This window comes from Pseudomonas sp. YL2, assembly GCF_023063025.1.
GTDB classification, from domain to species: Bacteria; Pseudomonadota; Gammaproteobacteria; order Pseudomonadales; family Pseudomonadaceae; genus Aquipseudomonas; species Aquipseudomonas putida_A.
Map to the genome: position 1 here is coordinate 140,310 of NZ_JAJSLU010000008.1, position 56,600 is coordinate 196,909.

Consider the following 56,600-nt stretch of genomic DNA (forward strand, 5'->3'; position numbering starts at 1 on the left):
AGGTGCTGCGCCTGAGCCTCGGCCAGCGCCTGCGTCGTCTGGTGCTGCCGGGTGCGGCGCCGGGGATTTTCGCCGGGCTGCGCCTGAGTCTGATCTACGCCTGGCTCGGCACCATCGGCGCCGAATATTTCATGCCGTCCAACGGCGGCATCGGCAGCCAGATGATCGGCGCCCAACAACTGCTGCGCATGGACCTGATCATGGCCGGGATGCTGCTGGTCGGCCTCACCGGCGCCCTGCTCAACCTCATCGGCCAACGCCTGGAAATTCGCGCTACTCGCTGGAGACACGCATGAACGCACCGATTGTCAGCTTCACCCATGTAGGCAAATCCTTCGACGTTGACGGTTTCGAACTGGAGGCGATTCGCGAATTCAACCTCGACATCGCCGAGGGCGAATTTGTCGCCATCGTCGGGTCCAGCGGTTGCGGCAAATCCACCTTGCTGCGTTTGCTGGTGGGTCTGGATACGCAGTTTCGCGGGCAGATCAGCGTCGATGGCAAAGCCGTCAACGGCATCGGCGGCGAGCGCGGCATCGTGTTTCAGGAGCATCGGCTGTTCCCGTGGCTGACCGTGGCCGACAACATCGGTCTGGGCCTGGTCAACGAGCCGCTGAGCACCGCCGAAAAGCAGCAGCGCATCAACGATTTCATCGATCTGGTCGGCCTGCGCGATTTCACCCGCGCCTATCCGCACCAGCTCTCCGGCGGCATGGCCCAGCGCGTGGCGATTGCCCGTGGACTGGTCGCCAGCCCACGGATTCTGCTGCTCGACGAACCCTTCGGCGCACTCGATGCGCTGACCCGCCAGCAGATGCAGGACGAACTGCTGGCGATCCGCGACCGGGCGAAAATCACCACGATCCTCGTCACCCACGACGTCGAAGAAGCGATCTTTCTCGCCGATCGCGTGGTGGTGATGGAGCCGCGTCCGGGACGGATCAAGCAAGTGGTCGACATCGCCTTGCCGCACCCGCGTCAGCGCAGCAGTTTCGACTTCCATCAGCTGCGCGAAGAGCTGCTGCACGAACTGACCAGTGACGACCATTACCAACCGAGCCTGCCGGTCCAGATCCGCGATCTGCCGCTGTCGTTCATTGCCTGCTGAGAGGAGCTTTTCGATGCCGCAACGCCCCAACTTTCTGGTGATTCTGGCCGACGATCTCGGCTTCTCCGACATCGGCGCCTTCGGTGGCGAAATCGCCACGCCGAACCTCGATGCCCTGGCCAATAACGGCCTGCGCCTGACCGATTTCCACACCGCTCCGACCTGCTCGCCAACCCGCTCGATGCTGCTGACCGGCACCGACCACCACATCGCCGGCATCGGCACCATGGCCGAAGCGCTGACCCCGGAGCTGATCGGCAAACCGGGTTACGAAGGCTACCTCAACGACCGCGTTGTGGCCCTGCCCGAGCTGCTGCGCGAGGCCGGTTACCAGACGTTGATGAGCGGCAAATGGCACCTCGGCCTGACCGCTGAACTGGCGCCGCAGGCCCGCGGTTTCGAACGTTCGTTCTCGCTGCTGCCGGGTGCGGCCAACCACTATGGTTTCGAGCCGACCTACGATGAACACACCCCTGGCCTGCTGAAATCGACTCCGGCGCTGTACATCGAAGACGACACCTTTATCGATGAGCTGCCCAAGGATTTCTACTCGTCGGACGCCTTCGGCGACAAGCTGCTGCAGTACCTCAAGGAGCGCGATCAGAGCCGGCCGTTCTTCGCTTACCTGCCCTTCTCCGCACCGCACTGGCCGTTGCAGGCACCGGCCGAGGTGGTCGAAAAATACCGTGGCCGCTACGACGCCGGTCCCGAAGTCTTGCGTCTGGAGCGCCTGGAAAAACTCAAGGCGCTGGGCCTGATCGAGCCGGATGTCGAGCCGCATCCACTGATTCAACTGAATGCGCAATGGGCTGCGCTGAGCGCTGAGCAGCGACAGATTTCTGCGCGGGCCATGGAGGTCTACGCGGCCATGGTCGAGCGCATGGACTGGAACATCGGCCGGGTGGTCGATTACCTGCGCCAGCAGGGCCAACTCGATAACACCTTCATCCTGTTCATGTCCGATAACGGCGCCGAAGGCGCGCTGCTGGAAGCGTTCCCCAAGTTCGGCCCGGAACTGCTGACTTACCTCAATCAGCATTACGACAACAGCCTCGACAACATCGGCCGCGCCAATTCCTACGTCTGGTACGGGCCGAGCTGGGCGCAGGTGGCGACGGCGCCGTCACGGCTGTTCAAGGCGTTCACCACCGAAGGCGGGATTCGCGTACCGGCGCTGCTGCACTATCCGCAATTGCCAATCAAAGGGCAGATCAGCCACGGCTTCGGCACGGTGATGGACATCACCCCGACGATTCTCGATCTGGCCGGCGTGCGCCATCCGGGCAAGCAATGGCACGGCAAACCGGTGGCGCCGCTGCGCGGTAAATCGTGGCTGGGCTTTTTGTCTGGCGAGACGGCGCAGGTGCATGACGAGCACACCGTCACCGGTTGGGAATTGTTTGGCCGCCGGGCGATTCGCCAAGGGTCGTGGAAAGCCGTGTGGATCCCCGGGCCGGTGGGGCCGGCGACCTGGCAGCTTTATGACTTGAACAGCGATCCGGGGGAGATTCATGATCTGGCGTCGAGTCAGCCGGACAAGCTCAACAGCTTGATCGGGCATTGGCAGAAATATGTGGAGGAGACCGGGGTAATTTTGAGTGCTTCGCCGTTTCAGCCGGATTGAGGTTGCCTGATTCGGTGCCTTCGCGAGCAAGCCCGCTCCCACAGTTGAAATGCGTTCCCCTGTGGGAGCGGGCTTGCTCGCGAAGAGGCCCGCAAATTCACCATCAAGCCTGAGCCGTACGCGCCTCCTCCGCTACCACTTCATCCCGACGAACAAACCGGTTCGCCCGCCCAAACGTGCCGAAATCATTGAACCGCACGCCCATCTCGCGCATCACCTTGTGCGCCACCGGCACGGTCAGCTGCCGGATGTAAAACGGTTCCTTCACCACAAAATGGTGAATCCCGTGGCTGCTGCCGAAGTTGAAGCAGAATGCCTGCAACGGCCACAGCCACCATGGGTTCAACACCTGGCATTGCTGCAGCACGTTGCCCGCCTCGATGTCACCGTAGTAATGCATGTTCGAGCTGATGAAGTGCAGGCAAAAGGTGCGCAGCACGTTCGGGCCGATGATCACCACCGCCGCGATATCGATCACCTGCATCACCGACAGCGTGGTCGCCGACCATTCAATCGGCGAACCCATGAGGTAGGCAATGCCATTCGCCGCATGGAAGCCGAGAAACACATACCACGCGCCCCAATGCACCAGCGCCAGCGGCGCATAGACCTTTAGCGTGCGCTTGATGATGTTGATTTTGTGCGCCCAGGTCCTGGCCCGCAGCATGCGGATGAACGCCGACATCACGTTGTCGCCGACCATCAGCAACCGCGCAAGACCCCAAGGCTCGCCGTTGGTGATCGCGCGTTCTTCCATATCGGTTTCGGTGCCGGAGACCTTGTGGTGATTGAGGTGCAGATGGCGGCGGATCCACGGGTTGATCGTGCTCGGCCGCGCCAGCCACACCAGGCCCATCATCAGGTTGTGCGGCACGCGCTGCTTGCGGAAATACATGCTGTGGATCAGGTCGTGTTCCAGCTCATGGGTCAGGGACGCGAAAAACGCATTCAGCAGCAGGCACACCCACCACGCCATGTGGCCAGTGATGTACAGCGTCGCCGAACCGATCATCCCGGCCAGAGCAAAGGCCAGAATGCCCGCGCCGAGGGCGTCCTGGTGCTGCAAAATCGGGTAGCGCTGACGCAACTCGACGCCCTTGGCCAGCACCACTTCGCGAATATGCGCTGATCGCTGGGCAGCATTGTGTCGCTGGGGACTTGCAGAAGTACGGTCCATGCTTCCATCCTCTGGTTATTGATGTTCGCATCCTGCCTTGCGAAAGCTGTATTGATGGTAGCCGTGAACGCCAACCTGTTGACCGGAAGCGCCAATCAGCATGAAGGAACCGACCTCGCTCGCCAGCTGGACCCGTGCCTTGCGCAAGCAACTCGATGCGCTGGGGCTGGACAGTCTCGGCCTGTGCCAACAGGCCGGACTCGATCCGCAGTTGATGGACGACCCGAACGCGCGCTATCCGTTGTCCGGCACCACGCGCCTGTGGCAACTGGCAGTACAGTTCAGCGGCGATCCGGCGATCGGTCTGCGAGTGTCGCGCTTCGTCAGCCCGACCACGTTCCATGCGCTCGGTTACGCGCTGGTGGCCAGCGGCAGCCTGCGTGAGGTGTTCGAGCGTATCGTGCGTTATCACCCGGTGGTCAGCGATGCGCTGGAACTGGAGCTGAGCCGCAGCGATGATCGCTATCTGTTTCGCCTGAAAATTCCGTCAGGCAATCCGGCGCCGGCCTTCGAAGCCATCGACGCGTTTGCCGCGATCTACGTACGCACCTGCCGCAATCGCCTAGGTCGCGATTACGCGCCGCTGGCGGTGTACCTGCGCCGCCCGGAACCGTCCGATGCGCATCAGTGGCACAAGGTGTTCCGCGCCCCGGTGCATTTCTCCTGCGCCGAAGATCGCCTGGAATTCGCCCTCGCCGACTTCGACAGCCACCTCGACGACGCCAACCCGGAACTGGCCGAACACAACGAAACCGTGCTCAAGCGCACCCTGGCCCAGCTCCAACCGCTGACCTGGGAGCGCAAGGTGCGCGACGCCATCGAAGAGCAACTGCCCGAAGGCGAACCCAGCGCCGAACGCATCGCCCAGGCCTTGCACCTGAGCTTGCGCAGCCTGCAACGGCACTTGGCGGATGAGGGCTGTCGCTTCGACACGCTGCTCAACGAGAGCCGCGAAAACCTCGCGCTGCTGCACCTGCGCGATCCGCAGTGTTCGTTGAGTGAAGTCAGTTACCTGCTGGGGTTTGCCGACACCAGCAGCTTCAGCCGCGCGTTCAAGCGCTGGACGGGGATGACGCCGGGGCAGTTTCGCGATCAGTTGCGCTGAACATCAGCCCTTGATCAAGCTGCGTTGCAGGCCGGCAGTCCACTGTTCGATCATCGCCTCGCCTACTTCGGCAAAATCGGGGTACTTGCGGCTGTGTCTGGCCATTTCCTCAATCGCCATCTGCATGCCGTGAGCCACTTGTTGCAGTAATTCGTTGCAACGCGCCTCGGTCAGGTTGCATGCCGTACGACCGAACCGCACCAGCATCTTGTACTTGGGCCAGGCTTTTGAACCGCCCAGCAGCAGCGCCATGCTGTCGCTCTTGATATAAACCGACGTTGTAATGATGTCGTATGCCGGCGCGAGCCTGACGGATGACTGCTCTGCACAATCTTCGTAAAGCACGCCGAAATTCTTCAGATGCGCATCACCGTTTTTCAGCCCCGCAGACAACGCGACAATCTTGAAAAACGCTTCCAGGGCAGAGCCCAGCAACTGCGGCGAAACGAATGCCTTGATCTGCCGCGCGGCACCTTCATAGGAACCGTCGTATTTGGCTTTCGACGGCCACCCGTTCAGTACACAGAAGTCTTCGAAACCGAGGTACCCCGAATCGCTCCGGTCAAAACGCTCGACCACCAGAAATTTGCCGCGCTCGCTGAGCTCGAATGTTGGCACTTCGAGGCCGCAGTGCTGTGCCGCCCGCATACAGAAATATTCATTGGTTGCCAGCTGCGGATACTCTTCGGCGCGAAAGGCCTTGACCAGATGAGTCGCGCCCCGATGAGTCAGGCGATCAATCACGGCAGCGCTGTCACGCACCAGCACTTTGGGCTGCACGCCTGACACTCCGGAATACTGACCGTAGGTCTGTAACAGATCTTCGAACAGCCCCTGAGCACCATCGTGCACCAGCAGATCGCTGAGGGATGTTGCCGGAGGCTGATCAGTCGCCGGTGTGCTGGCAATTGCCAGACGGCCGAGCTGATGTGGGCCAACGATAGCCAATAAAGCAAAATCATCGAAGCCACGCACGGCTTTACTGAAGCGCCGCATCAACTCCTCACGCAGCGCGCCTTCGGGCAAGTTCATCTCGAAGACAGGGTGGATGCCATGTTCCCAGCCATAGCTGTCCAGGCGAGTGGGCATCGTCAGCGATACCGCATTGTCAGCGCTGGCGTCTTCGCGGTAACTGAACACGCTGTCGTCGCGAATCTGCCCGCGCCCCAGCGTCCCGACCACCTGCTCACCTACACGGATTTGCAACCTGTCCGGCGTTTCAGTCATGGAAATTCACTTTTTGCAGAGCGTCGAGGGTTGGGCGATTGGACTTGCGGGGAACGGCAACCAGCTCGTAACCGAAGCCATTGAGTATCGCCTCAACCTTGCGCAGGCCGATTTCGGAGACCGTGTTGTTTTCGATCCCCGAGATGGTGGTGCGGCTCATGCCGTATTGTTGAGCCAGTGCCTGCTGAGAGAGTTTGCGCGCCTTGCGCAAGCTTCTGATCACTTCGCCGATCTGTTCCATTGCGCAAGCCTGCACTGTTTACGATGCATTTATAGATAAATAAATGAAATGCATCACATGTGATGCACTAGTCACTAAACTCTAGCTGAGTTTCAGAATACTTGCACGGCGCATCATTGGCTCAGGACAAAACCCAACTCAAACACTGTGCCACTCGCATCACTGCTCACCCTGACCTGCCCGCCATGCAACAGCATGATTGACTGCACAATCGCCAGCCCCAGCCCACCGGAATCCCCAGGTTGCGCCCGTGAAGGGTCGACGCGATAGAAGCGGTCGAACACTTTGCCCAGATGTTCTGGCGCAATCGCCGGGCCGTGGTTGTGTACCTGCAACCAGCACACACCCGGCTCATCGCGGCGGCGCAGGCTGATCAGCGTGCCTTCATCGGCGTGACGCACCGCGTTGGCCAGCAGATTACCGAGGGCGCGTTGCAGCAGTTGCTGGTCGGCCAGCAGTTCGCCGTGCAGCCGGTTTTCCAGGCGCAACTGGCGATCATCGGCCAAGGCTTCGAAGTAATCGCACAGCTCGCTGCCGACGCTGTGCAGATCCAGGGTTTGCAAGTCGAGCGCGCGCTCCGCCTGTTCGGCGCGGGCAAGGAACATCAGGTTCTCGGCCATGCGTTTGAGGCGTTCGAACTCTTCCATGTTCGACGCCAGCAGCTCCTGATACTCCGCCGTGCTGCGCGGGTGATTCAGCGCCTGGCCGTTGCTGGCGAGCAAGGTGTGCAGCGGTGTGCGGATCTCGTGAGCCAGATCGGCAGAAAACTGCGACAGCCGCTGCACGCTGTCGTCCAGCCGCGCGAGCATGCCGTTGAGCGCCTGCACCGGTTCGAGCAGTTCGGCGGGGGTGCCACTGGCGGGCAGACGCTGGTCGAGGCTGCGCAGATCAATGCCGCGCACCGCCGCGCTTAACTGGCGCAACGGTTGCAGACCACGGCGCAGCAAAACCAGGCCCAGCGCGAACGCCAGCAACGCGCCAAGCCCGACGGCCAGGTACAGGCGCAAGCGATAACTGGCGAGCATCTGCTCACGCTCAGTGAGCACCTTGCCGGCGATCACCGTCAGCGGTTCGCCGTTCGGCCCTTGGGCGTCACCGGACAGCAGCGCCAGCTCGGCGCCGTCAGGCGCCTGCCAGGTCAGCACATCGCGACGCTGCGGCGTTTGCTCGCGTGCGATTGCGTTCAATGGCGGCAGCTCGCGCTGGCGCGGGTTGATCGCAATCACGTTCGAGCCATCGGCGCGCCGCACCAGCAGCAGGCTGTCGAGGTTACCGAGCATGTTCTGGTACAGCCGTGGCCGCGCCTGCAAGGCGCCGAGGCTGTCACTGTCGGCGAGCAAGGCGCGCACCTGCTCCAGACGACCGAGCAACGCCAAGTCATCCCGATAGGCGATCTCCGAGTCGAGCGAGCGGTAGAGAAACACACCGATCGCACTGAGCACCAACGCGCAAACCACGGCGAACGCCAGCGCCAGACGCCAGGCGATCGACCTAGACCGCATCGTCGGGCGCCTCCAACTGATAGCCGACCCCGCGCACGGTGTGGATCAGTTTCGGCATGTACGGGTCATCGACCTTGGCCCGCAGGCGGCGCACCGCGACTTCGACCATGTTGGTGTCGCTGTCGAAATTCAGGTTCCACACCTGCGAGGCGATCAGCGTGCGCGACAGCACTTCGCCCTGACGGCTGGCGAGCAATTGCAGCAAGGCAAATTCCTTGTTGGTCAGGGCAATGCGCTGGCCGCCGCGACTGACCCGACGCCGCAGCACGTCGATTTCCAGATCGGCGATGCTGTAGGACTCGGCCTCGCGCAGCGGCCCGCGGCGCAGCAGGGTGCGCACTCGCGCGAGCAATTCGGCGAAGGCGAAGGGTTTGAGCAGGTAATCATCGGCGCCCAGTTCGAGGCCGCGCACGCGGTCTTCGATGGCGTCCTTGGCGGTGAGGAACAGCACCGGCGTGGCGCCGCGCTGGCGGATCAGTTGCAGCAGCTGCCAGCCATTGAGGCCCGGCAGCATCACGTCGAGGATGATCAGGTCATATTCCTGCTGCTCGATGAAATAGCGCCCATCGAGACCATTGAGCGCCACGTCCACGGCAAAACCCGACTCGCCCAGGCCCTTGGCCAGGAAATTCGCGGTTTTGGCTTCATCTTCTACGACCAGCAAACGCATGGCACACCTCGATTGATCAGGCACACAGGCTAGGCGCCTTCGGCCCGATTGCCCATTACAAACTTGTAATCCGACTGACGGGGTTCTGACGAAGAGCGGCGGCTAAGGTGATGTCCTTCGCTTTCGGAGCCTGTTCATGACCGTCAAATACCTTGCAGCCAGCCTTGCCCTCGGCCTCAGCGCCAGCGCTTTCGCCAGCGCCGAGCTGCCACGCCACGCTGACCTCGATCTGAAAACCGCACGCCTGCTGGCCGACACCGCGTTGAGCAATTGCACCGCCACGGTATCGGTGCTCGACCGTGGCGGCAACTTGCTGGTAACCCTGCGCGGCGACGGCATCGGCCCGCACAACATCGCTGCCAGCCAGCGCAAAGCCTACACCGCGCTGTCGACGAAAACCCCGACCCGGCTGTTCGCCGAGCGCGCCCGCAGCAATCCGGAAACCGCCAACCTCAACACCCTCGATGAGCTGCTGTTGCTCGGCGGCGGGATCCCGTTATTCGCCGCTGATGAACTGGTCGGCGCCATGGGCGTGGCCGGTTCCGGCGGCGGCGAGCAGGACGAAAACTGTGCCATCAAGGCCGCCGAAAAGGCCGGCCTGACCATTACCCGTTCCCACTAAGGAGACTGACCATGACCACCCTGCGCATGACCTTCGCCGCACTCGGCCTGAGTGCCTTCTCCAGCCTGGCGCTGGCCGCCGGCAACCCGCTGAGCGTGCACGTGCTCAACCTGGAAAATGGCCTGCCCTCCCCGGGCGTCAACGTGACGCTGGAAAAACACGTCGGCCAGAACTGGCAGCCACTGGCCCAAGGCACCACCAACGAGCAGGGACGTATCGCGGAACTGTTCCCGGCCAAACAGCCTTTCGAGGCAGGCGAATACCGGGTGGTGTTCAAGACCGGCGAGTATTTCGAGAAGAACAAGCGCGAGACGTTTTTCCCGGAGATTCCGGTGATTTTCCAAGTGAAGCAGACTGACCAGCACTACCACATCCCGCTGCTGCTCAGCCCTTACGGTTTCTCGACCTATCGCGGCTCGTAAAAACAACAGCGATCATATGTGGGAGCGGGCTTGCTCGCGAAAGCGATGTGTCAGTGCATGATGTGCTGGCTGACACGACGCCTTCGCGAGCAAGCCCGCTCCCACAGGGATGGCAGTGTTCTTTAGAGTGTGGCCAGCGCGCGCAATCGCTCGGCATCGAGAATCTCGATCTCGCCATACCCCAACCCGATAATTCCCTGCCCCTGCAAATCCTTGAGGATCTGGTTAGTGGTCTGCCGTGACAGCGACAGCATCGACGCCAGCTGCTCCTGCGGCAGTTGCAGCACCCGGCGTGGCGCATCGATTTCACCGTAGCCCTCGGCGATCATCAGCAAGCGATGCGCCAGGCGTGCCGGGGCCGGCAGCAGGCTCAACTGTTCGAGATTGATAAAGGTCAGGCGCAGTTTGTGGCTCATCAGCAATGCCAGATGGCGCCAGTACACCGGCTGTTCGTCGAGGATTTTCAGCAGCGTGGCCTGCGGGATATTCAGCAGGCTGCACGGCCCGACCGCATACGCATCATGAGTGCGTGGCTGGCCGTCGAACAGGCAGATTTCGCCGAACCAGTGCGGCGCCTCCACCAGGCTCAGCAACGCCTCCTTGCCCTGCTCGCTCACCGCGCCGATTCGGATCGCGCCGTCGAGCACCGCGTACAGGCCGCAGGGCGGATCACCGCGCTGGAACAGGCGCTGCCCCGCCGTCAGCCGCCGCTCCCGGGCCGCCGCCAACAGACTATCCTGAAAGGATGCCGGCAGATGACTGAACCATTGCCCGGTCAGCAGCCGTGAACGCTTATCCATGATCACTCCCAATTGTCGCCTGCCTGACAGAGCGAACGCCGAACCCGAGGCATGCTGCACGCCCCCTACAGGAGGAACAACAATGAAAAGCCTCGTCGACCATCTCAGTCAATACGCCGCCTACCACCGCGACCCGCGCAACATCGCCAGCCACTTTATCGGCATTCCGCTGATCGTGGTGGCGGTGGCGGTGTTGCTGTCGCGACCAGAATGGTCACTGGGCGGCTTGTGGATCTCTCCGGCGGTGCTGCTAGCGCTGGCGTCGGCGTGGTTCTACCTGCGCCTGGAACTGAAGCTCGGCGTGCTGATGAGCCTGTTGATGGGCCTGTCGGTTTGGGCCGGGCATGCGCTGGCGCAGCAGAGCACCATGGTCTGGCTGAGCAGCGGGCTGGCGATGTTTGTGATTGGCTGGGTGATCCAGTTTGTCGGGCACCACTATGAGGGGCGCAAACCGGCGTTCGTCGATGACGTGAGCGGGCTGATTGTCGGGCCGCTGTTTGTCGTGGCCGAAGTGGCGTTCCTGCTCGGCATGCGGCATGAGTTGAAAGAGCAGATCGAGGCGCGGGTGGGGGCGGTGCGGGTCAATCCGAATCGCGCGGCTGTGTAGAGCGCTTTCGCGAGCAGGCTCGCTCCCACAATGGAATGTATTTCCCTGTGGGAGCGAGCCTGCTCGCGAAGCTTTTGATCTTAAAGACTGGCGACTTTCTGCCAGACCTTCGGCTTGAAGAACAGCGTTTCACCCTTGGCCAGTCCGATCAGGCTGTCGTGATCCTTCACCACTTCAGCCTCGATCAGATCGGTCTGCCCCTCCACCTTCAACGTCACCCGCGTGGTCGCGCCTAATGGGCGAATATCACGCACTTCAGCGGCGTGGTGATCTTCCAGTTCATGCTTGGACAACGACACTTCGTGCGGACGGAACAGCACATGGTTGTCGTCGCTGAGCAGCAAGCGGTTCGAGTCGCCGAGGAAGTGATAAACGAAATCGCTGGCCGGGTTTTCGTAGACGTCGCCCGGTGAGCCGATCTGCTCGATCACGCCTTTGTTCATCACCACGATGCGGTCGGCGACTTCCATCGCTTCTTCCTGGTCGTGGGTCACGAACACCGAGGTCAGGTTGATGTCTTCGTGCAGGCGTGCGAGCCAGCGGCGCAGTTCTTTACGCACCTTGGCGTCGAGAGCGCCGAACGGCTCGTCGAGCAGCAGCACTTTCGGTTCCACCGCCAAGGCACGGGCCAGGGCGATACGCTGACGCTGGCCGCCGGAGAGTTGCTCCGGGTAGCGATCCGACAGCCAGTCCAGCTGCACCATGTTCAGCAGTTCGTGGACCTTGGTCGCGATCTGGCTTTCGCTCGGGCGCTGGTTTTTCGGTTTCATGCGCAGGCCGAACGCGACGTTGTCGAATACCGTCATGTGCCGGAACAGCGCGTAGTGCTGGAACACGAAACCGACGTTGCGATCACGCACGTCGTGGCCGGAGACGTCTTCGCCGTGAAACACGATGTTGCCCCGATCCGGGGTTTCCAGGCCGGCGATGATCCGCAGCAGCGTTGTCTTGCCACAACCGGACGGGCCGAGCAGCGCCACCAGTTCACCGCTGTGGATGTCCAGGCTGATGTTGTCCAGCGCCTTGAACGCATTGAAATTCTTGCTGACGTTACGCACTTCGATCGACATGAATTATTCCTCCGCGGCGCTGGCGCGCAGGCGGTTGATACGGTTTTCGCTCCACTGCTTGAGCAGCAGGATGAAGAGCGCCAGGATCAGCAACAGGCTCGCCACAGCGAACGCGGCCACGTGGTTGTATTCGTTGTAGAGGATCTCGACGTGCAGCGGCAAGGTGTTGGTCACCCCGCGAATGTGCCCGGAGACCACCGACACCGCACCGAACTCACCCATGGCCCGCGCGGTACACAGCACCACGCCATAGATCAGGCCCCATTTGATGTTGGGGACGGTGACATGCCAGAACATCTGCCAGCCATTGGCGCCAAGCAGCCGCGCGGCTTCCTCTTCCTGCGTGCCTTGTTCCTGCATCAGCGGAATCAGTTCGCGGGCCACGAACGGCACGGTGACGAAGATCGTCGCCAGGACGATGCCCGGCAGGGCGAAGACGATCTGGATGTCATGATCCTGCAGCCAAGGCCCGAACAGGCCCTGAGCGCCGAACATCAGCACGTAGACCAGACCGGCGATCACCGGCGACACCGAGAACGGCAGGTCGATCAGCGTCACCAGCATGCTCTTGCCGCGGAACGAATATTTGCTCACGCACCATGCGGCGCTGACCCCGAACACCAGGTTCAGCGGCACCGAAATCAGCACGGCGATCACCGTGAGTTTCAGCGCCGACAAGGCGTCCGGTTCAAAGATCGCCGTGAAGAATGCGCCGAGGCCATTCTTCAAACCTTGCGACACCACGATGAACAGCGGCAGTACCAGAAACAGGAAAAAGATCAGCCAGCCGAGACCGATCAGCACGCGCCGCGAAGTAGCGCTGCCACGGCGGGCAGCGTTGGCCGAGGACGCGGCCGCAATAGACGATTGGGACATGGTTCGCGCCTCCTTATGGGGTTTCGATGCGCCGCTGCAGCAAGTTGATCAGCAGCAACAGGACGAAGGAAACCACCAGCATCAGCACGCCGATGGAAGTGGCGCCGGTGTAATCGTACTGGTCGAGTTTGACCATGATCAGCAGCGGCAGGATCTCGGTTTTCATCGGCATGTTGCCAGCGATGAAAATCACCGAGCCGTACTCACCGACACCGCGGGCAAACGCCAGGGCAAAACCGGTCAGCCAGGCGGGCAACAGCGCTGGCAGCAGGATATGGCGGAACACCTGCAAAGGTTTCGCGCCAAGGCAGGCGGCGGCTTCTTCGACTTCACGCGGGATGTCAGCCAGTACCGGCTGCACCGTGCGCACCACGAACGGCAGGGTGACGAAAGTCAGCGCCAGGGTGATGCCCAACGGGGTGTAGGCGATCTTGAAACCAAGGTCGGCGGCGAACTGACCGACCAGACCGGTCGGGGTGTACAGCGCGGTCAGGGCGATACCGGCCACCGCCGTCGGCAGGGCGAACGGCAGGTCGATCATCGCGTCGATCACCTTGCGCCCGGGGAAGGTGTAGCGCACCAGCACCCAGGCCAATAGCGTACCGATGATGCCGTTGATGATCGCTGCACACAGCGCGGTACCGAAGCTCAGCTTCAACGCTGCCAGCACGCGTGGCGCGGTGATGATCGTCCAGAACTGATCCCAGGTGAGTTGGGCGGCGTGGACGAACATCGCCGCCAGCGGGATAAGCACAATCAGGCTGAGGTACACCAAGGTGTAGCCCAGCGTCAGCCCGAAGCCGGGTATGACGGGGGAGATACGACGCGACATAAAAGTCCCTGGTTGAAAACGCATCAATGTGGGAGCGAGCCTGCTCGCGAAGAGGGAGTATCAGTCAACATCCCTGTCGCCTGAAATACCGCCTTCGCGAGCAGGCTCGCTCCCACATGTTTTGTGCCTGAACTTCAGGCTCGTTTCGAGTGAGATTACTGCGCCTGATAGATCTGGTCGAACACGCCACCGTCGTTGAAGAATTTCGGCTGGGCGGATTTCCAACCGCCGAAGTCCTTGTCGATGGTCACCAGCTCCAGTTTCGGGAACTGCTGGGCGTACTTCGCCGCCACGTCCTTGTCACGCGGGCGGTAGAAGTTCTTCGCGGCGATCTCCTGACCGGCCGGGCTGTACAGGTGCTTCAAGTAGGCTTCGGCGATCTGCTCGTTGCCCTTCTTCTCGGCGTTCTTGTCGACCACCGCCACCGGTGGTTCGGCAAGGATCGACAACGACGGCACAACGATGTCGAACTTGTCAGCGCCGCCGTCTTCTTTCAACGCCAGAAACGCTTCGTTTTCCCAGGCCAGCAACACGTCACCCTGACCGTTGTTGACGAAGGTGATGGTCGAGCCGCGAGCACCGGTGTCCAATACCGGCACGTGCTTGAACAGGGTCTGTACGTATTCTTTGGCTTTTTCTTCGCTGCCGCCGTTGGCTTTCAGGCCATAGGCCCACGCGGCGAGAAAGTTCCAGCGTGCACCACCGGAGGTTTTCGGGTTCGGGGTGATCACCGAAACGTCGTTCTTGACCAGATCGCCCCAGTCCTTGATGCCTTTCGGGTTGCCCTTGCGCACCAGGAACACGATGGTCGAGGTGTACGGGGTGCTGGCGTCCGGCAGACGCTTCTGCCAGTCGGCCGGCAGGGTCTTGCCGAGCTTGGCGATTTCGTCGATGTCGCCGGCCAGGGCCAGGGTCACGACGTCGGCGCGCAGACCGTCGATCACCGCGCGGCCCTGCTTGCCCGAACCGCCGTGGGATTGCTGGATTTTCACGGTGTCGCCGGCATGATCCTTCTGCCAGAACTTGATGAATTCGGCGTTGTAGTCCTGATACAGCTCGCGCGTCGGGTCGTACGACACATTGAGCAGTTCGTAATCCTTGGCAACCGCGGAACCGGCAAACACAGCACTGGCCAGCGCGGCCAAAGCGTAACGGCGAATCGACGACATGGTGAAAGCTCCTGGAATTCTTGGTGGTGGCTTTTTCTTATGTGTTGCTGGAATCGGGTTGCTCATTCAAAGATCGCCGCCTGCGCCAGCGCTTGCGCACAGCCCCCTGCAAAAGCTGGCGCAGGCTGCGATCTTTTTCAGCTCGGCTTGTTACCCGGCTGCTGCAAACGGAATTTCTCTTTGCGTTCGATCTGCACGACCTGGGCGTTGTGCACAGTGATCTCCACCGCGCCAAACCGCAGATCGCGCAGGGCGCTCTGGATTTCACGCAAGATGGTGGTTTCGTCCTGACCGTCAACGCTGCGAAGGGATGCGCTCATGGTGCTGCTCCTTTGAATGGGATGTGCCTGGCAGTGGGCGGCACTGCGTTCGGCGTGGGAGCAATATAAGAGAGGCGCAGATATTCTTAAAAAGACTATTTAAGAATGTTTATATAACTAGAAAACATTATCTGACGGGGCAAGGGTTTGCGCGGTGTTCCCGCAACAAAAGAACACTGCAACCCCTGTGGCGAGGGAGCTTGCTCCCGCTCGAGTGCGAAGCACTCGCCGTTTTTTTGGGCCTGCTACGCAGTCCAGCGGGAGCAAGCTCCCTCGCCACAGAATCGGATTCAACCGATAAACGGTGCGCGCACCCAATCAATTTCCCCGGCCGGCACCGGCCGCCCAAACCAGTAGCCCTGCCCCAGATCGCATTCCTGCTCCAGCAGAAATGCCGCCTGTTCGGCCTGTTCGATCCCCTCGGCATGCACCTGCATGCCCATGCTGCGTGCCAGGGCGACGATCACGCGAACGATGGCTGCGTCGTCCTCGTCCCACGGCAGACCGGCGACAAAACCCTGATCGATCTTGAGCTTCTGCACCGGCAAGCGCTTGAGCCGCAACAACGACGAGTACCCGGTGCCAAAGTCATCGATGGCCAAGCGAATGCCCAATTCACGCAAGCGATGCATCTGCTCCAGCGCCACTTCCGGGTCATCCATCACCGCGCTTTCGGTGACTTCCAGCTCCAGATACGCCGGATCCAGCCCGGTCTCGTGCAGCACCTGCGCCACCTGTTGATACAGCTCACGCCGGGCAAACAAGCGCGACGACACGTTCACGGCGACAAACGACAACTTAATCCCGGCCTGCTGCCACTGGCACATCTGCAAACACGCCTGGCGCATCACCCAGGCGTCGATTTCGGCGATCAGCCCGGTGCGTTCGGCAATCGGAATGAATTCCGCCGGCGACACCAGCCCGCGCTGCGGATGCTGCCAGCGCACCAGCGCTTCGACGCCGATCAGGCGACTGCTGCGCAAATCGTGAACCGGTTGGTAATAGACCCGCAGCTCCTGTTGCTCCAGCGCGCGGCGCAGTTCGAAGGCGATCTCGACCCGTTGCTGCGCATGCGCGGTCAGCTCTTCGGTGTACAACGCGTAACCATTGCGCCCACTGCTCTTGGCCTTGAACAGCGCGGCGTCGGCATTGCGCAGCAATTGATCGGCACTCAATGCATCACTGGGGAACAGGCTGATACCGATACTGGCGTTGATGAACAGCTGATGCCGCTCGATGCTGAACGGTTCCTTCAGCGCATCGAGAATGCGCTGGGCCAGCGCCGCTGCCTGAACCAGTTGTGGACAACTTTCCGCCAGCACCGCGAATTCGTCACCGCCGAGCCGTGCCAGGGTAATCCCGGGGCCGAACAGGTCCTGCAGGCGCGCCGCCACCGCTTTGAGCAGGCGATCGCCGACGTTGTGCCCGAGGCTGTCGTTGATCATCTTGAAGTGATCCAGATCGATCATCAGCAGGGCGCAGCCACGCTTGTGGATCTGCGCCGAGGCCAGCGCCTGCTCGGCGCGGTCGCTGAACAACAGGCGATTGGGCAGGTCGGTCAGCGGATCGTGGTGGGCAAGGTGCTTGAGTTCGTGTTCGGAGTCCTTGATCGCACTGATGTCGGAAAATACCGCCACGTAGTGACTGAGCCGGCCCTGATCATCGTGAATCACGCGGATGGTCTGCCACTGTGGATAAATCTCGCCGCTCTTGCGCCGGTTCCAGATCTCACCGCTCCATTCGCCCTCGCTCTCCAGCGTGGCGAACATCGCCTGGTAAAAGCCCGGCGGATGGTGGCCGGACTTGAACAGGCTTGGCTGATGGCCGAGAACTTCGTCGTACTGGTAGCCGGTGATTTCCATGAACGCACGGTTGACGTGCACGATCAGGCCCTGACGGTTGGTGACCAGCACCCCTTCGCGGGTGCAATCGAACACGGCTGCCGCCTGACGCAAGCGTTCACGGTCAGACTGACGCTCGCGTAGCCGCGCACCAATGCCGAGAAATTCGCACAATCTGGCCCGTGCCAGGAAAATCAGGCCAGCGCTGACGGCAGCCCAGACGTAACCGTTGATCAGTTGCCATCGCTGCAGATCGACAGACTCATCAAAGAAACTGTTCAATAAGTAACCAGTTCCCTGCAGCCAGACCACGGCAAGCAACAGGTAAAGCAGCGCTGCACGCAAGGCATCGCGGTAAGTGGCAGGCATTCGGCTGTCCATGTCCCTACAAAAAAGGTTGGAATTATAGGTCAAGAAACATCCAGCGACTCTTATCTGAAAGGGCGACTGGTTTTATCTGTGTGCTTGGTGATAATGCAACGGCTGTTTTTATCTTTATCGAGGGCCCTATAGCCTATGTGGTACGAAGGTTTTCTTGGCTTGTCGGCCTGGTCTCTGGTCGCGGTCACCCTGCTGATGACCCACGTGACAATTGTCGCCGTCACGGTCTATCTGCACCGTTACTCGGCCCATCGCTCGCTCGAGCTGAATGCCGGCCTGAAACACTTTTTCCGTTTCTGGCTGTGGCTGACCACGGCGCAGAACACCCGCGAGTGGACTGCCATCCACCGCAAACACCACGCCAAATGCGAAACCGAAGATGACCCGCACAGCCCGGTCATCAAGGGTCTGTCCACCGTGCTGCGCAAAGGCGCCGAGCTGTATCGCGCCGAAGCCGAGAACCCGGAGACCCTGCGCATCTACGGCAAGAACTGCCCCGAAGACTGGATCGAGCGCAACCTCTACAGCCGCTACCCGTTGCTGGGCGTGGCGATCATGGGCGTCATCGACCTGCTGCTGTTCGGCACCATCGGCATCACCATCTGGGCGATCCAGATGATGTGGATCCCGGTCTGGGCGGCCGGCGTGGTCAACGGTCTGGGTCACGCCATCGGCTACCGCAACTTCGAATGCCGCGACGCGGCGACCAATCTGGTGCCGTGGGGCATCCTGATCGGCGGCGAAGAACTGCACAACAACCATCACACCTACCCCAACTCGGCCAAGCTGTCGGTGAAGAAGTGGGAGTTCGACCTCGGCTGGGCGTGGATCAAGGTCTTCAGCTTCTTCGGTCTGGCCAAGGTGCAGCGTGTGGCACCGATTGCCCACCGCGTCGAAGGCAAGGGCCATCTGGACATGGATACCGCCATGGCGATCCTCAACAACCGCTTCCAGATCATGGCCCAGTACCGCAAATTGGTGATCGGCCCGCTGGTCAAGCAGGAGCTGGACAAGGTCGATCATTCGGTACGCCATCAATTCCATCGGGCCAAGCGCCTGCTGTCGCGGGAAACCAGCCTGCTGGAAGACCGTCATCACTTGCGCATCCAGAACATGCTCGAGCACAGCCAGGCGCTGAAGGTCATTTACGAAAAACGCCTGGCCCTGCAGCAGATCTGGGTCAAGACCAGCGCCAATGGCCACGACATGCTCGCCGCCATCAAGGAATGGGTGCACGAGGCCGAAGCCAGCGGCATCCAGTCCCTGCGTGAATTCGCCGACCAGCTGAAAACCTACTCGCTGCGCCCCGCCGCAGCCTGACCGCCATGAACGAATCCCCTGTGGCGAGGGGATTCATCCCCGATCGGTAGCGCAGCTACCGCAAATTTGTCGACGCGTTCTCATTGCTGAAACGCGTCATCTCTACCGCCCGGCGGGAGCAGGCTCCCTCTCTACAAAAGCGCGGAACTTAGCACCGAAAGCCCTATCTCAAAGACACTTCGCCACCCCGGCGGGCTGTACTGTGGCCGTTGTCGAAATTGCGGCACACCTTTTGAGAAATGTGCCGATGGTCAACAACAATCAAAAAGACTCATCCCTTGCGCAATGGCCCGAGGCCGCGCAAACCCTGATGGCGCTGATGCACGCTCAAGGCGAAGTCGCCCGGCTGAGCGAGCGCGAACAACTGTTCAGTTCATTACTGGTGAGCGTCAACGCGGTGCTCTGGGCGTTCAATTGGGAAAACCGTCAGGTGCTGTATGTCAGCCCTGCCTACGAGCGGATTTTCGGTCGCTCCGCAGGCCTGTTGCTGGCCGACTACAACCAGTGGCGCGACAGCATCTACCCCGACGACCTGGATTACGCCGAACGCAGCCTTGCCGAAGTGCTGCACAAGGGGGCGGTGGAAGACCGCGAGTACCGGATCATCGCCGCCGACGGTCAGGTGCGCTGGCTCAGCGACAAGTGCTTCATCAACCGTCAGGACGAACCCGGGCAACCGGTGATCATCGTCGGCATCGCCGAAGACATCACCGACAAGAAGCACATGGAAACCGAACTGCATCGCCTGGCGACCACCGACGTACTGACCCAGAGCAGCAACCGCCGCCATTTCTTCGAATGCGCCAACCGCGAGTTCGAAGAGGCGCGCCTGCAAGGTGCACCACTGGCCTTCCTGCTGCTGGACATCGATGACTTCAAGCTGATCAACGACAGCTACGGCCACCCGGAGGGTGACAACGTGCTGCAACGGATTGCCGAATGCGGACGTGGGTCGTTACGCCGGGGCGATCTGTTCGGGCGCATTGGCGGCGAGGAGTTCGCTGCGGTGTTTCCCGGTTGCGCACCGGACATGGCGCTGCAAGTGGCCGAGCGGCTGCAGCAGGAGATTCAGCGCCTGAGTTTCAACCACGAGGGGCAGACATTCGGCATCACCGTCAGTCAGGGCCTGACCAGCCTCAGGGATGGCGACGACAGTCTCGAAAGCCTGTTCGCCAGAGCGGATGCGGCCATGTACGAGGCAAAACGGCAGGGCAAGAACCGGATCATTTCTGCCTGATCCAGAATTTCAGCCACCCGAATATCCAATGTGGGAGCGGGCTTGCTCGCGAAGGCGGTAGGTCATTCAGCATTTATGTTGGCTGATACACCGCCTTCGCGAGCAAGCCCGCTCCCACAGGGTTTTGTGAAAAGTCAGATTACTTACGCATCCGCATCAATTCCGGCAGCCCGATCTTCAGCAGCCGCGCCGTACGACTCCTGGCCAGCTCCTCAATGCCCTCATGCTCGGTCAGACGGGCCATCTGCGCCGCCATGTTCATCACCAACGCTTCCCGGGAATAGACCCCGCCACCGAGCTGGTAGACCGACGCAATCAACTCGCGCAGCTCCAGCGGCAGGCGCCAGCGTGTCCGCAGCGCCGAACCGTAGGCCGCGCCAAACTCCGCCAGCGCGTCACCGACTTCCTCCCACTCATCCAGCTCGCCGCCAGCCTGCTTCCACTCCTGCAAACAGCGCAGCAACGCCAGGTCACCGAGACGATGCAGCATGCCCGCGCAGTAGCAGCGCTCCTGATCCAGATCGAGCAGGCGCGCCAGGGTGCGGGCGTATTCCGCCGTGTGCAGCGACAGCCCCCAATAGCGCTCGGCGTAGTCCGCCAGGCACGGATCACTGAGTCTGGCGCTGCGCTTGAGCGCCAGGCCGAGGATCAGGTTCATGCTCTGCCCGGTGCCGAGGCGATGCAGCGCCTGCGCCAGGGTCTGCACCGCCGCGCCATGATGCTGCGCCGCGCTGTTGGCGGCCGCGATCAGCACGGCGGTGATCTGCGGATCGGTACGGATCTCTTCTTCCAGAAGCTTCAGGTCGAGGCCATTGGGGTTGAGGCTGCGTTTGACCGCCACTTGCACATCGGTCATCAATGGCGCGCCGTCGGCCTGCTCGCGACGCCGCTCAAGGAACACCGACAAGGTCATGCCCGGCGCCAGCGTCGGCACTTCGCAGAACACCTCTTCACCCGCATTCAGCAGCAAACCCTGCAGCCGCTCGGTCAGACTTTCCATGTTCAGCGGTTTGGTCAGATAGGCCGTCGGGGCCAACGGGATGGCTTCGCGCACGCTGGCGCTGTCGTTGCGACTGCTCATCAGAATGAACGGCAGCGGCGGATTGCGTTTGCGCTGGCGCACGCTGCGCAGCACGCTCAAACCATCAATGCCCGGCAACTCCCAATCGACAATGGCCAGGTCATAAGGCACTTCGCTGAGTAACGACATGGCTTGCTGGCCATCGGCACACAAGTCCAGCCGCGCATCACAGCGCACGTTGAGCAACACTTGTTTAAGCAGGTCACGAGACCACGGATCGGCCTCGGCAATCAGCACTCGGGGTACGGCGGGTAAATCAACGGCGGTCATGCGCGCTCTCCCTTGCAATGCCTGAACCTTAGCCAATGCTGGCCTATCGATACAGCGCAAAAGGGTTTCCGAGGCATAAAAAAACCCGCCGAAGCGGGTTTTTCTCGACCAGATCACACAGTGCCCGGAATTACAGCTCCGAGAAGCACTCTTCGATGATCGCCAGACCTTTGTCCAGTTGCTCGTCCGGCGAGGTCAGCGGTACGAGAACGCGCAGCACGTTGCCGTAGGTGCCGCAGGACAGCAGGATCAGGCCCTTGTCGCGCGCCTTGGCTACGACAGCCGCAACGGCGGTCGGGTTTGGCTTGTGGCTGTCGCCGTTTTCGAACAGCTCGACCGCGATCATCGCGCCCAGCGCACGCACTTCGCCGATCACCGGGTACTTGGCCTGGATGGCCTTCAAACCGGTTACCAGACGCTCGCCGACAGCCTTGCAGCGGTCCAGCAGTTGCTCTTCTTCGAACACTTCCATCACGGCCAGCGCCGCCGCGCAAGCGATCGGGCTACCGGCGTAGGTGCCGCCCAGGCCGCCTGGAGCGATGGCGTCCATGTATTCGGCCTTGCCGCAGACACCGGCGAGCGGGAAGCCGCCAGCGATGGATTTGGCGAAAGTGGTCAGGTCGGCAGCAACGCCCATCTGTTCCATGGCGAAGAAGGTCCCGGTACGGCCAGCGCCGGTCTGCACTTCGTCAGCGATCAGCAGGATGCCGTGCTGGTCGCACAGGGCACGCAGACGCTTCATGAATTCTTTCGGCGCGACGTAGAAACCACCTTCACCCTGCACCGGCTCGATGATGATCGCGGCGATGTCTTTCGGCTCGGCGTCGTTCTTGAAGATGCGTTCGATGGAAGCGATCGAGTCGTCGATGCTTACACCGTGCAGTTCGTTCGGGTACAGCGCGCGGAAGATGCCGCCTGGCATCAGGCCCATGCCGGCCGAGTAAGGCACGACCTTGCCGGTCAGGCCCAGGGTCATCATGGTGCGACCGTGGTAAGCACCGGTGAAGGCGATCACGCCGGCACGGCCAGTGGCGGCACGGGCGATTTTCACGGCATTTTCCACGGCTTCGGAACCGGTGGTCACCAGCAGGGTTTTCTTGGCGAAATCACCTGGCACCTTGGCGTTGATCTTTTCGCACAGCTCAACGTACGGCTCGTAGGCCAGCACCTGGAAGCAGGTGTGGGTCAGCTTGTTCAGCTGTTCGGTCACGGCGGCGATGATTTTCGGGTGCACGTGGCCGGTGTTCAGCACAGCGATACCGCCGGCGAAGTCGATGAATTCACGACCTTCAACGTCAGTCACGGTAGCGTTCTTTGCCGATTCAGCGAAGATCGGGTGAATCTGGCCAACACCACGTGGAACAGCTGCGGTACGACGGGCCATCAGTTCAGCGTTAGTCTTGCTCATTACAGTCCTCATTCACCGCTCATCGGGCGGCGTGGTTCAAGGATTAAGCGGGAGGAATCGGCGGTGGCAGCATGCGATGATCGACTGCCACGGCGTTCCCGGCCGCAGAGAAAATTCCGGTTTGAAACGACGCAAAGGGACAGCGCTCTCGTGCCCTTTGCGTTTACAGCGATCTTCTACCGAGGCTTAGATGCCAAGGCAGAGGTATTTGATTTCCAGGTAATCTTCGATGCCGTACTTGGAGCCCTCACGGCCCAGGCCCGAGGCCTTGATGCCGCCAAACGGCGCGACTTCGTTGGAGATCAGCCCGGTGTTGACGCCGACCATGCCGTATTCCAGGGCTTCCGCTACACGGAACACACGACCGAGGTCACGAGCGTAGAAGTAGGACGCCAGACCGAACTCGGTGTCGTTGGACATGGCGATCACTTCGGCTTCGTCTTTGAAGCGGAACAGCGGCGCCAGCGGGCCGAAGGTTTCTTCCTTGGCCACCGCCGCGTCTTTCGGCACGTTGGTCAGGATGGTTGGCTCGAAGAAGTTGCCTTCCATCGGCTTGCCACCGGCCAGCACGGTGGCGCCTTTGGCCACGGCGTCAGCGATATGCTCTTGCACCTTGGCCACGGCTTTTTCGTCGATCAGCGGGCCAGTGGTGGTGCCTTCTTCCAGACCGTTGCCGATCTTCAGCTTGGCCACCGCCACTTTCAGCTTCTCGGCGAACGCGTCGTAGACCGAATCCTGAATGTACAGACGGTTGGCGCAGACGCAGGTCTGGCCATTGTTGCGGTATTTGGAAATGATCGCGCCTTCGACGGCCTTATCCAGGTCCGCGTCGTCGAACACGATGAACGGCGCGTTGCCGCCCAGTTCCAGCGAGACTTTCTTGATGTCCTTGGCGCATTCGGACATCAGCTGACGGCCGATTTCGGTCGAGCCGGTGAAGGACAGCTTGCGCACGATCGGGTTGCTGGTCAGTTCGCTGCCGATGTCGCCGGCGCTGCCGGAGACCACGCTGAACACACCTTTAGGGATGCCGGCGCGCTGCGCCAGTTCAGCCAGTGCGAAGGCGGAGAATGGGGTTTGCGACGCAGGCTTGAGCACCATGGTGCAACCGGCGGCCAGCGCAGGGCCGGCTTTACGGGTGATCATCGCCGCCGGGAAGTTCCACGGGGTGATCGCTGCAGTCACACCGATCGGCTGCTTGATCACGATCAGGCGCTTGTCCGGCTGGTGGCCCGGGATCACGTCGCCGTAGATGCGCTTGGCTTCTTCGGCGAACCACTCGATGAACGAAGCGGCGTAAACGATTTCGCCCTTGGCTTCGGCCAGCGGCTTGCCCTGCTCGAGGGTCATCAGACGCGCGAGGTCGTCCTGGTTCTCGATCATCAGTTCGAACCAGCGACGCAGCTTGCCTGCACGCTCCTTGGCGGTCAGTGCACGCCAGGCCGGCAGCGCTTTGTCAGCGGCTTCGATGGCACGGCGGGTTTCGGCGGCGCCCATTTTCGGCACGGTGCCGAGAATTTCGCCGGTGGCCGGGTTGTTGACCTTGATCGTCTGACCGTTGTCCGCATCGACCCAAGCGCCATCAATGAAGGCTTGCTGGCGGAACAACTGGGTATCTTTAAGCTGCATGTCGGCTTTCCTTAACAGCACCGCGGCCTGCGCGGAGCAAAATTATGATTGTAGAAAGGCGCCTCGCAAGGCTGCCGTCAGGGAAATCATCTACCGGGTGAGGCGCAGCGATCGTGCGTTATTCACAGCATCTGCGCATCCACACCCCGTCAAAGAGCGTTTGAAATCTCAAACGGATCGTAGGAGCAAAGGGGGTAAAGGACAATAGGTCGTTCGAAAAAAAGAACAAAAACCCAGCGTTTGCTGGTTTTTTCAGATCAACGAGCAAAAAGCCCCGGCCGCAGCCAAACCATAGATCAGCCAGGAAAAAGCGCCAAGCGAGGGTTTTGCAGGACGTTACAGCTTTAAGGAATGCAGCGATTCTACGGACACGCGCACTGACAAAACCCGCCAAAACCCGGCATGGACGCCCCGAGCCGACCTAGGTATGATGTCGCCCGCTGCACCAGTAGCTCAGCTGGATAGAGTACTGCCCTCCGAAGGCAGGGGTCGTGGGTTCGAATCCCGCCTGGTGCGCCATGAATTGAAACGAGAAAGCCCCGGACTGTGATGGTCCGGGGCTTTTTTGTGGCTGAGATTCAGAGGCCGCTAATTTTCTTGGTAACTGCGCTCGATCAGGATCTTGGCCATTTCCAGATCAGCCTGAGTACGCAGGCTCAACTCCAGATCACCGGTACCCCAGTGACCGATATAGCGCACATCGCGACTGAACCCCTCAACAAGCTCAACCGAATCGGGATCGAGTTTGAGATAAAGCTGCAAGCGCTTGGACTGCACTACCAAGCTGGCGAAGTTTTTCAATCGGCGGTAGGCCACATAGAGTTTCAAGTGCTTTTCTTGAACGTCATCACCGAGCGAATGCAGGTAGCTGTTGGTTTGCTCAAAAAGCTCAAAGACTTCATCCGTCGTCTGAGCGAGTTGTTCCTGCCAGCTCTTGTCCTTTCCAGCAGTAGCGAGTTTGCTTGGCTCAGTCTCTAGAGACTTGAGAGCAACCGAGGGCTCTGCAGCGCTTACGGAATTCACCAGCTCAAGCAACAACAGGTCATCAGCAAACAACTTGTAGCGAATCAGCTCGATATTGCGCTGAATCAGCTGCACGGCGTGCTGATCGTAGCGGGTAAAATCCGCCGCGATACAAAGCAACCGCGTGCCACCCCACTCGATCTGCTCGGCAGCGTCCTTTCCTAATTTCTCCATCACCAGCCAACGAAACTCCGCTTGGTGATCGAGTAACCAGTCGAGATAGAACAAACCCTGATTGATCACGTTTTCATTGCTGTGTCGTTTGTATTCGACGATGACCGGACAGCCATTCTCATCGAGGCCCAAGGAGTCGATACGTCCCTTGTGAGTCTTGCCAGTAGCGTATTCCGAAGCGAGAAAACGCACGCCAAGAAAGGTTTCCATATGCATTTCGAGCAGGGTTTGCAGTTGCTTTTCCACAGCGACTGCTCTGCCCGGAAGCTCACATGCACCATTGGCCGAACCCAAACGAAAGAGCTGAATATCGCTCATCCAAATTCCTTTTCAGCGATCAGCCTTGAGGGTAAAAAACGAGATCTGCAAAAGTCTTGCTAAGAAATCGAAATTCCATAGAAGTGCTACTGCAAAAAAATAACATTTGACGACAAAGTGTTTCGGAGCGATATTGCCTCGCCACCAATCAAGTAGCAGCGCTACTGACGAAAATTGGGGGTGCGGCAGGCTGCAACCTGCCGCGAATGCGTTAACTGACCAGTTAGGAGAGCCAAAGCCGTGCGACTGTATCAAATCACCTATGGCGGGGGTAAGCCGCAAGAGTGCCCATCCCTGTTCGAGCGGATCAAAGGTTACGGCACCTGGTGCCAGGCGATGGATTCCACATGGATTATCGTCACCCAGGAAACCGCAGTTCAGATTAGGGACAAACTTCGTGATGTGATGGAGAGAGAGGATGGCCTGCTGGTTACTCGCCTGCACGGAGAAGCAGCCTGGAAAGGGCTGCCAACCGAAGTAACGCAGTGGCTGAAAACCTGAGCGTCATACCGCACCGTTTAAGACCGTGCGCCAAGGACGGCGATTCTACTTTGAGAGCATTATGCCAACCCGATTATGCATATTGAGTGACGTGGCGAATGTCCGATCTGGCTACACCTTCCGAGGAGCGCTGGAAAACAACCCGGACGGCGGCATCAAAGTCCTGCAAATAAAAGACTTGCGCCAGCGTGCAGTGATCGAAGCCGACTCGCTGATTTCAGTCAACTGGGAGGGGAGTAAAAACCCTCCGCTTCTGGAAGAAGGCGACATTGCCGTAGTCGCTCGGGGCGATAGCAACACCGCCGCTCTATATAAAGGAGGGCAACGTATCGTGGCGACTAGCCAATTTTTCATTGTCAGCCGCAAAACGGCAGAAATCTCACCGGAATATCTGTGCTGGATGATCAACCTCCCACAAAGCCAACGAAGCCTCGAACGAAACGGCAGCAGCATTCAGGCCATCAGCAAAGCATCACTGATGAGCATGCCTATCCCGTTACCGTCGCTGGAAACCCAGGCAAAGCTGACCAATTTGCAACGCCTCTGGGATGAAGAAGATCAATTGATCGCCCAGCTTCATACGAATCGAGAACAAATGCTCCAGGGCATTTATCAGCAACTTATTAAGGAATGACCATGAGCGGCAAAGTAAAACAGGACGACATCAACAAGGCGCTATGGGCGGCTTGCGATATCTTCCGCGGCACGATCAGCGCCGACACCTACAAAGACTTCATCCTGACCATGCTCTTCCTGAAGTACATCAGCGATGTCTGGCAGGATCATTACGACACCTACAAAAAGCAGTACGGCGATGAACCTGAACTGATCGAAGAGATGCTCAAGAACGAGCGCTTCGTGTTGCCGCGTGACGCCAGCTACTACGCGCTGTACGACAAGCGCCATGAACCAGGGAACGGCGAGCGAATCGACCAGGCCCTGCACGCTATCGAAGAAGCCAACGGCACCAAGCTCAAGGACGCTGGCAAAAGCGTGTTCCAGGACATCTCCTTCAACACCGATCGTCTGGGTGAAGAGAAGCAGAAGAACACCATTCTGCGTGACCTGCTGCAGGAGTTTGCCAAGCCTGAACTCAACCTCAAGCCGTCTCGCGTTGGTAGCCTGGACGTGATTGGTAATGCCTACGAATATCTTATTAAGAACTTCGCAGCTAGTGGTGGACAAAAGGCTGGAGAATTCTACACCCCACCGGAAGTTTCCGAGCTGATCGCGGAACTGCTCGACCCACAGCCGGGCGATACAATTTGCGACCCTGCCTGTGGTTCGGCATCATTATTGATGAAATGCGGCCGTAAGATACGTGAACACTACGGCAGCAAAAATTATGCGCTGTATGGTCAAGAAGCAATCGGATCCACTTGGTCCCTTGCTAAGATGAATATGTTTTTGCACGGCGAAGACAATCACAAGATCGAGTGGGGCGACACGCTGCGATATCCGAAACTACTCGACCAAAATCATCAGTTGTTGAAATTCGATGTTGTTACAGCTAATCCACCGTTCTCGCTGGACAAGTGGGGGCATGATGCTGCTGAGCATGATCAGTTCGGCCGATTTAATCGCGGTATTCCTCCAAAAACAAAAGGCGACTATGCATTTATTTCGCACATGATAGAAACCTTAAAGCCAAAGACGGGCCGAATGGCGGTAGTTGTTCCTCACGGTGTTCTCTTCCGCGGATCAAGTGAGGGGAAAATTCGTAAAAAACTGATTGAAGAGAACCTTCTCGATGCCGTAATTGGCCTGCCGGAAAAACTCTTTTATGGCACAGGAATTCCAGCCGCGATTTTGATTTTTAACAAATCCAAGACTGATAAAACGGTGCTTTTTATCGATGCAAGCCGTGATTTCAAATCGGGTAAAAATCAAAATATTCTTGGCGAAGAGAACATCCAAAATATCTTGCTTACCTACCGCCACCGCATTAATTCAGAAAAGTATAGCCACCGCGCCAGCCTAGAAGAAATCCAGGAAAATGATTACAACCTCAATATCCCTCGCTATGTAGATACCTTTGAAGAGGAAGAAGAAGTTGACTTGCACTCCATACGCAACGAGAGACAAAAACTCAAATCAAAACTGGCCAAGCTAGAGCTTGAAATGGACGACTATTTGAAGGAACTTGGCTATGGTGCCTAATGGATGGCTCAAGGAGCGCCTTGGAAACGTCGCCTCTTTCAAAAATGGACTTAATTTCACCCGTGATGATCGTGGTGAAATCGTAAAAATAGTTGGCGTAGGTGATTTTAAAGACTTATCTGAACTTAGAAACACTTCACAACTTGATCATGTTCAGATTTCTTGCAAGCTACGAGATGACGAATTACTTAAAAGCGGCGATTTATTATTTGTCCGTTCAAACGGCAACAAAAATCTAATTGGAAGATGTCTATTTTTTCCAAAAATCGAAGAAAAAATTGCTTATTCTGGATTCACAATTAGAGGTCGTGTAAATACAAACAAAATCCTTCCTCAGTACGCTTCGTTTTTAGTACGCTCATCATTTGTAAAGCGCCAATTTGCAGAGGGAGGTAATGGGACCAACATTTCCAACCTTAGCCAACAGGTCTTAAGTGAGGTAAGTTTTTATTTGCCCCCCTTGCGCGAGCAAGAAAAAATTGCAAGGATAATTTCCACATGGGAAGAATCAATTCAAAACACCGAAGCTCTAGTACAAAACAGTTTAGAGACAAAAAAATCTTTGATGTCAACACTGTTGACAGGAAAAAAAAGACTCCCGGGCTTTAACGAAGATTGGACAGAGTTAAAATTTGGACAGGTATTCAAAGAACGTATTGAATCAGGCAACTCACATCTTCCGCTATTATCGATCACTTCTGAGGGAGGGATAATAAGTCGTGCTGATGTAGGTAGAAAAGACACGTCTAACGATGACAAATCAAAATATCTAAAAATCTGTCCAGGTGACATTGGATACAACACAATGCGCATGTGGCAGGGTGTTGCCGGCCTTTCGAGAGTAGAAGGCATCGTTAGCCCAGCATACACGGTACTCATACCACAGGCAGACGTAGATCCATTATATACGGCATACTTATTCAAGTTACCGGCGCTAATACATATATTTTACCGTCATTCTCAGGGTATGGTCTCGGATACATGGAGCTTAAAGTATTCAAACTTCTCTAAAATCAAATGGGCCATGCCTGCAATAGAAGAGCAAAGAGCAATCTCATCTTTACTTGCTATAGCAGATAATGAATTAGCGATCTTAAAAGATCAACTAGCTTATTTAAAAAATGAAAAGTCCGCCTTGATGCAACAACTTCTGACAGGCAGACGCCGTGTTAATGTCGAGATTATTTAATGGCCAATAGTGATCTCTTCCTATATAGCACTGAAGATGGCCGAGCACATTTCGTCCTACATGAAATTGGGGGGCAAGCGTGGCTGACTCAACTTGAATTAGCTGAGCTATATCAAACCTCAAAACAGAACATCAGCCTGCATGTGCAAAATATTCTGGCTGAGGGAGAGCTTTTGGTCGAGGCAACCGTCAAGGAAAACTTGACAGTTCAAACAGAGGGTAAGCGCCAAGTAAGTCGCAAACTGGCTCATTACTCACTTCCTATGATCATCGCCGTCGGGTACAGGGTTCGATCCGCTCGAGGCTCCCAATTCCGTCAATGGGCCACGCGAACCCTGAGCGAGTACATGCTCAAAGGCTTCGTGATGGACGACGCCCGTCTGAAGGAGCCCCGGTGGGATTACTTCGATGAACTGCTGGAACGCATCCGCGACATACGGTCGTCGGAGAAGCGTTTCTATCAGAAGGTTCGTGATCTGTTCTGCCTGGCCGAGGACTATCGCGCCAATGAGCAAGACACCGCACGGTTGTTCGCCGAGGTGCAGAACAAGCTGTTCTTTGCCGTAACCGGGCATACCGCTGCCGAACTGATCGTACGCCGCGCCGATGCCAGCGTGCCGAACATGAACTTGCTGAGTTTCAAGGGCGACCGCGTGCGCAAGGCCGATGTGGTGATAGCCAAGAATTATCTGAATGGCGAGGAGCTGGATCAGCTCAATCGCTTGGTCAGCATGTTCCTGGACTTCGCTGAACTGCGTGCCAAGCAGCGCCAACACCTGAAACTGGAAAACTGGCGGCAGTACATCGACAGCTTTATGGCGTTCAACGAGCAGCCGTTGTTGCGCTCGGCCGGCAGTGTCAGTCACGAACACATGAAGCAAGTCGTGCATGAGCGATACGAAGACTTCGATCAGAAGCGCCGAAAAATAGAAGCCATAGAAGTCGACACTCAGGAACTTCAAGAACTGGAAGACCTGGAAAAACGCTTGCGTAGCAGCAAGAAGCCCCAATGAATTCAGTGCCACACAAGGAATTGCCCGGATGATTAGCGGCCCGAAATTTCAGGAAGAATACAGCGCAAAATTGCCTGCGCTGACCCTGCTCAGCAACCTGGGCTGGGGCTTCTTGTCGCCAGAACAGGCGCTAGCCGCCAGATCCGGCAAAACCGATGAAGTGGTACTGCGTGACCTTCTTCGCGAACAACTGAGTAGACGTCGATTCACGTTTGCGGGTAACGAATACCCGTTGTCGGCAAAATCCATTGATAACCTCGTCAGTGAGGTCTGCAGCCCCGCTCTGAATGAAGGACTGCAAGCGGCCAATGAAAAGCTCTACAACCACTTGCTGTATGGCATTTCGGTGACAGAGTTCGTTGATGGTAAGCGGGCGAATCCGACCATTGCTTTGATTGACTGGCAGGATCTGTCCAACAACAGTTTTGTCTTCACCGAAGAGTTCCGCGTGCTGCGCAGCGGTGGAGTGGATACTCGGCGGCCGGATATCGTTTGCTTTGTTAACGGTATACCGCTGGTGGTGATTGAAGCCAAGCGCCCTGATGGTCACGCCAAGAAAGGCCCGACCATCGATGCCGGGATTTCACAAAGTCTGCGCAACCAGCGCCATGATGAAATTCCACGACTATTTGCCTACAGCCAACTGCTGCTCTCGATCAATGGCAGTGACGGTCGCTATGCAACGTGCGGAACCGATCAGAAGTTTTGGGCAGCCTGGCGCGATGAAGATCTCGGCACGGCCAAACAGCACGCCATCAAGAATCAGCCGCTGAGCGCTGAACAGAAAAACGCACTGTTTTCTCATCGCAATCCCGATGACCTTACTTGGTATGAAGGATTATTGGCGGGTGGAGAGCTGGCAGTGACCGGGCAGGATCAATTGTTGATTGGTTTGCTATCCCCTACGCGATTGCTGGAGATGACGCGTTACTTCACGTTGTTCGACCAAAAGGCCGGCAAGATCGTCGCGCGCTATCAGCAGGTTTTCGGGATAAAGCGATTGATCGAACGCGTCCGTCTCAAGCGCAAGGACGGCGGCCGTGAGGGAGGGGTGATCTGGCACACCACGGGGTCAGGCAAATCCTTCACCATGGTGTTCCTGAGCAAGGCATTGATACTTCACGACGACCTTAAACAATGCCGAATCGTGGTGGTGACCGATCGCATCGACCTGGAAAACCAGTTGAGCAAAACCTTCGCCTCAAGTGGTGAGCTCTCCGGCAAAAGAGACTGGGTGTCTGCCATGGCGACCTCGGGCACTCGCCTCGCCGAACAGATAGGTCGCGGTCATGAGCGCATCATTTTTTCGCTGATCCAGAAATTCAACAGCGCCACCAAACTGCCGGAATGCATCAATACCAGCTCCGACATTATTGTGTTGATCGACGAAGGTCACCGGAGCCAGGGCGGTGAGAACAACATCCGCATGAAACAAGCGCTGCCGAATGCAGCATTCGTGGCGTTCACCGGTACGCCACTGTTGAAAAAAGATAAAACCACCAACAAGTTCGGCCCCATTGTTCATGCCTACACGATGCAGCGAGCGGTGGAAGACAAAGCGGTCACGCCACTTCTCTATGAAGAGCGTAAACCTGATCTGGATGTAAATGACCGGGCAATAGACAGCTGGTTTGCACGCATTACCGAAGGTCTGACGGAAGAACAGAAGACAGATCTGAAGCGCAAATTTGCCAAAAAACAGCGCATCTATTCCGCTGAGGACCGTATTCGGCTGATTGCTCTGGACATCGCCAACCATTTTGTGAAAAACGTCGATAGCGGTCTCAAAGGGCAGCTCGCCTGTGAAAGCAAGGCTGAGGCAGTCAAGTACAAGAAGTATCTGGACGAGGCCGGTTTATTCGAAAGCGCTCTCGTGATGAGTCCGCCGGACAGCCGTGAGGGCAATCTGGAAGTCGACGAGTCAAACATTCCGGAAGTGACCCAATGGTGGAACAAGAACGTTGGTAGCACTAACGAGCAGACCTATACGAAACAGGTGATCGAGCGCTTCGAAAAGGATGATTCGCTCAAACTTTTGATCGTTGTAGACAAACTGCTGACCGGATTCGATGAACCAAAGAACAGCGTTTTGTACATCGACAAGCCGCTTAAAGAGCACAACCTGATTCAAGCCATTGCTCGGGTCAACCGGTTGCACCCACTGAAGAAGTTCGGCTTGCTGATTGACTATCGCGGCATCCTCACTGAACTCGACACCACGATTCAGAAGTACCAGGACTTGGCATCGCGCACCCAGGGCGGCTATGACATCAATGACATCGCCGGTCTTTACGATCCGATGAGCAGCGAGTACAAACGCCTGCCCTCTCTCTACAAAAGTCTGTGGGCAATCTTCGCCAACGTTAAAAACAAGGCTGATATCGAGCAACTGCGTCATGTGCTGGTGCCGAGGATGCAAGAGCTTGATGGCGAGTTTGTAGATATCAATCTCAAGGTCCGTGAGGATTTCTACGATGCTCTGACCGAGTTCGCCTCTTGCTTGAAAGTAGCGTTGCAGTCGGCTTCATTTTTCGAAGACACCAGCTTCAGCGAGGCGGATCGAACGCACTACAAGGAAACCCTCCAACAGCTTTCCAGTTTGAGAATGCTCGCCAAGCAAGACGCGGGCGAAACCATCAGCTACGACGAATACGCCGAACGGGTGCGTAAGCTGCTGGATAAACATGTGGTCGGTGTAGAGGTGCGCGAACCCAAAGGCACATATGAAGTTGGCAGAATGGGGCAGAAACAGCCTGAGGACTGGCCTGAGGAAAAAACCCGAAACGAGACTGACATCATCAAGACTCGGGTGAGCAAGATGATTGAGCAGGATCTTAAAGACGATCCCTATGCTCAAGAGGCCTTTTCCAAACTACTGCGACAGGCTATCGAGGAAGCAGAAAAGCTCTTCGATCACCCACTCAAGCAGTACATGTTGTTTCATGAATTCGAACAACAGGTGCAATCGCGCAAACTGGATGAGCTACCGGATGCGTTTGCGGGTAACAAACATGCGCAGGCCTACTACGGCGTGTTCAAGAAAACTCTGCCTGATACGTTTGCAGCACTCGATGCACAAGCTCAGGACATGTGGGTCAAGCTAGCCTTCAGCCTGGAGGAAATGGTTGCAGCGTCCGTTGCCGAACACTCGATTAATCCGCAAAACATTGAAGCGGATATTCGCAAGAAACTGCTGCCGCTGATGTTCAAGGAGTGCAAGGCAATCGGTGCTGGAATGGACCAAGCGAAAGTCATCGTCGAAACGGTGGTTCAGATCACTCGCGTAGGACTGGGAGCTGCATGAGCGTCCCCATCCTTCTGCCGGAAGCTCATGGACGCGCTGCAAAACACTGCCTTAGCTTTCACTACGCCGACGAACTCATTGTCGTGGAGCGCGCACTCAAAGCACGAAAAGTGCCGCGTCTGCTGATCAAGGTCGACCCGGACTGTCGAGTATCGGTACAGGCACCTGCCAGCGCGAACGATGAAGAAGTGCTGCAAGCGTTGAAGAAACGCGGGCGTTGGATCTACCAACAATTGAGGCAATTCCGAGCCAATTCGGCGCACGTGACACCGCGCCAGTACATCAGTGGAGAAAGTCATTACTACTTGGGCAAACAACACGTGCTCAAGGTGATAGAGGCCCCTGCTGATGTTCCGCAAGTACGCTTGCTGAGGGGAAAGCTGGAAATCTCTGTCAGGCATAAGAAGGCCGAGACTGTGCGTGAGCATCTCAGAGCCTGGTACAGGGTTAGGGCTCGTGACGTGTTCAGCCGGCGTCTACAAGCTGTACTTGAGCAAACCCTATGGGTCGTGGACGAGCCGCCTTTACGTATTCAGACGATGCAGACTCAGTGGGGCAGTTGCTCACCCAATGGTCGGATCACCTTGAATCCTCACCTGGTTAAAACGCCGCGTGAATGCATTGACTACGTAATTCTGCACGAGCTCTGCCATATCGCAGAACACAATCACAGCGAGCGGTTTTATCGACTGATGAGACAGGTCATGCCGCATTGGGAAAAAGTCAAAGCCCGGCTGGATGGCATGGCCGCCCTCGTTCTCAGCGACTTGGCGCGAGTTGAGGAAAATTAGGTGAACCCAATCAGAGTTGAAAGCCGCAGGTGCGGCGGTCACTCCGTCGTCCAGTCAAACTCGTCGTAATCGTCGTCTTCCTCTTCTTCTCCAGCCTCCTCAAAAACCTCGTCCTCTTCCACGACGTCTTCTTCCGACTGGTTCAGCAGAAACTCCTTGCGCGCCTCGGTAATCGCGCGCCGCATCTCCTCGCCCTTCTGCGGGCAGTTGAGGAGTTGGGCGATGCGGTCGATTTTTGCTGCCACTTTGTTCTCCAGCGCTTCAGCCATGGCCCGATAGTGCGCGTTTTTGCCGGGCAATGCCAAATGGCTGGGCGAACAGACGGTCAGTTCTGGCGGATTTTTTCGAGGCGCCGGTCGAGGTCCGCGCCGGGGTAGCGTTTGTGCAGGTTGTTGTATAGCGCGTCAGCGGCTTGCGACTGACCGGAGTCGCGCAGGCGCAGGACTTCGCGCAGTTGCGTGTCGAGGCCGTTGGCCGGGGCGGCGGCGCGTTTGCCGAGGCTGGCTTCATCGGCGCTGATCGAGTCGCTTTGCATCGGCGCGGCCATTTCCATCATCGGTGCCGGCGCGGGCATGGCCGCAGCGGGCGGAGCGGTCAGTGATTGCGCTTCGGGGGCTTGCTTGCGCGCCAATGGCGCAGCCGGTTTGGCCGCCGGTGCGAAGTCGAATTGCGGTTTTGGCTCAGGCGCACGTTGCACCAGCGACAGCATCAGTGCCACACCGACCACGCTGGCGAATGCGACCTGCCAACGCGGTTTCTGACAGGCCCGCAGCCAGCGTTGCCACAGGCCTGGCTTGGGCACGGGTGTTTCGCGGTGAGCAGCATTGAGGATGAACGCATCAAGGTGCGCCGGCGGTTCAACATTGTGCTGTTCGCGTACATGTTTGATCACAGATTCTTCGGGTGTCTGGCGGGCGTCAGTCATGTCAGTACCTCCTCGGCCAGCAGCCGACGCAGTTTTTGCTGGGCGTAGCGCAAGCGGCTCTTGACGGTTTCCAGCGGTGTTTCGGTGAGGCTGGCGATTTGTGCCAGGTCGAGGTCGCCGTGGGCACGCAGCAGGAACACTTCACGCTGGTCGGCAGGCAAGGTTTGCAGAGCGCTTTTCAGGCGCTGGCTGTCGCGGCTGAGGTTCAGTAATTGTTCGGGATCATTGGTCTCGTCGCCAATCGCATGCAGCTGTTCGTCGTAGCTGTCGTGCAGCGGCTGATGTGCGCCGTGTTTGCGCCAGTGATCGATCAGCCGATTGCGCGCAATCTGGAACAGCCATGTACGAAACGTCGCCCGGCCCTGTGGCTGACTGGTGCTGCGGATCAGGCTCAGCCAGGTGTCCTGAAACACTTCGTCAGCCAGTTCAGGTTTGCCGCTCAATCCAAGCAGAAACCGATACAAACCCTGACGATGGCGCGCGTACAGAATCTCGAACGCCGCGCCGTCGCCCTCGCGATAACGCGCCAGCAGCGTTTCATCGCTGCTGGCGGCCGCGCTGTCTGGCGTAGCAAACAGCTGACTGATGAAGCCTTGCAAGCGGCTCACTATTCAATCCGTCGCTCAGTGGGCATCGCATTCGATGCGGTTGAGGCGCGCAGGCTTTGCGCCAGTTCCACCAGTTGCACGAACTCGTTGCGCAAGCCGAAGCGGTCCTCGCCCCTAGCGCCACGGGCCAGGGTTTCGGTGTCCTTGAGCCTGAAGTCGCCGGTGTAGCGGGCGTCCTTGAGCTGCTGGGAAAACGCCGCCACCGCCGCCGCGAAACGCAGGTCCTCACTGGCCGGTGCGAGCTGATTGGCAATCGGCCGCTCGATCAGCAGACTTTTCCCACCTTCGGGCTGTTGATAACGCACACGCAGCATCGCCAATTCTCCATCCTTCGCAGCAACCACCTTCTCCGATTTACCGTAGCGCAGCGGTTCCAGCCAGCCCTTCTCACCTGTCGGAACAATTTCATACAGCGCGGTCACCGTGTGTCCTGCGCCGACTTCACCGGCATCGACTTTGTCATTGCTGAAATCCTCACGCTTCAAGGTGCGGTTTTCGTAGCCAAGCAGGCGATATTCACTGACCTGCGCCGGGTTGAATTCCACCTGCAATTTGACGTTTTTTGCCACCACCGCCAGGGTCGAACCGAGTTGATCCACCAGCACTTTGCGCGCCTCGCGCAGGTTGTCGATGTAGGCGTAGTTGCCGTCGCCGGCGTCGGCCAGTTGCTCCATCACGTGTTCATTGTAGTTATCCACACCGAAACCCAGGGTGGTCAGGGATATCCCGGTTTTGCGTTTATCCACAGCCATTTGCTTGAGGCTGTCGAAGTCGCTGACGCCGACGTTGAAGTCACCGTCGGTGGCCAACAGGATGCGGTTGATGCCTTTGGGAATGAACGCCTGCTGCGCCATTTGATAGGCCAGTTCGATGCCCGACGCGCCAGCGGTTGAACCGCTTGCGGTCAATTGCTCGATGGCTGTGCGAATTTTCGCCTTGTCGCGTCCGGAAGTCGGCTGCAGCACCACGCGGGATTCGCCGGCATACACCACCAGCGACACCCGATCCTCCTCGCGCAACTGATCGACCAGCAGTTTCAATGTGCTTTTGACCAGTGGCAACCCTTCGCGGCGATCCATCGAGCCGGACACATCCACCAGAAACACCAGATTCGCCGGAGCCAGTTCCGCCACAGCCCGGTCGGAGGCCTTGATGCCGATGCGCAGAAGGCGGGTGTGCGGATTCCACGGGGTGACGGCCAGTTCGGTGGTTACGCCGAAGGGCGAGCCATCGCTGGGCAGCGCATAGTTGTAGGGAAAGTAATTGACCATCTCTTCCAGCCGCACCGCACCTTCCGGAGGCAGGCGTCCCTGATTGAGCAGACGCCGGACGTTGGCGTAGGCGCCGGTATCGACGTCGGCGCTGAAGGTCGAAACCGGAGATTCGACCACGCTATGGATCGGATTATCGGCCAGGGCCTGATATTGCTCGCGCTGCTCGTCGCGATAGCCTTGTGGATAACTTTCCGGGGCCGGCATCGCCGCGAAACTGGCAATCGACATCGCACGTGCGCTGCGTTTGGGCAGCACACTGTCGGCAGCGAGCGCTTCATGCTCAATCGATGCCTGTGGCTGGGCTGGCGCCGGAACGGCAGCCGATTCGGGATTGGAAGACACGCCGCAACCGGCGACGGTCAACAACACACCGACGGCAACGGGTCGCAGAAAAGGCAGGGAGCGGGACATGGGGGCTGACCTCGGGATGAAAGTGATCCATTCATCCACTGAGACGGGCAGCCCTTTCAGATCGGGTTAAACGCCGCTGAAAATTTTTTCAGCGGTGATAACGCCGTACCACGCTGCTGTTTCGCAGTACGTGGCCTTTGATTTTGTCCATCAGTTCGGCGCGGGTCAGGCCGGCGGGCAAGGCGTCCGGGGCCAGATCCAGGGCGTAAATCTGAATGATGTAGTGGTGGGCGCTGTCGCCAACCGGTGGGCACGGCCCGATGTAATGGGTGGTGCCTTTACTGTTGGTACCGCCCACGCCTTCAAGACTGGATTTGGCGCCGACGCCGGCCGGGATCTGCCGGGTGGTGGCCTTGATGCCGTAGTGAATCCAGTGATCGACGCCAGCACCTTTCTGACCGTCCGGGTCGTGCATGACGATCGCGTAGCTCAGGGTGCCGGCAGGCCCGGCGTTCCAGGCCAGTGCCGGGGACTGGTTCTTGCCACCGCAACCGGTCGCATCGCTCGCGGCGGCCGAGGTGAACAGACGGTTGTCCGAGACACCGGGGATGTCGAGGGTAAAGCGCTCGGCCGCCTGCGCCGGAAACTGCACGCAAAGGGCGACGGCGACGGCCGCCAGCCAAGGGTTGAGAGAGGTCAATCGGGTCATTCCGGGAGTACCTTGTGCAGTTGGGCCTTCGTCGGCCTGCAAACTATAGCTGTACCGTTCGTACCTTGGCAGTGGCAATTGGCTGAACCTCGCACGGCGGCGCAAACTCGTAAGAGAAATGCCTGTCAGGAGCACGAACATGAGCCTGCACCGTGTCGCCCGTGTCGCCGATGTCCCCGAAGACCGTGGCCTGCAAGTCGAAATCGGCGAGCGCAAGATTGTCCTGCTCCACGCCAATGGCCAACTGCGTGCATTTCAGGGCGAATGCCCACACGCTGGCGCGCCATTGGCTGACGGCGCGTTGTGCAACGGACGCTTGATCTGCCCGTGGCACAAAGCCGCGTTTCGCGTCGAAGACGGCGCGCTGTGCGAACCGCCGGCCCTCGACAGCCTCAAGCGTTATCCGCTGGAACTACGCGGCGAGGAAGTCTGGGTCGATGACCAGCCGTTAAACGATGCGCACACACCGCCAGAAGATGACCCGCGTACATTCGTGATTGTCGGCGCAGGTGCAGCCGGGACGGCGTGCGCGGCCGCATTGCGGGAGAAAGGTTTCGGTGGTCGGATCATCATGCTCGACCGCGAAGCGGATGCCGGTTACGACCGCACGGTGCTGAGCAAATTTGTCCTCGCCGGCGAGATGTCGGCGCAGGAAACCCCGCCGCTGCGCGATGAAGATTTTTATCAAGAGCAGCGCATCGAACGCCAGCAAGGCACAATCACTGCCATCGACGCCTCAGCGAAAACCCTGCATTTGCACGACGGCCAATCCCTGCGCTACGACGCCGCAGTGCTCGCCACCGGCGCCGAGCCGAATCCGCTGCAACTACCCGGCGCCGACCTGCCGCAGGTGTTCGTCCTGCGCTCGAAAGCCCAGGCCGAACAGATCATGCGCACCGCCAACCCCGAACAGCGGGCGCTGATCATCGGCGACAGCTTTATCGCCCTCGAATGCGCCTCGGCCCTGCGTCAGTTCGGCCTCGACGTCACGGTCATCGCCCGCCATGCGATTCCGTTTGCCGCGCAATTTGGCGAAGCGGTGGGCAAGGCGATCCGTGCGCTGCATGAACAACACGGGGTGAAATTCATCACCGATCACGAAGCCCGGGAAATCACCGGTGACGGCAAGGTCGAGGCGGTGTTGCTGGACAACGGTTTGCGCATTTCGGCGGATCTGGTGCTGGCGGGGGTTGGCGTTCATCCGGCCACAGAAGCGTTCGCTTCGCTGCCAAGGGAGAAAGACCGGTCCCTGCGCGTCGATGCCGGTCTGCGGGTCTGCGAAGGTCTATGGGCGATTGGCGATATCGCCACGTTCACCCTGAGCGGCCAGCCGCAGCGCATTGAGCATTGGCGCCTGGCCCAGCAGCACGCACGCATCGCTGCCGCCAACATGTTGGGTGCCGATGAACATTATCTGGATGTGCCGTTTTTCTGGACCTGGCACTTCGGCAGGAACTACGACTACCTGGGCCACGCCAGCCAGTGGGATGAAATCGAGTTCAAGGGCGAACCCGAGCATCCGCCCTTCATCGGCCTGTTTGGCCACAACGGCGTGGTGGTTGCCGCTGTGGCTTGCGAGGAAGAGCGAGCCATGGCGATGCTGGCCGAACGGATAAAGCAGCCGCTCACCATGGAGGAGGCTTGGCGGCTGATTCGCAGCTGAACGCTCGACGATGTGGAAACTCAGGTGGGCCGATTTATCGGATCACGGTTTGCGTCATCCTCGGCGTGCAGGAAGATCACCCGGGGATGTTCCAGCGGCGCCAGCGGTGGCGGCAATTCCTCCGTTTGCAGCGGCCGGAAGTTCAGCACCACATGGCTGATATCACCTTCCTGGTCGTTGTGGATGGTCATCACCCCGGGTGTGCGCAGCTTCTCCAGGCGGTCATCGCACAGGCGGAAGCTCTTGCTCAGCCCTTCATCATCGACCACCGGTGCCGGCAAACGACGCTGGGCGAAACTTCTGCTTTTGCGCTGTTGATAACGCGCCCAACCAATCAGGATCACTGCGTTGACCAGCGCCACCCACAGGTAGATCTGCAACGTACCCAGAGCCTCGAATGCCGAATTGTCGATGCGTGGCCCACCGGCGTGGGTCTCGATCAACGGCCACAGTCCGCGAATCAGCAGAAACAGCAGGCCGACCCAGGCCAGCACGGTGAGGACCACATCGACCACCACCAGGAAGGGCCGCTGCCGGGTCCGGATGATTTTCATTTGATGACCTCCTCTTCGTCGTCGCCGACCGGTTTGATACCCCGGTCAGGGCTGACCCAACGCGCACGCTTCTGGTGTTGACCAAACAGCACTTTGGGGAAACTGACCAAGGTGGTGAGCAGGCTGACCAGCCAGAACGCGATCGGATACCAGACCACCCAGAACATGGTTCGGCCCAGACCCGGCTCGTAGCGCCGGTCGATAATGATGCTGACCGCGAATTGCACCAGGCAGACGAACGCCAGCAACAGGCCGGTGAACGCCGGGGGCATCAGGTGATGCACGGCAATCGATTCCGGCATGACCACGAACTTGCCGACGCCCCAAAAGATCACCGACAGCAGAAAGGTGAAGGCCCAACCGGTCGACAGGCAGTACTCGAACAGCAGTGGCCACAAGTAACGATGACGGTACTGCCAGATCCCGCGAATGTTCTTGAACAGCACCTCGGCACCGCCCTGGGCCCAGCGCAGGCGCTGCTTCCACAGACCGCGCAAGGTTTCCGGCATGAGGATCCAGCACAGCGCGCGCGGCTCGTAGAAAATGCTCCAGTGATCGAGTTGCAGCTTCCAGCTGATGTCGATGTCTTCGGTGATCATGTCCGGGCTCCAGTAGCCGACCCGGTTCAACGCGGTACGGCGGAACGCGACGATCACCCCGGACACGGTGAAGATCCGCCCGAACACCCGTTGCGTACGCTTGATCAGACCGATGATCGACGAGAACTCACCGACCTGCACCCGCCCGACCAGGGTCGAACGTGTGCGAATCCGTGGGTTGCCGGTCACTGCGCCAAGCCGCGCGTTGTCGAGCATCGGCGCCACCAGATAGGCCGCCGTGTTCGGCGCCAGCAGCGCGTCGCCGTCGATGCACACCAGATATTCGCTGCGCGCAGCAATCGCACCCATGCGCAGGGCCACAGCCTTGCCCTGGTTTTCTGCCAGATGCAGCACCCGCAGGCGTGGGTCTTCCTGGGCGAGCCGGTCGAGCACTTCGGCGGTGTTGTCCTTGGAGCCGTCGTTGATCGCGATGACTTCGATGTTCGGGTAGTGCTGGGCCAGCGCCGCGTGAATGGTGTCGGCAGCGTTTTCGCCTTCGTTGTGGCAAGGGATCAGGATCGAGATCAGCGGCTCGCCTTCCAGTGGCGGCGGCAAAGTGTCGTCCTTCCATGGCCAGTGGCGTTCCCAGTGCAGCCAGAAATACAGGCCGCCGGCAATCCACAGCCCGGACATGAACAACGGGTAGAAGAACACGAAGTCCATCAGGAATTGCCCGGTGACCAGGAAGATCAACCCCAGCGGCACGCCGAGGACGAGCGCCAGAACAAGCAGGGCTAACAGTCTATCCAGCATGTCATGGGTTCCATTTGTTGGAGAGCGCAGGCCTTACGGTTTTCAGGTCCGGCAGGTTGTCGAGGAAGTTGTCCGGGTAGTAACCGAAACTGGTCGCACCCTGACGCTTGAGCCGGCCCATCCAGTCGGCCAGTTGGGCGCCGTCGATGTCGGCCTGATCCTTTTTCGTCCAGTCGCGGGCCTGCAGTTCGAAGACTGTGCGATCCAGTGCACCAGGGCGCTGTTTGATCTTCGCCACCAGTTCTTCAAGCCACGGGCCGGATTGCGCCTGGGTCTGTTTTTCCATCAGTGGCATGGCCATCGGCGCCGTCCAGTCGTAGGTCACGAGGAAGTCGTCGAGGTTCTGCGCAAACCAGGCTTCGCTCTCAGGATTGAGCACCGGCTCGGCGAAGATGTTGCGTGCGGTCAGCACCTGCGGGCCACGAATCGCGCGGACCTTGGCGGTCAGCTCATTGGTGAAGTCGATCAGGTATTGGCTCTTGAACCGCGTCCAGCGCTGCATGGCTGCCGGATCATCGCGAAGCGCAGCAATTGACCCCGGCAAGCCATGCGCGGCATAAGCCTTCAGGGCCTCGGGGCTGGCGTCTTCGAAGTCCGAGAGCACCGCGTCGTCGTGATAGAGAATGCCGTCGACCGAGGTCAGGCGCGCCACGTCTTCGTAGATTTCACCGATGATCCGCCGTACTTGCGGATCGAATGGCGACAGGCGTTGATACTGGCCCGGATCGACCGAGGTGCTGCCGGTCTTCGGATCCCAGCGCGTAACACGCGGCAGCTTCGAATCGAGGCCGAAACTCAGCACCGGCATCCACGCGAACACTTTCACGTGCGCCCGAGTCCGCAGTTGCCAGGCAACGCGGTCAAAGATGTCGGCGCGCACCGGCAGGTGACGGTTGGGAAAGTACAGCGAGTGCACCAGTCCGTCGCCCTTCGGATCGGCGAAGGCCTGCAGGAACACGGTGTTGGCGCCCATGTCGGCCATGCGCTGGATCAGCTTGCCAAGGTTGATTTCCTGCTGCGCCGGATCCGGGTCATAAACGTTGTCGAGATCGACGTGCACCACACGCATGGCGAAATCCGACTGCACACCAACAATGCTGTTGGCGAAATGCTCGCCGTCAGGATCGGAGGCCACCAGGAAACGCGGGCTGCTCATCAGGTTGTCGAGAGCGTCGAGACCGTCGTCCAGGGTCAGGGCCATTTCGTAGCCCTGCTCGCCGACCACGGTCAGCGAAGTGCCGTCCGCCGTGCCGTACGGCCAGACCCAGATGCGCGGTTTTTTGCCGGTGACCTTGCGGATTTTTTCCGAGATGGCCACGACGTCATTGCGTATCCGGGCACGGAACTCCTCTTCGGATTCGTAGCGTTTGGTGAGCGGATCGTAGCGACGCGTCGCCGCCGCCGGCTGCAGGTTGCCCTGCGGGTTGGCAAGAACGCCTTTGTGGTTGGCGTCGGTGTGCGCGGCGATTTCCACCAGACCCGACCGCGAGATTTCCCGCACCTGATCCCAGGTCAGGAAGTCGGAGCGTGCGCGGGGTGCACCGGCAAAATCCACTGGTTGATTGAGCGGGGTGTCGATCCAGGTGCCGACCGGCGCCAGCAAGGCGTGCCAGTTGTAGGCACGCAGCACCGGCAACACGCGGGTATAAAAGCTTGAGTAACCGTCGTCGAAGCTGAGCAGGATCGCTTTGGCCGGCAGTTCCGGGCCGCCCTTGCGCGCCGCCATGATCTGGTCGACGGTGACCGGTTGGTAGCCGTTCTCGCGCAGCCAGGCCAACTGTTCGATCATGCGCTCGGTGCGCACCGCCACCACGGCCTGATCGGGGTCGCGATCTTCGACGTCGTGATAGGCGATGCCCAGCACGTGGTTTTTCGGCCAGGGTTTTTCACTGGCCGCCACCGGACGTTGCGACGGCGGCGCGAAGGCCGGGGCTTGCTGGGCGCAGGCGCTGATCAGCAGCACTCCCAGCAGAAGGATGAAACGCGTCATCAAAGGCATCTTCAAACTCTTCTAGAAGCGGAAAGTGAGGTCGACGAGCAGACGCAGATCGGTCTCCCGATCACCGTCGTAGGGCCGGTTGATCACACTGAACAAGCCGCCCACCTCGAACACGTCGTTCCAGGCATAACGCTGGCCGTAGCCGAGCATCGCCATGCCGCCGGTGCCGTGGTCACGCTGGCTGTAGGTGCCCGCACCCGCCTGGAATTGCTGGCTCCAGGATGTTTCGTAGCGGTGGTAAAGCACATGGTTGACGTTGACCGTCGGCATCACGCTGAAGTCCGACTTCGGGTTGAAGTACGGCACGTCATCGGATTTCGAGTTGTGGCTGGTGCCGACTTCCAGACCGGCATCGACCTGGACGTTCGGCGCGCTGTAGACGCCCTCGCGCCCGGTGAGCAAGGCCTCGACGCGGTTGTTGCCATCACTGAAGTGCGACGGGCTGACCGACAGGCGCCACTCGCGGCTCTCGTTGGCGCGCCAGCGGATGAACGCGTTGCCGCCGTTGGCCTTGATGTCGCTGTTGAGCGCACGCAACGGCGTCTCGGCCGACAGGTAGGCGAAGCTGCCGCCGTACTGCCAGTGGTCGTTGATGTCGCGGGCAATCGCGATCCGCGCGCCCTGTTTGGCGCCATAACCGTAATTGTGGTTGGAGACCTCGGCTTCCAGGCTCATGTCGCGGGTACGACGTTCCAGGCCAACACGCTGAAAGCGGTCGGTGCCGGTGCCTTCGGCGAAGTCGCCGGTGGCATAACCGGCGCCGACGAACACCCGCCAGTCCTCATCGATCGGCGGGCTGTACAGGGTGCTCTGGATGCCGAAATCGCGGCTGCCACTGACCGCGCCCGCACCACCGCTGCCGCCGCCCCCATTGGCTTTGCCGCCGTAGGCTTCGACACGCAGTTCGGACATGTCGTGCACTTCACGCTCGCGGGCCGCGCGTTGCACCTGACGGTTATCCGGGAAACGCTCGACCACGTCATCGGTCAGCGCATCCATCTGACGCCATTCCTGCAGGCTCATCGCGGTGCGCGCCTGAGCCAGTTCCAGGCCCATGTCGCGGGGGGCCATGCTCTCGGTTTCCTTGAGCTGGTTTTCGGCGCGGCGTGGCCACTGTCGGGCCAGATACAGATCGGCCTGGGCCAGACGCAATCCGAGGTTGCCCGGGGCCTGATCGACCAGTGTCTGCAGGCGTTCCTCGCCATGCGGCAGGTCAGAGCCGTAGGTGCCGGCCTGCGCCGCCAGTTGCTGCGCGTCCATCCATTCATCGTTGGGGTTGCCGATCGGCAGGCCCTTGAGTTCGACGCGCGGCTTCTGGGTCTTGGCCAGATCCTCGGCGACTTTGCGCGCTTCATCGGCGCGGTCACTTTCCAGCAGCGAGTAGTACAACGCAGTGGTGTCTTCGAGACGATCACCGACATCGGCGTCCGGCGCCGACAGCACCTGGCGATACAGGTCAGTGGAGACTTCCGGCTGGCGCTGATCCAGATACGACGCCGCCACCCAGCGCAAGGCGTAGGTCGGAATCTTCACGCCTTCGCCTTGCAGCTTCTGATATTCATTGATCACGTCGGCGGTGCGCGCCCGGGCCTTCAGTGCGCCCATGCGGTCGATGCGCCAGCGAATCACGTCATCGTGGGCGCTGGCGTCCGGAGTCCAGGTGGCGAGCAGCTTGTCGTAATCGGCCAAGGCGCGGTCGGCGATCACATAGCGTTCTTTTTCGCTGCGGGTGGCGAGTTCGGCCAGACGCACGCGTTCGGCAGCCAGATCACCTTCGAGGCGGCGCAAGGTGACCGGGTCGATCAGCCCCGGACGTTGGTTGGCCAGGCGCAGCGCCGGTTCCGGCAGCCGCGCCTTTTGCAGGGCGACCACGTATTCACGGGCGACTTCCGGCTTGCTGCCGGCACGCATGAACGCCTGATCGTATTCGAACAGCGCGTCGTACTGCTTGCCGGCGCGGGTCAGGGCATAGCCCAGTGCGAGACGGCGTGAGGGATCGTCGGGTTTGGCGGCAACCAGAGCCTTGGCGCGGGTCACGGCTTCGTCGGGTTTACCCGAGTCAGCCTGAGTCAGCGCCAGCCCCAGTTGCAGGTCAGCGTTGTCCGGCTCCAGCGCCAGCGCCTTGTTGTAAACCTGGGTCGCCTGCTCCCAACGCTTGAGGTTGCGATAGGCGCGTGCGGTGGCGGTCAGTGCCTGCACCGGCAGCACCCGGTCACGGCCCTGGGTCTCATAGACCTGCACCACCTCGGCATCGAGGCCGGCCCAACTGGCGATTTGCAGGTGATCGCTGATCTGGCCGGTGGTCGATTGCCCCGGTGGCACCTGGCGCAGCACGTTCAGCGCAGGCGTGGTCTGCCCGGCACGGGCATCACGCACCATCTGATCATAGGGCGTATCGGCAAACGCCAGTGCCGGCCAGAGCAACTGGCTGCACAGCGCAACGCGAAACAACGGGCGTAAACCACGATGTAAAACAGGAACATCAATACGCGGCATTCGTCAGCATCCTTACATGGCCAGCCGGGTCGCAATGCCCCCCTTGCCCATTCGTAACGGAGACCGAGTCAAAAGAGACCCAGCCAAGCTTAGTCAGGCAGTCTTGCATGCAAGCGTAGTCGAATATCCAGAACGCAATAATTGTTCAGAATCGCGGTGCCGGCTCAGACGAAAACCCGCACACCAGACAGCAAAACGCCCGGCGTCTGTGGATCAGAGGCCGGGCGTTGTTATTTAGAACGCAGGATTACTGCACTTGCGTGACGCCAGCGAACTTGCTCATCAGGAAGCCGACGAACTGCTCGACGGTCATCTTCTGGCCGTTGAACTCCACCTGATTGGCGGCGTAATGCAGCTTGGTCACGACGTTGGTGCCATCGACGGTCGCCAACTGCGAACCGACGGCCATGCCGGAGAACATGTCGGCACCGGCGCTGGCCTGGTCGACGATGGCTTTGGCATCAGTCTGACCGTCGAGCTGCGCTTGCACGCTAAGCAGATCGATCAGCATCGGCTTGGACACCTGAATGTTCAGGTCCAGCAGCGCGACCAACTGTTTACCCAGTTGATCCGGCGGCAGATCCATCGACTGTGGCTTGGTCAGATCAATCACCAGGCTGGCGCGGCTTTCACCGTTGGCGGTTTTCAGCGACAGGTTTTCCAGCGCGATCTGTGGACTGGCGGCCAGCAGTTTCTGCAGGTCAGCCTTGACCTGTGCCGACTCGGCTTCGGTCAGGTTCAGTTCCGGTGCCGGCAGGCCGGCTTCGGCAGCGGCCGCCGCTTCCTTCTCGTACGGCTGCAACTTGGTCTGGTAGATCTGCATCAGCGACATCGTCGACGGGATGTCGAGGTTCTTCAGGCTCATGGCCATGTTGGCCGAACCGATTTTCTTGTCGTTGAGGGTGACTTCACCCACCTTGTAATCAGCGCGGCCCGAGGCATTGCTGCCGCTCTCTTCGGTGAGGTTCTTCATTTCGAAGTTCTTCACGCCGAGTACCGACTGCTTGGGACCGAAAGTGGTTTTGCTGTTGGTCAGCTCCAGGGTGTTTTCCCCGGTGTAGTAGCCGTAGCTGCTCTTGGTAAGGTTGCTGGCCAGGGTCAGACCGTTGAGTTCGACCTGCACCGGCGCCTGATCCTGCGACACGGTGACCAGTTTCAGGTTATCCATGTAGCCGTCAGCCTTGACCTTCTGCGCCTGGGCACTGGCGGAGATGTTCATGGTCAGGCCGGAGAATTTCAGGCTCGACTGCTCGTCCAGCGCGGTTTCCAGCGGCAGCAACTCCAAGCTGCTGGTGGCGGATTCGTCGTAGCCGATGTTGGTCACACCTTTAAGCGGCGCGGCGCCCTTGGTGGCGGCAAACCATTTTTCGGTGGCCGGGCTCTTTTCCAGCTCGTAATTGCTGGTGGCCATGACCGGCAGCCACTTCAGCGACACCAGGCGCGAGAACGGCAGCGGGCCGTGCTCGATGTGGTCGACGAACAGCAACTCGACCGGCTGGTCGCCGAACATCTCGCCCTCGCCCTTGAGGCGGTAGTGCGCGGTGCTGGTGAAGGTGTGACGCTCCAGCGACACCAGCTCCAGCGACGCGGTGCCATTGGAGCCGGCCATCGCGGTCTGCAGCTCTTTGTTGGCGTTGCTGACGGCGTTGTTCAGTACGCCTTCAATCTTGGTCCCGGTGTACCAGGCCCCGCCGGCGCTGATCGCACCGATGGCAACAACAATCCCGAGAAGCACGCCTGCTGATTTATTCATGAATGACCTGATCAATGTCCGTGGCTGTAAGTGTGGTCGTCTTCCCTGAACCCGTGACCGGGTCGCGGCTCGACTCCGCTGAAATTAGCGGTGGAGATTAGCACTGGCAGCGCGAGGCGGCCCAATGTTTAAAGGTTAAAGAGTGTCTATGGGGAGTGTGGACAGCTGACAGGCGGGGAGAGTTGCAGTGTTTTTGAGGACGCTATCGCGAGCAGGCTCACTCCTACAATTGAAATGCGTTCCCCTGTAGGAGTGAGCCTGCTCGCGATAGGGCCACTGAATTCCCAGAAGATCAGGAATACTGAACCTCGATCTCATCGAGTTGATGATCAAAGCTCTTCAACCGCGCCGTCCAGGTATACACCAGCACTTCAAAATCCCGATCGATCACCGCCCCGCCCGGCCCGTCAGCGCGCGGGTCGCAGAAATCCAGCTGATAGCGCTCACGGGCCATGGCCGTGGCGACATCCGACAGTTCGCGGGCATTGTTGAGCCAGTGCCAGCCTTCATCGGCAATCTGCTTGTCGAGTTCCAGGCACTGTTTTTTCAAGGCTTCGAGGCTTTTTTCCAGCGGCGTGCCGGTGAGTTCGCCCATGACTTCGGCGAAGGTACGTCCCGGTTGCCAGTAACTGCCCCAGAAGTAGCGGTCGAACACGGTTTCGACCCGACGCAGGGCGACTTTGGTGTCCCAGATCAGCACCAGGGTCTTGCCTTGTTCGAGTTGGCGTTTCTTGACCCGCTGCACCTGGACCGAGGCCCAGGCCACGACGACGATGGCCATCACTGCAATCAGCGCGACGGCGCTGTCGAGGAAAACCATGGCCTTGTCGATCTGGTGGGCCAGCATGATGCCGTAGAAATAGGTGGCCGATAGCAGCACCAGCGCTACCAGGGCGCACCAGAAGCCGAGAGCGTAAGGGTTTTTCATTATTGGTTTCCCCTAGACCAGCGCTAGCAATGTGCGCTGAAAGGGTGCGTTGCACGTGGCACCCTTTCAACACTTCAAAGCATAGCAACGGGTTCAGGGTTTGCTGGCGCTTGAGGCTTGCGTTCGTCCGCTTTCCCAACCGCCACCGAGGGCGAGGAACAAATCGATCTGGCTCATGGCGACCTGGGTGTTGGCGGCGGCCAGTTGCGCAGTGACATCGGTGTAGGTGCGGGTCGCCTGCAGATCGGCGAGGAACGACTCGCGCCCGGCCTGGAAGAAGCGGTGGGTCTGGTCCGCCGCCAGTTTCGCCGACTGCTCGGCATCGGCCAGGGCGTCGCGGCGTTGCAGCAGCGCGCTGTACTGGGCCAGGCCGGTCTGGGTTTCGCGGATGGCGTTGAGCACCACGCCGTCGAAATGCGCCAGTGCGCCCTGGGCCGATGCTTCGGCTTCACGGATGCGCGCGCGGGCGCCGTTGGTCGGCACTGTCCAGCTCAACGACGGGCCGAAGCCCCAGCGGTTGGTCGACGGATCGCCCAAGTCGTCAAGAAGACCGACGGTGCCGATGGTCGCGCCGATGCTGATGTCCGGATACAGCTCGCCCGTGGCGACGCCGATGCCCGCTGTCGAGGCCGCCAAGCGACGTTCCGCCTGACGGATATCGGGACGACGCTTGAGCAGCGCCGCACCGTCGCCCACCGGCACCAGTTGGGCAATTTTCGGCAGTTCGGCACAAGTGGCGGTACCGGCCGGCAATTGCTCGACCGGTTTGGCCAGCAGCATCGACAGGCGGAACAACCCGGCCTGACGCGCTGCCTCATAGCGCGGCAGGTCGGCGCGCAACGACTTGAATTGGGTTTGCGAACGGGTGACCTGGGTCTCATCACCACGCCCGGCATCGCGCAGGCGCTGGATCAGCGTGGTGCTCTGCGATTGCAGGTCGAGGGAATGCTGGGCAATTTCCCGCTCTTCGTTGGCCGCGCACACCTGGGTGTAGGCGCGAACCACGTCGGCCACCAAAGTGATGCGTGCGGTGTCAGCCGCTGCTTGAGTCGCATCGGCGTTAGCCTTCGCGCCTTCGATACCGCGTTGCAGGGTGCCCCATAGATCGAACTGATAAGACGCACTGATGCCAATATCGCCGACGTTGTCGACCGGGACTTTTTCCGGCAGCAAGAACGCCTGACCGGATTCCTGCAAACGCTGCGCGCCCATCTTCACGCCTGCGCTCCAGCCACCCGCCGCTTCGGCCTCATCGACTTGCGCGCGAGCCCGTTGAAGGTTCGCCGCCGCCACGCGCAAATCGGTGTTGGACGCCATGGCCTGCTGCACCAGTTGATCCAGACGTGGATCCTTATAAAGCCGCCACCAATCCGCCGGCACCGGCGCCGACACCACCGGTTTGCCCTCCACCGCCAGTTCGCCCTGAAAGTCCTTGCGCTGCACCGCGGCGTCAGCGGGCAGCTGATAGTCCGGCCCGACCATCTGACACGCCGAGAGCATCATGCCCAACCCGGCGATCATCAGGACCCTGTTCATTGCGCGGGCTCCTGCGTTCTGTCGTCGATGATCGACACGGTCGCGGTACGCCCGGCGATCATGCGGAAGTCTTCCGGCACCTCGTCAAAGGCGATACGCACCGGAATCCGCTGCGCCAGCCGCACCCAGCTGAACGCCGGGTTGACGTTCGGCAGCAGGTTGTTGCCGCTGGTGCGGTCGCGGTCTTCGATACCGGCGACGATGCTTTCGACATGCCCGCGCAGCCTGGCCTTGTCGCCGATCACGCGGATATCCACCGACTGCCCGACATGAATGCCGTCGAGTTTGGTTTCTTCGAAATAACCGTCGATGTGGAACGAGTTGCTGTCGACCACCGACAACACCGGACGTCCGGCGTTGACGAATTCCTGCACACGCGGCGCGCGGTCGTTGACGTAGCCGTCCACCGGGCTGCGGATCACCGAACGATCCAGGTTGAGCTGGGCGCTGTCCACCGTCACCAGCGCTTCGGCCAGCGCCGATTGCGCCCGGGCGACTTTCGACTGGCTTTCTTCCAGTTGTTCGGCCGGCACCAGGTTGCCCAGGCCACGGTTACGCTTGGCTTCGCGCTGGGCTTGAGCCAGGGTTTCCTCGCGATCGGCGACCGCCGCTTTAGCCTGACGCAGGGCCAGTTTGAAGCGGTCCTGATCGATGCTGAACAACACCTGACCACGTTTGATCAACTGGTTGTCCTTGACCTCGACCTGCTGGATCAACCCGGACACGTCCGGGGCGATCTGGATGATGTCGGCACGGATGTGGCCGTCGCGGGTCCACGGCGCAAACATGTAATACATCACCATGCGCCAGACGAGGACGACGGCAAAAGTCACGATCAGCAGGGTCAGGACCACGCGACCGATGGTCAGAAACGGTTTTTTCATGTCATCAGGTATCGACTGAGTGAGTCCACGCCGTACAGCAGCACGGCGTAGAGCGCCACGTTGAACAATGCCCGGTGCCAGACCAGACGGTAAAAGTGCACACGCGTCAGCACGCCATGCACCAGCAAAAACAACACATAGGTGATGCCCATCAGCACCAGCAGGGTCGGCAGGAAAATCCCGCTGATATCCAGATCACCGATCATAGGGGCGCTCCATCGGGCAGCGGTTCTTCGGCATCGCTGGTGCTGACGAATTCCACGCCGGGCAGCAGCGCCAGGCGCAAACCGCTCAAGGCATGCAACAGGTTTAGCCGGGTTTCTTCGTCGCCGTGGCCTTTGAGCGCGCGGCGCGCGCGGTCCATCGTCATCAGCAACGGACTCGGCGCCGGCAAGCGTTCGCCGGCCTTCAGACACGCGCGGAAATACTCGCCGACCTCAGCCACCACTTGCTGCAGCAGGGCCTTCGGCGCGCCGCTGACCCGTGGCGTGTAGGCCAGCAGATCGAGCAGGTTCAGGCCGACGCGCACTTCACGCATGGCAATCCCGGTGTCCTGGCCGGTCATGGCCAGACGCGGCAAGTGCTGCATCAGACGATCGAGCAACTGCACGCCCAGATGCCGATGTTCGGCCAGATTGGCCGGCTCGGTCATGCGCACGATGTCTTTCCAGCTGAAGCGGGTCAGACGTTTGGCGGCCAGCTCGACGCCGAACGGGCGGGCGATCAGGGTCCAGATAAACGCGAACAGCAGGCCCAGAGGGCCGGCCAGGTTGGAGTTCACGAAGGCGAAGAAGTCCGCGTCGTAAGCGCCCTGAATGCTGATGAACGACGAGGTGTTGACCAACGTCAGGAGCATGCCGAGGAAGAAGCGTGGCTGCACCGTCAGGGTGCCGACACAGATGAACGGAACCGCAAACGCCAGTACCAGCATCGGGAAATCGTGCAGGTTCGGCAGAATCAGAAACAGGTAAAGGCTGGCGAACAGCACCGACATCCCGGTCCAGAAAAAGAACCGGTAGATCTGCGGTGCCGGGTCGTCCATCGAGGCGAAGAAACTGCACGCTACCGCCGCCAGAATCACCGCGCTGCCACCGTCCGGCCAGCCGAGCAGAATCCACAGCACCGAAGCGACGATGATCGCCAGAACGGTCGAGGCCACCGAATACAGCATCATCCCGCGATCGAGAAACGGCGTCAGCCGCCCGAGGCGCCAGTGCCGGTACACCGCGCGCCAGCTGTCCTGGCGCTCGCAGAGAATCGCGTCCTGCAAACTGCGGCAGTCCTGCCACAGATCGATGAATTCGCCGAGGCGATAAATCGCGTTGGAGAACAGCAATTGCTTGCGATCTTCCAGCGCCTCGCAGCTTGGCTGCAGGGCCTGGAGTTGATCCTTGAGCGCCTGCCAACGCGCCAGATCGGCGTCGTTATGGCCGAGCCATTGCTGGGTCGCGGTCAGCAGCGGGGCAAACTTTTCCACCAGTTCCGGTGTGCGTCGCTCAAGGGCATAGAGCGAGTCTTCCAGCGCGTCGATCACCGGCAACAGGTGGATCATCCGCCCGCGCAGCTCCTTGGTGTTGCGCACGGTTTGCGGTCGAGCGCCTTCGTGGGGCAACTGGCCGATCATCAATTCGAGGCTGTTGAAATTGGCGACCATGGCCATGCGCAGCGTGGCGATCTGTTCAGGCTGCACGTCGCGGCTGAGAAACTTCAGGCTGTAGGTGGTGGCGTCGGCGAACCACTTGCCCACTGCGTCGTTGAACACCGGCGCCAGACGCCGCGGCCAGAACATCGCGCCGACCACCGCCGCCACGGCGATGCCGAGAAAAATCTCTTCGGTGCGCGCCTCCGCCACGTCCCACACCGCCAGCGGATTATCCACCGTCGGCAAGGCAATCAGCGGCAAGGTGTAGCCGGCCAGCATCAGTGCGTAACTATTGGCGGTACGCAGGTGCAGCGACAGGAACAGCAAAATCCCCGTCCACAAGGCAATCACCACCACCAGCACATAGGGACTCTGCACGAACATCGGCACGAACAGCACTGCCGCCGCCGCGCCGAGAAAGGTGCCGATGGCGCGGTACAGCGCCTTGGAACTGGTCGGGCCGAGAAACGGGCTGGAAACGATGTACACCGTGGCCATCGCCCAGTACGGACGCGGCATTTGCATGAGCAGGGCGATGTACAGCGCGATCATCGACGCTGCAAAGGTACGGACCCCGTAGAACCAGTCCCGGGCAGGCGGGATGCCAGAGAAAAAACCGTTCAAGAATTGATCACCACAGGCGGATTGGCCGCCTCAAAAGCTCGCAGTACCCGAAGCGTAGCCTCCAGATCACTCTGGTCGATGCCTTCGAGCACTTCATGACGCAGACGTACCAGCTCGCTTTCCACCGCTTGCACCAGCTCACGGCCGGTGTCGGTCAGGCTCAGGCACTTGGCCCGGCGATCCTGTGCATCTTCGGTGCGGCAGACGTAGCCGGCGTGGCACAACTGATCGAGCAGACGCACCAGCGACGGACTCTCCATCCCGGCCGCCTGCGCCACCTGCACCTGACGCACACCCTCGCCCAACCGCCCGATCATCAACAACGGCACGGCGCAGGCTTCGGAGATTCCATAGTTGACCAGCGTGGTCTGGCAGATCTTCCGCCAATGCCTGGCGGCCACCACCATGGCACTGCTGATGTTCATCTGGAGATTGTCGAGGGAATCGGGCACGGGAAAATGCACACTGTTAGTTTGCTAACTATCAATATCGCATTGGCGGGGAATTTCAGTCAAGTTTTGAAACAAATCTTCTCGGCAGAGAATTTCTATAGTTCATCCAGCTCGATGGCTACCCCTACTTCGTTCCTGCGCGAATATGTGATTGACACCAAATCGAAATCATCCAGCTTATTCAGGATCGCTTCATAAATTTCTGGCGAAATCAGCACAGCCACTGTTGTGTCGTGCTTCCGAAACTCGACAGGCCCGTTGGAGATGCTTTCGATCACTGCCTCAATACAGTCCCCAAGCGCGTCAACATCAATTGTTCTGACTGGCAAAAATGATTGCATCGACGGCTCCGGATTGTTGAATTGGCAAGCTACTCCAACATCGATAGGGATCCTGCGGACATTCTGTAATAAGGTTTTACTTCAGTCCTACAAAACCCGCCCCTTGCGCAACAACACATTCAACTGATCCACCACCTCCGCCCAATCCGCATCATCAAGAATCTCATCCCGCAAAAAATCCGCTTGGCTCTTGCTCCAGAAAAACGCGTCCGCCAGGTGCAGCTCGGGTTTGAGTGGTGAGTGGGTGGCGATGAATTGGTCGATGCTGGTCGGGTCGTTGTCCAGTCCCAGTTGTTTGAACAGGGACGGCAGGCTGTGGGTGGGCTGGTCCATGGAGGACTCCTTCAAGAATGCGGTGGGTGGGAGATTATTCGCGAGCAGGCTCGCTCCCACAGGGGGAACGCGTTCAACCTGTGGGAGCGGGCTTGCTCGCGAAGGCGTCCGCGAAAGCGCTACAGAACCTAATGACTCAACTCCCGCACCTCGGCATGCGGCACCATTTTCAGAAATTCGGGCATGCTCATGTGCAGCAGGTAATTGTGGTTGCCGGCTTCCAGGTAGATGTCTTTCTGCCGGGTCAACAGCGGGTCGATGACCATGTCCAGGCCGTAGGAATCACCGAGCGGCGGCACCGCACCGCGTTCGCAGTCATCGAAGATATGCGCCAGGTTGCTCTCCCGGGTGATCTGCCATTCGCCGCGAATGCGCACTTTACTCAAGTCCAGATGCCGACTGGCCGGCAGCACGGCCATCAGGTAATGCCCGTGGTGGTCATCGAGAATGACCGATTTGGCCACGCGTTCGGCGGGCACCCCGGAAACCCGTGCGGTTTCCAGACTGCTGGCCGAGTGGCGGTGGGCCACGATGTCATATTCGCAATGCGCCCGACTCAGGCTGCTCTGCACTTTTTTTGCCATACGCATGCTGCACCTCGGTGTCCCGCTGAACGTTATGCCTGTTCTGCTGAGTCTAGTTCGGCCAGTTGCTGATGAAGGGAAATCCGCTCATTGGACACATCCACTTATTGATCAAAATTCATCCGGCGCCAGGCTCAACTAGACTTAAGGAAACACCCATGACTCTCCCGGAGGGTCACGTGAACAGCCGATGTTGCACGTTTTTCCTGATACTGCTGGCCAGCGGCTCAGCCCTCGCGGCTGACATCCCGCTGACGGCGGTCAATCCGCTCGGCCTGTGGCTGATCACCCTCGGCGTTGCCTTTCTGATCGCCGAAGCCGCGCTGCCCAACTACGGGGTGATCGGCCTCGGCGGGATCATCATGTTCGTCATCGGCGCGCTGATTCTGGGCAACGCCGAGTTGCCGGTGCCGATGATCATCGGCCTCGGCCTGCTCAGCGCCCTGCTGCTGATCGCATTGATCGTCCGCGCCTTGAAAACCCGCCCGCGCCACGCCGTCAGCGGCGATGCCGGGCTGGTCGGCAGCGTGACGGCGGTGACCACCGTGCAAGCGCAAAACGCCCACAACGGCTGGGTGCA

53 protein-coding genes and 1 tRNA gene (2 of these 54 cut by a window edge) are annotated in these 56,600 nt (G+C 59.5%); 19 read left to right on the top strand and 35 right to left on the bottom strand.

Translation table 11 applies throughout. The features are described 5' to 3' along the window. The 3 genes in view from LVD08_RS14010 to LVD08_RS14020 are tightly spaced (at most 13 nt apart) and all read left to right on the top strand, a layout consistent with a single transcriptional unit that may run on beyond the window. A protein-coding gene (locus tag LVD08_RS14010; protein WP_247268423.1) for an ABC transporter permease crosses the window boundary here: on the top strand, window positions 1-296 show its end. The gene continues 1,303 nt to the left of window position 1, outside the view; the window shows 296 of its 1,599 coding nt (coding positions 1,304-1,599); the start codon falls outside the window, past its left edge; it ends in the stop codon at window positions 294-296. Further along, window positions 293-1,108 carry an ABC transporter ATP-binding protein gene (locus LVD08_RS14015; protein ID WP_096796901.1) on the top strand — a complete coding sequence of 272 codons (816 nt, stop codon included), beginning with the start codon at window positions 293-295 and terminating at the stop codon, window positions 1,106-1,108. Before LVD08_RS14010 ends, LVD08_RS14015 begins: the two co-directional genes overlap by 4 nt. A 13-nt stretch (window positions 1,109-1,121) precedes the next feature. Continuing rightward, complete coding sequence (locus tag LVD08_RS14020) at window positions 1,122-2,732, top strand: arylsulfatase (protein WP_247268424.1); 1,611 nt, start codon at window positions 1,122-1,124, stop codon at window positions 2,730-2,732. 103 nt (window positions 2,733-2,835) lie between these two features. Here LVD08_RS14020 and LVD08_RS14025 read toward each other — a convergent pair whose 3' ends face one another. Beyond that, window positions 2,836-3,909, bottom strand: a complete 1,074-nt coding sequence (locus LVD08_RS14025) for a fatty acid desaturase (RefSeq protein ID WP_247268425.1) — start codon at window positions 3,907-3,909, stop codon at window positions 2,836-2,838. Window positions 3,910-4,009: 100 nt separating this feature from the next. Between LVD08_RS14025 and LVD08_RS14030 the strand changes: the two genes are divergently transcribed. After that, window positions 4,010-5,014: an AraC family transcriptional regulator gene (locus LVD08_RS14030; RefSeq protein ID WP_123585685.1), complete on the top strand. Its 1,005-nt coding sequence runs from the start codon at window positions 4,010-4,012 to the stop codon at window positions 5,012-5,014. Window positions 5,015-5,017: 3 nt separating this feature from the next. Here LVD08_RS14030 and LVD08_RS14035 read toward each other — a convergent pair whose 3' ends face one another. The 4 genes from LVD08_RS14035 to LVD08_RS14050 form a co-directional block, all read right to left on the bottom strand. Then, window positions 5,018-6,241 (bottom strand): type II toxin-antitoxin system HipA family toxin, encoded by a 1,224-nt coding sequence (locus LVD08_RS14035; RefSeq protein WP_247268426.1) that lies wholly within the window; start codon window positions 6,239-6,241, stop codon window positions 5,018-5,020. Beyond that, window positions 6,234-6,482, bottom strand: coding sequence for a helix-turn-helix domain-containing protein (locus tag LVD08_RS14040; RefSeq protein WP_247268427.1), 249 nt, complete (start codon window positions 6,480-6,482; stop codon window positions 6,234-6,236). Before LVD08_RS14040 ends, LVD08_RS14035 begins: the two co-directional genes overlap by 8 nt. 113 nt (window positions 6,483-6,595) lie before the next feature. Next, window positions 6,596-7,984 (bottom strand): heavy metal sensor histidine kinase, encoded by a 1,389-nt coding sequence (locus LVD08_RS14045; protein ID WP_247268428.1) that lies wholly within the window; start codon window positions 7,982-7,984, stop codon window positions 6,596-6,598. Further along, window positions 7,974-8,654, bottom strand: a complete 681-nt coding sequence (locus LVD08_RS14050; protein ID WP_027611153.1) for a heavy metal response regulator transcription factor — start codon at window positions 8,652-8,654, stop codon at window positions 7,974-7,976. Before LVD08_RS14050 ends, LVD08_RS14045 begins: the two co-directional genes overlap by 11 nt. Before the next feature lie 136 nt (window positions 8,655-8,790). On the opposite strand from LVD08_RS14050, the gene LVD08_RS14055 reads away from it, so the two are divergent. Together LVD08_RS14055 and uraH are read left to right on the top strand one after the other, a co-directional pair. Beyond that, window positions 8,791-9,276 carry a GlcG/HbpS family heme-binding protein gene (locus LVD08_RS14055; protein WP_247268429.1) on the top strand — a complete coding sequence of 162 codons (486 nt, stop codon included), beginning with the start codon at window positions 8,791-8,793 and terminating at the stop codon, window positions 9,274-9,276. Window positions 9,277-9,287: 11 nt separating this feature from the next. Next, entirely contained in the window at window positions 9,288-9,698 is a 411-nt protein-coding gene (gene uraH / locus LVD08_RS14060; RefSeq protein WP_097086822.1) for a hydroxyisourate hydrolase, read from the top strand. A gap of 122 nt (window positions 9,699-9,820) precedes the next feature. On the opposite strand, the gene LVD08_RS14065 is transcribed toward uraH, so the two are convergent. Then, window positions 9,821-10,498, bottom strand: a complete 678-nt coding sequence (locus tag LVD08_RS14065) for a Crp/Fnr family transcriptional regulator (RefSeq protein ID WP_247268430.1) — start codon at window positions 10,496-10,498, stop codon at window positions 9,821-9,823. A gap of 82 nt (window positions 10,499-10,580) precedes the next feature. Between LVD08_RS14065 and LVD08_RS14070 the strand changes: the two genes are divergently transcribed. Next, on the top strand, window positions 10,581-11,105 hold the full coding sequence (locus tag LVD08_RS14070) for an Mpo1 family 2-hydroxy fatty acid dioxygenase (RefSeq protein ID WP_247268431.1): 525 nt from the start codon (window positions 10,581-10,583) through the stop codon (window positions 11,103-11,105). Window positions 11,106-11,185: 80 nt separating this feature from the next. On the opposite strand, the gene LVD08_RS14075 is transcribed toward LVD08_RS14070, so the two are convergent. The 6 genes from LVD08_RS14075 to dibA all read right to left on the bottom strand — a co-directional run bounded on the left by LVD08_RS14075 (window position 11,186) and on the right by dibA (window position 17,582). Beyond that, window positions 11,186-12,175 (bottom strand): sulfate/molybdate ABC transporter ATP-binding protein, encoded by a 990-nt coding sequence (locus LVD08_RS14075; RefSeq protein ID WP_247268432.1) that lies wholly within the window; start codon window positions 12,173-12,175, stop codon window positions 11,186-11,188. Window positions 12,176-12,178: 3 nt separating this feature from the next. Beyond that, window positions 12,179-13,051, bottom strand: coding sequence for a sulfate ABC transporter permease subunit CysW (gene cysW / locus LVD08_RS14080; protein WP_003220512.1), 873 nt, complete (start codon window positions 13,049-13,051; stop codon window positions 12,179-12,181). A 13-nt stretch (window positions 13,052-13,064) separates the two neighbouring features. Then, the gene (cysT, locus tag LVD08_RS14085; RefSeq protein WP_027611147.1) at window positions 13,065-13,883 is read right to left on the bottom strand and encodes a sulfate ABC transporter permease subunit CysT; all 819 of its coding nucleotides are present in this window, start codon (window positions 13,881-13,883) and stop codon (window positions 13,065-13,067) included. Between the two features lie 155 nt (window positions 13,884-14,038). After that, the gene (locus tag LVD08_RS14090; RefSeq protein WP_027611146.1) at window positions 14,039-15,052 is read right to left on the bottom strand and encodes a sulfate ABC transporter substrate-binding protein; all 1,014 of its coding nucleotides are present in this window, start codon (window positions 15,050-15,052) and stop codon (window positions 14,039-14,041) included. 137 nt (window positions 15,053-15,189) lie between these two features. Continuing rightward, complete coding sequence (oscA, locus tag LVD08_RS14095) at window positions 15,190-15,372, bottom strand: sulfur starvation response protein OscA (RefSeq protein ID WP_003220508.1); 183 nt, start codon at window positions 15,370-15,372, stop codon at window positions 15,190-15,192. 290 nt (window positions 15,373-15,662) lie between these two features. Continuing rightward, on the bottom strand, window positions 15,663-17,582 hold the full coding sequence (dibA, locus tag LVD08_RS14100) for a phosphodiesterase DibA (RefSeq protein ID WP_247268433.1): 1,920 nt from the start codon (window positions 17,580-17,582) through the stop codon (window positions 15,663-15,665). Between the two features lie 147 nt (window positions 17,583-17,729). On the opposite strand from dibA, the gene desA reads away from it, so the two are divergent. Both desA and LVD08_RS14110 read left to right on the top strand, forming a co-directional pair. Next, window positions 17,730-18,914 carry a delta-9 fatty acid desaturase DesA gene (desA, locus tag LVD08_RS14105; protein ID WP_027611144.1) on the top strand — a complete coding sequence of 395 codons (1,185 nt, stop codon included), beginning with the start codon at window positions 17,730-17,732 and terminating at the stop codon, window positions 18,912-18,914. Window positions 18,915-19,161: 247 nt separating this feature from the next. Next, window positions 19,162-20,151, top strand: coding sequence for a GGDEF domain-containing protein (locus LVD08_RS14110; protein ID WP_247268434.1), 990 nt, complete (start codon window positions 19,162-19,164; stop codon window positions 20,149-20,151). Between the two features lie 139 nt (window positions 20,152-20,290). Here the strand turns inward: LVD08_RS14110 and LVD08_RS14115 are convergent, their stop codons facing one another. From LVD08_RS14115 to gabD, 3 genes are all read right to left on the bottom strand, one after another. Then, a complete protein-coding gene (locus LVD08_RS14115; RefSeq protein WP_247268435.1) occupies window positions 20,291-21,502 on the bottom strand; it encodes a response regulator in 1,212 nt (403 codons plus the stop codon). 130 nt (window positions 21,503-21,632) lie between these two features. Then, window positions 21,633-22,910, bottom strand: a complete 1,278-nt coding sequence (gene gabT, locus LVD08_RS14120) for a 4-aminobutyrate--2-oxoglutarate transaminase (protein WP_003220503.1) — start codon at window positions 22,908-22,910, stop codon at window positions 21,633-21,635. 186 nt (window positions 22,911-23,096) lie between these two features. Then, window positions 23,097-24,539 (bottom strand): NADP-dependent succinate-semialdehyde dehydrogenase, encoded by a 1,443-nt coding sequence (gene gabD, locus LVD08_RS14125; protein WP_007963502.1) that lies wholly within the window; start codon window positions 24,537-24,539, stop codon window positions 23,097-23,099. Between the two features lie 442 nt (window positions 24,540-24,981). Between gabD and LVD08_RS14130 the strand changes: the two genes are divergently transcribed. Then, window positions 24,982-25,058 (top strand) — tRNA-Arg (locus LVD08_RS14130). 69 nt (window positions 25,059-25,127) lie between these two features. Here the strand turns inward: LVD08_RS14130 and LVD08_RS14135 are convergent. Next, a complete protein-coding gene (locus LVD08_RS14135) occupies window positions 25,128-26,054 on the bottom strand; it encodes a DUF5655 domain-containing protein (protein ID WP_247268436.1) in 927 nt (308 codons plus the stop codon). Between the two features lie 240 nt (window positions 26,055-26,294). On the opposite strand from LVD08_RS14135, the gene LVD08_RS14140 reads away from it, so the two are divergent. The 7 genes from LVD08_RS14140 (at window position 26,295) to LVD08_RS14170 (ending at window position 35,012) form a co-directional block, all read left to right on the top strand. Beyond that, window positions 26,295-26,555 (top strand): hypothetical protein, encoded by a 261-nt coding sequence (locus LVD08_RS14140; protein ID WP_247268437.1) that lies wholly within the window; start codon window positions 26,295-26,297, stop codon window positions 26,553-26,555. A gap of 61 nt (window positions 26,556-26,616) precedes the next feature. Then, window positions 26,617-27,189, top strand: coding sequence for a restriction endonuclease subunit S (locus tag LVD08_RS14145; protein ID WP_247268438.1), 573 nt, complete (start codon window positions 26,617-26,619; stop codon window positions 27,187-27,189). 2 nt (window positions 27,190-27,191) lie between these two features. After that, complete coding sequence (locus tag LVD08_RS14150; RefSeq protein ID WP_247268439.1) at window positions 27,192-28,715, top strand: type I restriction-modification system subunit M; 1,524 nt, start codon at window positions 27,192-27,194, stop codon at window positions 28,713-28,715. Beyond that, entirely contained in the window at window positions 28,705-29,904 is a 1,200-nt protein-coding gene (locus LVD08_RS14155; protein WP_247268440.1) for a restriction endonuclease subunit S, read from the top strand. The genes LVD08_RS14150 and LVD08_RS14155 overlap by 11 nt, the downstream gene beginning before the upstream one ends. Then, complete coding sequence (locus LVD08_RS14160) at window positions 29,904-30,917, top strand: virulence RhuM family protein (protein ID WP_247268441.1); 1,014 nt, start codon at window positions 29,904-29,906, stop codon at window positions 30,915-30,917. The genes LVD08_RS14155 and LVD08_RS14160 overlap by 1 nt, the downstream gene beginning before the upstream one ends. A 28-nt stretch (window positions 30,918-30,945) precedes the next feature. Continuing rightward, complete coding sequence (locus LVD08_RS14165; RefSeq protein ID WP_247268442.1) at window positions 30,946-34,221, top strand: type I restriction endonuclease subunit R; 3,276 nt, start codon at window positions 30,946-30,948, stop codon at window positions 34,219-34,221. Next, entirely contained in the window at window positions 34,218-35,012 is a 795-nt protein-coding gene (locus LVD08_RS14170; protein WP_247268443.1) for a M48 family metallopeptidase, read from the top strand. Before LVD08_RS14165 ends, LVD08_RS14170 begins: the two co-directional genes overlap by 4 nt. 38 nt (window positions 35,013-35,050) lie before the next feature. Here LVD08_RS14170 and LVD08_RS14175 read toward each other — a convergent pair whose 3' ends face one another. The 5 genes from LVD08_RS14175 to LVD08_RS14195 all read right to left on the bottom strand — a co-directional run bounded on the left by LVD08_RS14175 (window position 35,051) and on the right by LVD08_RS14195 (window position 38,879). Then, the gene (locus tag LVD08_RS14175) at window positions 35,051-35,281 is read right to left on the bottom strand and encodes a hypothetical protein (protein WP_177416184.1); all 231 of its coding nucleotides are present in this window, start codon (window positions 35,279-35,281) and stop codon (window positions 35,051-35,053) included. A gap of 56 nt (window positions 35,282-35,337) precedes the next feature. Then, a complete protein-coding gene (locus tag LVD08_RS14180) occupies window positions 35,338-35,937 on the bottom strand; it encodes a hypothetical protein (protein WP_247268444.1) in 600 nt (199 codons plus the stop codon). Continuing rightward, window positions 35,934-36,515 carry an RNA polymerase sigma factor gene (locus tag LVD08_RS14185; RefSeq protein WP_223849608.1) on the bottom strand — a complete coding sequence of 194 codons (582 nt, stop codon included), beginning with the start codon at window positions 36,513-36,515 and terminating at the stop codon, window positions 35,934-35,936. Before LVD08_RS14185 ends, LVD08_RS14180 begins: the two co-directional genes overlap by 4 nt. 29 nt (window positions 36,516-36,544) lie before the next feature. Beyond that, window positions 36,545-38,230 carry a vWA domain-containing protein gene (locus LVD08_RS14190; protein WP_247268445.1) on the bottom strand — a complete coding sequence of 562 codons (1,686 nt, stop codon included), beginning with the start codon at window positions 38,228-38,230 and terminating at the stop codon, window positions 36,545-36,547. 88 nt (window positions 38,231-38,318) lie between these two features. Next, window positions 38,319-38,879, bottom strand: coding sequence for a YbhB/YbcL family Raf kinase inhibitor-like protein (locus tag LVD08_RS14195; RefSeq protein WP_115988485.1), 561 nt, complete (start codon window positions 38,877-38,879; stop codon window positions 38,319-38,321). A gap of 139 nt (window positions 38,880-39,018) precedes the next feature. On the opposite strand from LVD08_RS14195, the gene LVD08_RS14200 reads away from it, so the two are divergent. Then, on the top strand, window positions 39,019-40,542 hold the full coding sequence (locus LVD08_RS14200) for an FAD-dependent oxidoreductase (protein WP_247268446.1): 1,524 nt from the start codon (window positions 39,019-39,021) through the stop codon (window positions 40,540-40,542). 20 nt (window positions 40,543-40,562) lie between these two features. Here LVD08_RS14200 and pgaD read toward each other — a convergent pair whose 3' ends face one another. The 14 genes from pgaD to LVD08_RS14270 form a co-directional block, all read right to left on the bottom strand. Beyond that, window positions 40,563-41,096: a poly-beta-1,6-N-acetyl-D-glucosamine biosynthesis protein PgaD gene (gene pgaD / locus LVD08_RS14205; RefSeq protein ID WP_247268447.1), complete on the bottom strand. Its 534-nt coding sequence runs from the start codon at window positions 41,094-41,096 to the stop codon at window positions 40,563-40,565. After that, complete coding sequence (gene pgaC, locus LVD08_RS14210; protein ID WP_247268448.1) at window positions 41,093-42,448, bottom strand: poly-beta-1,6-N-acetyl-D-glucosamine synthase; 1,356 nt, start codon at window positions 42,446-42,448, stop codon at window positions 41,093-41,095. Before pgaC ends, pgaD begins: the two co-directional genes overlap by 4 nt. A 1-nt stretch (window position 42,449) precedes the next feature. Further along, window positions 42,450-44,447: a poly-beta-1,6-N-acetyl-D-glucosamine N-deacetylase PgaB gene (gene pgaB / locus LVD08_RS14215; protein WP_247268449.1), complete on the bottom strand. Its 1,998-nt coding sequence runs from the start codon at window positions 44,445-44,447 to the stop codon at window positions 42,450-42,452. Window positions 44,448-44,459: 12 nt separating this feature from the next. Next, window positions 44,460-46,943 (bottom strand): poly-beta-1,6 N-acetyl-D-glucosamine export porin PgaA, encoded by a 2,484-nt coding sequence (gene pgaA / locus LVD08_RS14220; RefSeq protein WP_247268450.1) that lies wholly within the window; start codon window positions 46,941-46,943, stop codon window positions 44,460-44,462. A 247-nt stretch (window positions 46,944-47,190) separates the two neighbouring features. Then, entirely contained in the window at window positions 47,191-48,696 is a 1,506-nt protein-coding gene (locus LVD08_RS14225) for a YdgA family protein (protein WP_247268451.1), read from the bottom strand. A 292-nt stretch (window positions 48,697-48,988) separates the two neighbouring features. Further along, complete coding sequence (locus LVD08_RS14230) at window positions 48,989-49,624, bottom strand: NADH:ubiquinone oxidoreductase subunit N (protein WP_247268452.1); 636 nt, start codon at window positions 49,622-49,624, stop codon at window positions 48,989-48,991. Window positions 49,625-49,717: 93 nt separating this feature from the next. Beyond that, window positions 49,718-51,160 carry an efflux transporter outer membrane subunit gene (locus LVD08_RS14235; protein ID WP_247268453.1) on the bottom strand — a complete coding sequence of 481 codons (1,443 nt, stop codon included), beginning with the start codon at window positions 51,158-51,160 and terminating at the stop codon, window positions 49,718-49,720. Next, entirely contained in the window at window positions 51,157-52,044 is an 888-nt protein-coding gene (locus LVD08_RS14240) for an efflux RND transporter periplasmic adaptor subunit (protein ID WP_247268454.1), read from the bottom strand. Before LVD08_RS14240 ends, LVD08_RS14235 begins: the two co-directional genes overlap by 4 nt. Beyond that, window positions 52,041-52,250: a DUF1656 domain-containing protein gene (locus LVD08_RS14245; protein ID WP_047601052.1), complete on the bottom strand. Its 210-nt coding sequence runs from the start codon at window positions 52,248-52,250 to the stop codon at window positions 52,041-52,043. The genes LVD08_RS14240 and LVD08_RS14245 overlap by 4 nt, the downstream gene beginning before the upstream one ends. Then, entirely contained in the window at window positions 52,247-54,310 is a 2,064-nt protein-coding gene (locus LVD08_RS14250) for an FUSC family protein (protein WP_247268455.1), read from the bottom strand. Before LVD08_RS14250 ends, LVD08_RS14245 begins: the two co-directional genes overlap by 4 nt. Next, window positions 54,307-54,735 carry a MarR family winged helix-turn-helix transcriptional regulator gene (locus tag LVD08_RS14255; RefSeq protein ID WP_047290742.1) on the bottom strand — a complete coding sequence of 143 codons (429 nt, stop codon included), beginning with the start codon at window positions 54,733-54,735 and terminating at the stop codon, window positions 54,307-54,309. Before LVD08_RS14255 ends, LVD08_RS14250 begins: the two co-directional genes overlap by 4 nt. Before the next feature lie 122 nt (window positions 54,736-54,857). Further along, window positions 54,858-55,103 (bottom strand): hypothetical protein, encoded by a 246-nt coding sequence (locus LVD08_RS14260; RefSeq protein ID WP_041070983.1) that lies wholly within the window; start codon window positions 55,101-55,103, stop codon window positions 54,858-54,860. Window positions 55,104-55,190: 87 nt separating this feature from the next. Next, entirely contained in the window at window positions 55,191-55,436 is a 246-nt protein-coding gene (locus LVD08_RS14265; protein ID WP_247268456.1) for a DUF2789 domain-containing protein, read from the bottom strand. Between the two features lie 128 nt (window positions 55,437-55,564). Beyond that, window positions 55,565-56,026 carry an aminoacyl-tRNA deacylase gene (locus tag LVD08_RS14270; RefSeq protein ID WP_247268457.1) on the bottom strand — a complete coding sequence of 154 codons (462 nt, stop codon included), beginning with the start codon at window positions 56,024-56,026 and terminating at the stop codon, window positions 55,565-55,567. Window positions 56,027-56,178: 152 nt separating this feature from the next. On the opposite strand from LVD08_RS14270, the gene LVD08_RS14275 reads away from it, so the two are divergent. Next, window positions 56,179-56,600, top strand: the 5' portion of a protein-coding gene (locus tag LVD08_RS14275) for an NfeD family protein (RefSeq protein ID WP_247268458.1). The gene runs 130 nt beyond the window's last position; only the first 422 of its 552 coding nucleotides appear in the window; it begins with the start codon at window positions 56,179-56,181; its stop codon lies off the right edge, out of view.

Excerpts from the sequence above, each read along its gene's own strand:
- LVD08_RS14015 (WP_096796901.1), top strand. The coding sequence starts at position 293 with ATGAACGCACCGATTGTCAGCTTCACCCATGTAGGCAAATCCTTCGAC.
- LVD08_RS14020 (WP_247268424.1), top strand. The coding sequence starts at position 1,122 with ATGCCGCAACGCCCCAACTTTCTGGTGATTCTGGCCGACGATCTCGGC.
- LVD08_RS14025 (WP_247268425.1), bottom strand. The coding sequence starts at position 3,909 with ATGGACCGTACTTCTGCAAGTCCCCAGCGACACAATGCTGCCCAGCGA.
- LVD08_RS14030 (WP_123585685.1), top strand. The coding sequence starts at position 4,010 with ATGAAGGAACCGACCTCGCTCGCCAGCTGGACCCGTGCCTTGCGCAAG.
- LVD08_RS14035 (WP_247268426.1), bottom strand. The coding sequence starts at position 6,241 with ATGACTGAAACGCCGGACAGGTTGCAAATCCGTGTAGGTGAGCAGGTG.
- LVD08_RS14040 (WP_247268427.1), bottom strand. The coding sequence starts at position 6,482 with ATGGAACAGATCGGCGAAGTGATCAGAAGCTTGCGCAAGGCGCGCAAA.
- LVD08_RS14045 (WP_247268428.1), bottom strand. The coding sequence starts at position 7,984 with ATGCGGTCTAGGTCGATCGCCTGGCGTCTGGCGCTGGCGTTCGCCGTG.
- LVD08_RS14050 (WP_027611153.1), bottom strand. The coding sequence starts at position 8,654 with ATGCGTTTGCTGGTCGTAGAAGATGAAGCCAAAACCGCGAATTTCCTG.
- LVD08_RS14055 (WP_247268429.1), top strand. The coding sequence starts at position 8,791 with ATGACCGTCAAATACCTTGCAGCCAGCCTTGCCCTCGGCCTCAGCGCC.
- uraH (WP_097086822.1), top strand. The coding sequence starts at position 9,288 with ATGACCACCCTGCGCATGACCTTCGCCGCACTCGGCCTGAGTGCCTTC.
- LVD08_RS14065 (WP_247268430.1), bottom strand. The coding sequence starts at position 10,498 with ATGGATAAGCGTTCACGGCTGCTGACCGGGCAATGGTTCAGTCATCTG.
- LVD08_RS14070 (WP_247268431.1), top strand. The coding sequence starts at position 10,581 with ATGAAAAGCCTCGTCGACCATCTCAGTCAATACGCCGCCTACCACCGC.
- LVD08_RS14075 (WP_247268432.1), bottom strand. The coding sequence starts at position 12,175 with ATGTCGATCGAAGTGCGTAACGTCAGCAAGAATTTCAATGCGTTCAAG.
- cysW (WP_003220512.1), bottom strand. The coding sequence starts at position 13,051 with ATGTCCCAATCGTCTATTGCGGCCGCGTCCTCGGCCAACGCTGCCCGC.
- cysT (WP_027611147.1), bottom strand. The coding sequence starts at position 13,883 with ATGTCGCGTCGTATCTCCCCCGTCATACCCGGCTTCGGGCTGACGCTG.
- LVD08_RS14090 (WP_027611146.1), bottom strand. The coding sequence starts at position 15,052 with ATGTCGTCGATTCGCCGTTACGCTTTGGCCGCGCTGGCCAGTGCTGTG.
- oscA (WP_003220508.1), bottom strand. The coding sequence starts at position 15,372 with ATGAGCGCATCCCTTCGCAGCGTTGACGGTCAGGACGAAACCACCATC.
- dibA (WP_247268433.1), bottom strand. The coding sequence starts at position 17,582 with ATGCCTGCCACTTACCGCGATGCCTTGCGTGCAGCGCTGCTTTACCTG.
- desA (WP_027611144.1), top strand. The coding sequence starts at position 17,730 with ATGTGGTACGAAGGTTTTCTTGGCTTGTCGGCCTGGTCTCTGGTCGCG.
- LVD08_RS14110 (WP_247268434.1), top strand. The coding sequence starts at position 19,162 with ATGGTCAACAACAATCAAAAAGACTCATCCCTTGCGCAATGGCCCGAG.
- LVD08_RS14115 (WP_247268435.1), bottom strand. The coding sequence starts at position 21,502 with ATGACCGCCGTTGATTTACCCGCCGTACCCCGAGTGCTGATTGCCGAG.
- gabT (WP_003220503.1), bottom strand. The coding sequence starts at position 22,910 with ATGAGCAAGACTAACGCTGAACTGATGGCCCGTCGTACCGCAGCTGTT.
- gabD (WP_007963502.1), bottom strand. The coding sequence starts at position 24,539 with ATGCAGCTTAAAGATACCCAGTTGTTCCGCCAGCAAGCCTTCATTGAT.
- LVD08_RS14135 (WP_247268436.1), bottom strand. The coding sequence starts at position 26,054 with ATGAGCGATATTCAGCTCTTTCGTTTGGGTTCGGCCAATGGTGCATGT.
- LVD08_RS14145 (WP_247268438.1), top strand. The coding sequence starts at position 26,617 with ATGCCAACCCGATTATGCATATTGAGTGACGTGGCGAATGTCCGATCT.
- LVD08_RS14150 (WP_247268439.1), top strand. The coding sequence starts at position 27,192 with ATGAGCGGCAAAGTAAAACAGGACGACATCAACAAGGCGCTATGGGCG.
- LVD08_RS14155 (WP_247268440.1), top strand. The coding sequence starts at position 28,705 with ATGGTGCCTAATGGATGGCTCAAGGAGCGCCTTGGAAACGTCGCCTCT.
- LVD08_RS14160 (WP_247268441.1), top strand. The coding sequence starts at position 29,904 with ATGGCCAATAGTGATCTCTTCCTATATAGCACTGAAGATGGCCGAGCA.
- LVD08_RS14165 (WP_247268442.1), top strand. The coding sequence starts at position 30,946 with ATGATTAGCGGCCCGAAATTTCAGGAAGAATACAGCGCAAAATTGCCT.
- LVD08_RS14170 (WP_247268443.1), top strand. The coding sequence starts at position 34,218 with ATGAGCGTCCCCATCCTTCTGCCGGAAGCTCATGGACGCGCTGCAAAA.
- LVD08_RS14175 (WP_177416184.1), bottom strand. The coding sequence starts at position 35,281 with ATGGCTGAAGCGCTGGAGAACAAAGTGGCAGCAAAAATCGACCGCATC.
- LVD08_RS14180 (WP_247268444.1), bottom strand. The coding sequence starts at position 35,937 with ATGACTGACGCCCGCCAGACACCCGAAGAATCTGTGATCAAACATGTA.
- LVD08_RS14190 (WP_247268445.1), bottom strand. The coding sequence starts at position 38,230 with ATGTCCCGCTCCCTGCCTTTTCTGCGACCCGTTGCCGTCGGTGTGTTG.
- LVD08_RS14195 (WP_115988485.1), bottom strand. The coding sequence starts at position 38,879 with ATGACCCGATTGACCTCTCTCAACCCTTGGCTGGCGGCCGTCGCCGTC.
- LVD08_RS14200 (WP_247268446.1), top strand. The coding sequence starts at position 39,019 with ATGAGCCTGCACCGTGTCGCCCGTGTCGCCGATGTCCCCGAAGACCGT.
- pgaD (WP_247268447.1), bottom strand. The coding sequence starts at position 41,096 with ATGAAAATCATCCGGACCCGGCAGCGGCCCTTCCTGGTGGTGGTCGAT.
- pgaC (WP_247268448.1), bottom strand. The coding sequence starts at position 42,448 with ATGCTGGATAGACTGTTAGCCCTGCTTGTTCTGGCGCTCGTCCTCGGC.
- pgaB (WP_247268449.1), bottom strand. The coding sequence starts at position 44,447 with ATGCCTTTGATGACGCGTTTCATCCTTCTGCTGGGAGTGCTGCTGATC.
- pgaA (WP_247268450.1), bottom strand. The coding sequence starts at position 46,943 with ATGCCGCGTATTGATGTTCCTGTTTTACATCGTGGTTTACGCCCGTTG.
- LVD08_RS14225 (WP_247268451.1), bottom strand. The coding sequence starts at position 48,696 with ATGAATAAATCAGCAGGCGTGCTTCTCGGGATTGTTGTTGCCATCGGT.
- LVD08_RS14230 (WP_247268452.1), bottom strand. The coding sequence starts at position 49,624 with ATGAAAAACCCTTACGCTCTCGGCTTCTGGTGCGCCCTGGTAGCGCTG.
- LVD08_RS14235 (WP_247268453.1), bottom strand. The coding sequence starts at position 51,160 with ATGAACAGGGTCCTGATGATCGCCGGGTTGGGCATGATGCTCTCGGCG.
- LVD08_RS14240 (WP_247268454.1), bottom strand. The coding sequence starts at position 52,044 with ATGAAAAAACCGTTTCTGACCATCGGTCGCGTGGTCCTGACCCTGCTG.
- LVD08_RS14245 (WP_047601052.1), bottom strand. The coding sequence starts at position 52,250 with ATGATCGGTGATCTGGATATCAGCGGGATTTTCCTGCCGACCCTGCTG.
- LVD08_RS14255 (WP_047290742.1), bottom strand. The coding sequence starts at position 54,735 with ATGAACATCAGCAGTGCCATGGTGGTGGCCGCCAGGCATTGGCGGAAG.
- LVD08_RS14260 (WP_041070983.1), bottom strand. The coding sequence starts at position 55,103 with ATGCAATCATTTTTGCCAGTCAGAACAATTGATGTTGACGCGCTTGGG.
- LVD08_RS14265 (WP_247268456.1), bottom strand. The coding sequence starts at position 55,436 with ATGGACCAGCCCACCCACAGCCTGCCGTCCCTGTTCAAACAACTGGGA.
- LVD08_RS14270 (WP_247268457.1), bottom strand. The coding sequence starts at position 56,026 with ATGCGTATGGCAAAAAAAGTGCAGAGCAGCCTGAGTCGGGCGCATTGC.